This is a genomic window from Mesorhizobium sp. WSM4822 (genome assembly GCF_055811155.1).
On sequence record NZ_JBVVQM010000003.1, the window covers coordinates 488,924 to 541,970 of the forward strand.

Sequence of the window (53,047 nt, forward strand, 5' to 3'; positions counted from 1 at the left end):
TCGCCGGACTCGATCGCCTGGCGGCGGTTTTCGAGGAAGCGGATGATCGTCTTGTGCGCCTCGAAATCCTTCGGCACCTCGGTCAGCTTCTTGCCGATTTCCTTCAGCGTCTTCACCGGCACGGCGGTCTTGCCGCGCCGCTGTTCGTCCTGATTGTCGGCGGTGCGCAGGCCCGACCAGGCGCCGTCCAGCCAGTCGGCCTTGTTGGGCTTGTAGTGCTGGCCGACTTCCCATTCGGATTCCAGATGCGCCCGCCAGTCGGCCTTGAGCTGGTCGAGCTCGGCCTGGGTGAGGTGACCCTCGGCGATCAGCCGGTCGCCGTAGATCTGCACGGTCGTCTTGTGGGTGCGGATGTTGCGGTACATGATCGGCTGGGTGAAGGCCGGCTCGTCGCCCTCATTGTGGCCGAAGCGGCGGTAGCAGAACATGTCGACCACAACAGGCTTGTGGAACTTCATGCGGAATTCGATCGCCACCTTGGTGGCGTGCACCACGGCTTCCGGGTCATCGCCATTGACGTGGAAGATCGGTGCTTCAATCATCTTGGCGACGTCCGACGGATAGGGCGACGAGCGCGAGAAGCGCGGATTGGTGGTGAAGCCGATCTGGTTGTTGATGATGAAATGCAGCGTGCCGGCGACGCGGTGGCCGCGCAGACCGGACAGGCCGAGGATCTCGGCAATCACGCCCTGGCCGGCGAAGGCGGCATCGCCATGCAGCAAGAGCGGCAGTACCTTGGCGCGCTCTTCCAGCGGCACGATCTCCTCGCGGCTGCGGCCGAACAGGTAATCCTGCTTGGCGCGCGCCTTGCCCATCACCACCGGATCGACGATTTCCAGATGCGAGGGATTGGCGGTCAGGGACAGATGCACCTTGTTGCCGTCGAACTCGCGGTCCGACGAAGCGCCCAGATGGTACTTGACGTCCCCCGAACCCTCGACCTCGTCAGGTGCGGCCGAGCCGCCCTTGAACTCATGGAAGATGGCGCGGTGCGGCTTGGCCATCACCTGGGAAAGCACGTTGAGCCTTCCGCGATGCGCCATGCCGAGCACGATTTCCTTCATGCCGAGCTGGCCGCCGCGCTTGACGATCTGCTCCAGCGCCGGGATCAGCGCTTCACTGCCATCGAGGCCGAAGCGCTTGGTGCCCTTGTACTTGACGTCGATGAACTGCTCAAAACCTTCGGCCTCGACCAGCTTCTGCAGGATCGCCTTCTTGCCGGTGGCGGTGAAGGTGATCTCCTTGTCGGCACCTTCGATGCGGGCCTGGATCCAGGCCTTTTCCTCGGGGTCGGAAATATGCATGAACTCGACGCCGAGCGTCGAGCAATAGGTGCGCGTCAGGATTTCCAGCATCTGCCGGATGGTGCCGAATTCGAGCCCGAGCACATTGTCGAGGAAGATCGGCCGGTCATAGTCGGCAGCGGTGAAGCCGTAATTTTCCGGCGACAGCTCGTTGTAGTCCTCGAGCGGCTTGGCGATGCCGAGCGGGTCGAGATTGGCATGCAGATGGCCGCGCATGCGGTAGGCGCGGATCATCATGATGGCGCGCACTGAATCGCGCGTCGCCTGGTGCACATCGGCGTCGGAAAGGACGACGCCGTTGGTGACCGCCTTGTCCTTGACTTTCTTTTCGATCGTCTTCTCGACGATACCCCAATTGCCGTCGAGCGCCGACACCAGTTCGCCATTGGCCTGCAGCGGCCAGGAGGGCTTGGCCCAGGAGGCGCCCTTGGCATTCCTGCGCACATCGCCGGCATCGTCCTTCAGCCCGGCAAAGAACTCCTGCCATTCGGGATTGACCGAGGCTGGATCGTCTTCATAGGCGGCATAGAGCGCATCGATGTAATCGGCGTTGCCGCCGTAAAGGAAAGAGGTGAGCGAAAACTGGTCGTTGGCCTGATCTTGTCGTGCCATTTTTGTCCGCGGAGCCCGGCTCCGTCTCCTGTTTTTGGAGGGAGTAGGGGAATAAGGGAATAGGGGAGTAGGGCTTTTTGCCGCTGCTATTTTCCCTACCGCCCTACTCCCTTACTCCCCTATTCCCTTAACCTTTGATCGCCTCGACCAGCGTCGTGCCCAGCCGCGCCGGCGAGGGCGATACCCTGATCCCGGCGGATTCCATTGCCGCGATCTTGTCTTCGGCGCCGCCCTTGCCGCCGGAGATGACCGCGCCGGCGTGGCCCATGGTGCGGCCGGCCGGCGCCGTGCGCCCGGCGATGAAGCCGGCCATCGGTTTCTTGCGGCCACGCTTGGCTTCGTCCTTGAGGAACTGCGCGGCGTCTTCCTCGGCCGAACCGCCGATCTCGCCGATCATGATGATCGACTTGGTCTCCTCGTCGGCGAGGAACATCTCGAGCACGTCGATGAACTCGGTGCCCTTGACGGGGTCGCCGCCGATACCGACGGCGGTGGTCTGGCCGAGTCCGACATTGGTGGTCTGAAACACTGCCTCATAGGTAAGCGTTCCCGACCGCGAAACAACGCCGACCGAGCCCTTGCGGAAGATGTTTCCGGGCATGATGCCGATCTTGCATTCGTTGGGCGTGAGCACGCCCGGGCAGTTCGGCCCGATCAGCCGCGACGTCGAGCGGTCGAGCCGCGCCTTGACCCTGATCATGTCCATCACCGGGATGCCTTCGGTGATGCAGATGATCAGCGGGATCTCGGCCTCGATCGCTTCGAGGATGGCCTCGGCGGCACCCGCCGGCGGCACGTAGACGACCGAAGCGTTGGCACCGGTCTTTTCCTTGCCCTCGGCGACCGTGGCGAAGATCGGCAGCTTTTCACCCTTTGAGCCGGTCCACGTCTCGCCACCCTTCTTGGGGTGGATACCGCCGACCATTTTCGTGCCGTGATAAGCGAGCGCCTGCTCGGTGTGGAACGTGCCGGTCTTGCCGGTCAGGCCCTGCACCAGCACCTTGGTGTTCTTGTCGACGAGGATGGACATGGGAGCCCTTTTCTAAAACCGTTGATCGAGGAAAACATGGTCAGAGCCGCTTCAGGTCAGCGACCGTGAGGTCGCTCTTGGCATTGCCGGTGTTGAGCGTCGTTGCCGGCTCGAACATCAGCACCACGGGCTCAACGGTCAGCGAACGCGGCCGGTGTTCGATGCCGCGCGGCACGACGATGAAATCGCCCTCGCCGAGTTCGACCGGGCCGTCGCGGAAATCGATGGCGATACGCCCACGCAGCACGAGGAAGGCTTCGTCCTCATTGTCATGCGCATGCCAGTCGAACATCTCGCCGAACTTGGCGACCTTAGCCTGGCTGTCGTTGACGTCGCCGGCGATATGCGGATCGAAAACCTTGGTGATGGTCCGATCCGCCGCCTCGACGAGGTTTATCTTGCGCGGAGGCATCCGCTCAGCCCTTCACCGCCGCCACGATCTTCTTGGCTGCGTCGTCGAGATCATCGGCCGACACCACGTTGAGGCCGCTATCGTTGATGATCTTCTTGCCGAGCTCGGCGTTGGTGCCTTCCAGGCGCACCACCAGCGGCACTTCCAGGCCGACTTCCTTGACCGCGGCAATGACGCCCTCGGCAATGATGTCGCACTTCATGATGCCACCGAAGATGTTGATCAGGATGCCCTTGACCGCCGGGTCCCGGGTGATGATCTTGAACGCCGCCGTGACTTTTTCCTTGGATGCGCCGCCACCGACATCAAGGAAGTTGGCGGGCTCGGCGCCATAGAGCTTGATGATATCCATCGTCGCCATGGCGAGGCCGGCGCCGTTGACCATGCAGCCGATATTGCCGTCGAGCGCGACATAGGCGAGGTCGTATTTCGACGCCTCGATTTCCTTCTCGTCCTCTTCGGTGGTGTCGCGCAGTTCGAGCACGTCGGGGTGACGGAACAGCGCATTGTTGTCGAACGACACCTTCGCGTCGAGCACACGCAGCCGGCCGTTCTTCATGACGATCAGCGGGTTGACTTCGAGCAGGCTCATGTCCTTCTCGACAAAGGCCTTGTAGAGGATCGGGAACAGCGTGTCGCCGTCCTTGGCCGCATCGCCGTCGAGCTTGAGCGCGCCGTTGAGCGCCTTCAGATCGGCTGATGTGACGCCCTTTTCCGGGTCGATGGCCACGGTGATGATCTTTTCGGGCGTGTCATGGGCGACCGCTTCGATGTCCATGCCGCCTTCGGTCGAGACGACGAAGGCGATGCGGCCGACCGAACGGTCGACCAGGATCGACAGATAGAGCTCGCGTTCGATGTCGGCGCCGTCCTCGATGTAGAGGCGGTTGACCTGCTTGCCGGCCGGGCCGGTCTGCTTGGTCACCAGCGTGTTGCCCAGCATCTCGTTGGCGTTGGCAACGACATCGGCCACCGACTTGGCCAACCGCACACCGCCCTTGGCGTCCGGGCCGAGTTCGGTGAATTTGCCCTTGCCGCGGCCGCCGGCATGGATCTGGCTCTTCACCACATAGAGCGGGCCCGGCAGCGCCTTGGCGGCGGCTTCCGCTTCATCAGCCTTGAACACCGGCACGCCTTCGGCCACCGGTGCGCCGAACGACTTCAGCAGCGCCTTGCCCTGATACTCATGGATGTTCATCTGGATGGTCTCCGGGTTGCTTGCTGGATGTTCACTTACTGGAGATTCATTTGGAGGCGAGTTGCGGCGCGATCTTGACGCAGGCCTCGGTCAGACCCTGCACCGTCGCCACCGAGGAGTCGAACATCTTCTGCTCGCTCTTGTTGAGCTCGATCTCGATGATACGCTCGACGCCGCCGGCGCCGATCACCACGGGAACGCCGACATAGGTGTTCTTGACGCCATACTGGCCGGAGAGATACGCCGCGCAGGGCAGCACGCGCTTCTTGTCCTTGAGATAGGCTTCGGCCATCGAGATCGCCGAAGCGGCCGGCGCGTAATAGGCCGAACCGGTCTTGAGCAGGCCGACGATCTCGGCGCCGCCGTCGCGGGTGCGCTGCACGATCTGGTCGAGCTTTTCCTTCGAGGTCCAGCCCATCTTGATGAGATCGGGCAGCGGAATGCCCGATACCGTCGAATAGCGGATCATCGGCACCATGGAATCGCCGTGGCCGCCGAGCACGAACGCGGTGACGTCCTCGACCGAGACCTTGAATTCCTCCGCCAGGAAATAGCGGAAGCGCGCGCTGTCGAGCACGCCGGCCATGCCGACGACATGGCTGTTGGGCAGTCCTGAGAACTTCTGCAGCGCCCAGACCATGGCGTCGAGCGGGTTTGTGATGCAGATGACGAAGGCCTTCGGCGCATACTTCTTCAGCCCGGCGCCCACCTGTTCCATGACCTTGAGATTGATGCCCAAAAGGTCGTCGCGGCTCATGCCGGGCTTGCGCGGCACGCCGGCGGTGACGATGCAGACATCGGCGCCTTCGATGCCGGCATAGTCGTTGATGCCGGTGAGCCTGGAGTCGAAGCCATCGACCGGCGACGACTGCGCGATATCGAGCCCCTTGCCCTGCGGGATACCTTCGGCAATATCGAACAGCACCACGTCGCCGAGGTCCTTGAGGCCGATCATGTGAGCGAGCGTGCCGCCGATCATGCCAGAGCCGATAAGCGCTATCTTGTTGCGTGCCATGTGAGGATGTTTTCCCTTTGTCGGTGACGACGTCTCAAATCTCTGGTGACTTGATGGCGGCGTCGAAGAAGAGGCCGGAATGCTGCGGGGAACCGCGAATTTTCGCCGCACCCAATAGCCCCGGCACGGAAAAAATTCAAACGATTATTTTGGTGTCAGTATTTTCAATCGGTTAGATCATTTGGGATTTACGTAAACGTCAAAGTTTGTAAGCCGACTTCGGAAGAAATAACCGATGAAGATGGAAATCGTAAGGCCGAATGCGGGCGATGACACCCTTGTGATGCGGGTAGCCGAGGAGGTTCGAGTTGTAGACGTCGGCGGGACAGCGCCCCCCTCTGTCCTGCCGAGGGAGGGGACACGAAGGATCGCTACCGACGGATTCTCTGGAAATTCAGGCCTGCGCCTGCTGTGCCTCTGGCGCCGGCTTCCCCTTCTGCCGCGCCGCCCAATCCTCCAGCCAGTCGCGGCTTTGCATCTCGATCAGCCGCGATGCGGTGCGCTCGAACTCGAAGACTTCGACGCCGCGCTTGGCTGCATAAAGCGCTTGCGGCGGCGCATCGGCGCTCACCACCATCCGCACATGATGGTCGTAGAGCGTGTCGATCAGAAGGATGAAGCGCTTGGCCTCGTTGCGCTTGCCTTCGCCGAGCACCGGGACGTGGTCGATGAAAATGGTTGAGAAGCGCCCGGCGATCGCCAGGAAATCGCGCGCGCCAAGCGGCTTCTCGCAGAGATCGGCGAAGGAGAACCGCGCCGCATCGCCCGCCGCACGCGGCACGATCACCTGCCGTCCTTTGAGGGCAATCGATGTCTCGGCGGTCGGCGCGCCCCGCGTCATGGCTTGCCAGGCCTCGTCGAGTAGCTGGTCCGCCGCCGCATCGGCCGGCGTGACATAGACCGGTGTCCGGGCGAGCTTTTCCAGCCGGTAGTCTTTGTCGGCATCGAGCGCCAGTACCTGTGTGTGCCGCTCCAGTATGCCGATAAAGGGCAGGAAAAGCTGGCGGTTCAGCCCGTCGCTGTAGAGGTTTTCCGGCGCCACATTCGAGGTGGCGACCAGCACCACGCCGCTGGCAAACAGCGCCGAAAACAACCTGGACAGGATCATCGCGTCGGCAATGTCGGTGACCGAGAACTCGTCGAAGCACAGCACCCAGGCTTGCTCGCCAAGGGCCTTGGCCACCGGCGGGATCGGATCGTCTTCCCTGACGTCGCCATTCTTGCGCGCCTGCCGGTGCTTCTGGATACGGTCCTGCACGTCGGCCATGAAGTCGTTGAAGTGGACGCGGCGCTTGCGCCGCACCGGCAGCAAGTCGAAGAACATGTCCATCAGCATGGTCTTGCCGCGACCGACGCCGCCATGGATGTAGAGGCCTTTGACGGCCTCATGCGTCTCGCGCTTGCGGGCGAACAGCCAGCCCAGCGCGCTCGACTTATGCGCCAGCCGCTTGGCCGAAATCTCATCGGTCAGCCGGTCGAGTGCCGCAACGATCCGTTCCTGCGCCGGATCGCGGTCGATCGTACCGGTTTCCACCAGATGGTCGTAGCGCTGCCTGACGGTCGCATGGGTCTGGAGGCCGTCACGCAGATGCATCGGTCACGTCGTTCTGGAGCAGTTCCGGGAACCGGAATTGCGTAAAACAAAAACTATCTCGTAAGTGAAATCGGCTGGCCATTGGAAGTCTGGCCGTCGAATTTCGAGCCGCCCGAGGAATAGAGCCGCGCCAGCGCACCGCCGCTCTCGTCATACAGCGTCAGCTGTTTGCCGGCGACGTTCCACGACTTGATGCCGTCCATCGGCGCCGGGCAATGCAGCGGCCCGGCGCGGAAGCCGGCGCCGAATTTGGTCTGCGGTGTCGCCACCTTGCAGCTCTGGCCCGCAACGCTGGCGTTCCAGACACCGGCGACGCTGGCGGCGGTCACGTCCGAAGCGCCGGCCGGCGCCGAGCCGTCCGAAGGCAGCGCGGCGACCTGGGTGTTCGCCGGCGCGGTCGGGAATTGCGAAGGGTCGGTGGTGCCGGGCGATGCCGGCGGCGGCAGTTGGTTCGCCGTCACCTTGCCGGCGGGCGCGGCCTCCAGCGGTGCCGGCTGCTGGTCATCCATCGAGGAAAAACGTGAGGTCGAACAGCCACTCGCAACGAGCGCCGCCAGCGATACGGCCACCAGACCGGTTTTCGAAAAAGTCATTCCAACCTCCGTCGGATCCGGCTGGGGGGAAGCCGTCCGCACAATCTCACCCCCACCAAGATGGAGAAGGTGGCGAAATTTCAACCCGATATGGTTAAAATACAGTTTGCAGCAAGAATTGTTGCAAATTTATCGCAATCGCGACGGCTGACCGTTTGTCGCGCGTCGCTTGGGAATTCCGGTCAACACTTCGTCGGTGGACGCTTGCGCGAACCGCCTTAGCGCCTATGTCTGGAAAACGAAACCCTGCTGGAGCCGTAAATTGGCCGCGAGAAAGACTGCCGCCAATCGCTATTACAGCGGCCCGCCCAGCGACCATTTCGACGGCGCATTGTTCTTCAATCCCGACGGCCGGCCACCCGGCCGTTTCGCCGACCTGCTGAAATGGCAGTTGAATGGCCAGCGCTCGAAATGGCCGGCGAGCGATGCAAGCTCCCTTCCGCAGGCAAAACCGGCGACAAGGGTCGAGGGCGCCGCGCTGGAAGTGACGATGGTTGGTCATTCCACCTTGCTGGTCCAGACGGCCGGTCTGAACATCCTCACCGATCCGGTGTGGTCGCTGCGCGCATCGCCGCTTTCCTTCGCCGGACCAAAACGCATCAATGCGCCAGGCATCGCCTTTGCCGACCTGCCGCCGATCGATTTCGTGCTGGTCAGCCACAACCACTATGACCATCTCGACCTCGCCACGTTGAAGCGGCTGAAGGCCGGCCACGACCCGCTGGTGCTCACTCCGCTCGGCAACGACGCCATCATCGAAGCCGCCGTGCCCGGCATGCGACTGTCGGCGCATGACTGGGGCGACAGGGTCGAGATCGGCGATGGCGCCGCCGTCCATGTCGAGCCGGTGCATCACTGGTCGGCGCGTGGCGCCCGCGACCGGCGCATGGCGCTTTGGGCCGGCTTCGTCGTCGAAACACCTGACAGCAAGCTCTATTTCGCCGGCGATACCGGCTTTCACAATGGCATCAACTACCGGCGGATGGCCGAGAAACATGGCGGTTTCCGCTTCGCCATCCTGCCGATCGGCGCCTATGAACCGCGCTGGTTCATGGCGCCGCAGCACCAGAACCCCTGGGAAGCGGTGCAAGGCATGACGCTGTGCAATGCCGCCCATGCCGCCGGCTGTCATTGGGGAACTTTCCAGCTCACTGACGAGCCGATCGACGAGCCGGCGCGCAAATTGACCGAGGCGCTTGACGATCAAGGCATCCCACGGCAGCGCTTTCGCGCCTTGCGGCCGGGCGAGGTCTGGAATGTACCGGAGCACATAGTGCCCTGATCCGCATCGGTTTCGACGGAACCCCAGCGCGGCAACAGCGTTTTCATGCGGTTGAAAAATCTGTCGGGTTGCGAGGCATCGCCATGCTCAAATGGATCATCATCCTCCTGATCGTCGCCGCGGCGGCGAGCCTGCTCGGCATGCCGGCGCTGGCAGGTGCTGCCGCCACCGGCGCGCGCATCCTTATCGGCATCGTTCTGATCATCTTCCTGCTGGTGGTGCTGGGCATTTTCGCCGTCACGTAAGTCCGGCGCTTTCGCCGTGACCAAGCGGCTGCGCACTGGTAATTCCTGCCCGTTTCCGCCATATAGCGCCAAACGGACACGGAATTTTTCGGAGCAATGGCCAGCACTGCCCCTTTCGCCAAGATGAACGGCATCGGCAACGAGATTATCGTTGCCGATATGCGTGGCCGTGCCGATCGGGTGGTGGCGGCGGCGGCGATTGCGCTGAACGCCGATGCCGCGACCAGCTTCGACCAGATCATGGCGATCCACGACGCAAGGACGCCGGGCACCGCCTTTTTCATCGACATATTGAATTCCGACGGAACTGGCGCGCAGGCCTGCGGCAATGGCATGCGCTGCGTCGTCCAGGCGCTCGCCGCCGAGACCGGCCAGAAGATCTTCACCTTCGAAACCGTGGCGGGCATCCTCAATGCGCGCGAACATGCCGACGGCTCGATCTCGGTCGATATGGGCACGCCACGCTTCGGCTGGCAGGATATCCCGCTGGCCGAGGAATTCCGCGACACCCGCATGATCGAGCTGCAGATCGGCCCGATCGACGCGCCGGTGCTGCATTCCCCCTCGGTCGTCTCGATGGGCAATCCGCACGCCATCTTCTGGGTCGACAATGACGTCTGGTCCTATGAGCTCGACCGCTTCGGCCCGCTGCTCGAGAACCATCCGATGTTCCCCGAGCGCGCCAACATCACCATCGCTCAGGTTACTTCGCCCGAAACCATGATCATCCGCACCTGGGAGCGCGGCGCCGGACTGACCAAGGCCTGCGGCTCGGCCGCCTGCGCGGCCGTGGTGGCCGCGGCCCGCACCAACCGGACCGGCCGCAGCGTCGGTCTGTTGACGCCAGGCGGCGGTACGCTGCATGTCGAATGGCGCGACGATGACCATGTGGTGCTGACCGGCGCCGCCGAATGGGAATTTTCCGGCAGCTTCGACCCGTCGAACGGGACATGGGCCCGCGACACCGAAAGCGCGGCCTGATGTCCGCTCTGCCCAAGAGCCCGGTGTCCAAGGGCATCGATGTCGTCACCTTCGGCTGCCGGCTCAACACCTATGAATCGCAGGTGATGCGGCGCGAGGCCGAAAGTGCCGGTCTGGGCGCGCTGGAAGGCGGCGCTTTGATCTTCAACACCTGCGCCGTGACAGGCGAAGCAGTGCGCCAGGCCAAGCAGGCGATCCGCAAGGCCCGCCGCGACAACCCACGGGCACGCATCATCGTCACCGGCTGCGCCGCGCAGACCGAGCCTGAAAAATTCGCTGCCATGGACGAGGTCGATCTCGTGCTTGGCAATGAAGAGAAGCTGAAGGCGCATTCCTATCGCGCGCTGCCGGATTTCGGCGTCAACGACACCGAGAAGGCGCGCGTCAACGATATCTTTTCGGTGCGTGAGACCGCAGGCCACATGGTCGACGCCATCGAGGGCCGGGCACGCGCTTTCGTCCAGGTGCAGAATGGCTGCGACCACCGCTGCACCTTCTGCATCATTCCCTACGGCCGCGGCAATTCGCGCTCGGTGCCGATGGGCGCCGTGGTCGAGCAGGTCAAGCGGCTCGCCGGCAACGGCTATGCCGAGATCGTGCTGACCGGCGTCGACATGACATCATTCGGCGCCGATCTGCCGGGGGCGCCGAAGCTCGGCAAACTGGTGAAAACAATCCTGAAACAGGTGCCCGACGTGAAGCGGCTGCGGCTGTCGTCGATCGATTCGATCGAAGCTGACGACGATTTGCTCGATGCCATCGCCACCGAGCCCAGGCTGATGCCGCATCTGCATCTGTCGCTGCAATCGGGCGACGACATGATCCTGAAGCGGATGAAGCGAAGGCACCTACGCGATCAGTCGATCCGCTTCTGCGAGGATGTGCGCAAGCTGCGCCCCGGTATCGTCTTTGGCGCCGACATCATCGCCGGCTTCCCGACCGAGACCGACGAAATGTTCGAGAACTCGGAAAAAATTGTCGAGGAGTGTGGCCTGACCCATCTCCACGTCTTCCCCTTCAGCCCACGCGAAGGCACGCCCGCCGCGCGCATGCCGCAGCTCCGCCGCGAGGTCGTCAAGCAGCGCGCCGCCCGGCTGCGTGCCGCCGGTGAAGCTGCCTATTTCAGGCATCTGTCGTCGCTCACCGGAACGCGCCAGTCGATCCTGATCGAGCGCGACGGCCTTGGCCGCACCGAGGGTTTTACGCTTGCCGCACTCGGCACGGGCGCACCGGGTAAGATCGTCGAGGCTGAGATATCAGGCCACGATGGCAGCAGGCTGATCGCGGCGCCCCTTGCCGCCCGCGCCGCCTGAGAAACGCAAAGCATGGCTGGTTTTTTCAAGAAGATATTTTCGTTCGGCAAGAAAGAGGTTGTCGAGGAGCGGATCGACGAGACCGCCCCGCTGCCGCCGATCAAATGGGAAGCACTCGATACGCTGAAGCCGGCGGCCGAACAGGTCGTTCCGGAGTTCTTGAAGCGCGACGAGCCGCGGCCCGAGGCGGGAACGACGCCCGCGCCGGTAGTCGAGCCGGAGGTAATTCCTGCGCCGCAACCGGCGCCTGTCGAGGAACCGGCGCCCGAGCCGGAGCCAACCATCCCGCCAGTACCGGAGCCGGCTGTTCCCTCAGAGCCAGAACCTCTGCCGGAGTCCGAGCCGGAAGAAGAACCAGCGCCCGAGACGCCAGCCGAGCCGCCGGCGCCCGAGGAGATACCAACACCTCCCGCCGTTCCGGAACCCACGCCCGAACCGCAGCCGCAAGAAGTCCCTGCTCCGGCGCCGGCCGAGCCGGAGATCGTCCCGTCGCGGCCGGAAAAGCAGCCGGAGCCGGCCCCGGTCGAAGTGCCGACGCCTGTCGAGGTTCCGGCAGAAACACCAGCGCCGATCGAGGTGCCGACACCGGCGCCGTCCCCTCTTCAGCCGTCTTCAGAGGCCGGCACCGCCCCTCATCCGCCTGCCGGCACCTTCTCCCCGTATAGAGACGGGGAGAAGGGGGCTAGCGGTGAAGCTGCGTCTCCTCTTGCAAACATCGAAGACGAAGCCTCAACGCTGACGCCCCCCTCTCCCCGTCCTTCACGGGGAGAGGGTAGGGGTGAGGGGCAGCACGAACTTGCGAAAGATTCGGCGCCACCCGTGGAAGCCATGCCGGCTGCTCTCGTGGCCGAAGCGCCCGCCGCCGAAATCGCACCTCCCATTCGCCAGCCGGCCCCGGTCGAGACGCAGCCGGTCATTGCCGAGATCGCGCCCGAACCGCAGGCCGTGCCGAAGCCGGAGCCAAAGCCCGCTCCCGGCAAGGTGACCGTCACCAAAAAAGTCGAGCAGAAGGCCGAGCCGCAGAAGGCGCCGGAGCCGGCGCCGAGGCGCTCCTGGTTCCAGCGCATGAAGGACGGGCTTGCCCGCTCCTCCAAGGAGCTCACCGGCAACATTGCCGGCGTCTTCACCAAGCGCAAGCTGGACGAGGAGACGCTGCAGGACCTCGAGGATGTGCTGATCCGCGCCGATCTCGGCATGGAGACGGCCTTGCGCGTTACCGACGCGCTGGCCGCCAGCCGCTACGGCAAGAACGTTTCCGACACCGAGGTCCGCGCCATCATGGCCGCCGAGGTGGAAAAAGTGCTGACCCATGTCGCCATGCCGCTGGAGCTCGATCTCTCGCACAAGCCGCATGTCATTCTGGTGGTCGGCGTCAATGGCACCGGCAAGACCACCACGATCGGTAAGCTCGCCGCCAAGCTCACCGATGGCGGCCTGTCGGTGATGCTCGCCGCCGGCGACACCTTCCGCGCCGCTGCGATCGAGCAGCTGAAGATCTGGGGCGAGCGGACGAAATCGCCGGTCATCGCCTCCAAGATCGGCGCCGATGCCGCAGGGCTCGCCTATGACGCCTTCGAGAAGGCCAGGGAGGCCGGTTCCGACGTGCTGATCATCGACACCGCCGGCCGCCTGCAGAACAAGACCGAACTGATGGCGGAGCTCGAAAAGATCGTCCGCGTGCTTGGCAAACTCGACCCGGAAGCGCCGCACACCGTGCTGCAGACAGTCGACGCCACCACCGGCCAGAACGCGCTCAACCAGGTCGAGATCTTCCGCAATATCGCCGGTGTCAACGGCCTGGTGATGACCAAGCTGGACGGCACGGCACGCGGCGGTATTCTGGTGGCGATCGCGGCAAAGCACAAATTGCCGGTTTATTTCATCGGCGTCGGCGAACAGGTCGACGACCTCGAACCGTTCTCAGCAAGCGAATTCGCCAGGGCGATCGCTGGAGTAGCCTAACAAGCATGTCCCAAAAAGGTGCAGACTTTTTGGATCAGATCATGCGCAAGAAAGAGATTCCATGAACCCACCCATTCTCGAACGCGATCCGTCGGACCCGCAGAAGCAGAAGAAGGAAGGCGTCAATCCGCTGCTCAAGCTGGTGCTGGAGCTTGGGCCGTTGATGGTGTTCTTCTTCGCCAATGCGCGCGGCGGATGGCTGGTGCAGAAATTCCCTGTTCTGGCCGAGTTCGGCGGGCCGATTTTCGTCGCCACCGGGCTGTTCATGGCCGCCACGGCAATCGCCCTGATCGCCTCGTGGCTGCTCACCCGCACCTTGCCGATCATGCCGATGGTGTCGGGCGTCGTCGTCTTCATCTTCGGCGCGCTGACGCTCTATCTGCAGGACGACATCTTCATCAAGATGAAGCCGACCATCGTCAACACGCTGTTCGGCGGCGTGCTGCTCGGCGGCCTCTACTTCGGCAAGTCGCTGCTTGGCTATGTCTTCGATTCAGCCTTCAGCCTCGACGCCGAAGGCTGGCGGAAACTGACCTTCCGCTGGGGCCTGTTCTTCCTGTTCCTGGCCATCGTCAATGAGGTGGTGTGGCGCAATTTTTCCACCGATGCCTGGGTTACTTTCAAGGTCTGGGGAATCATGCCGATCACGCTTCTGTTCACCTTCAGCCAGATGCCGCTGATCCTGCGTCATTCGCTCGAGGACAAGGCCGGCAAAGAAGAGAAGGCCGGGAAATAGAGCAGTTTCAGGAAAGTGTCCGGAGCTGCGTCAAAACAAAGGGAAACAGCGGTTCTGCGTTCGTTCAACAATGAACCGTTCTGGGGAGAGGGACATGGAATTCATCACCACGCGCGACCAGTTGAGGACGATCTACAAGACGCCACGGCCGACCGACGGTTCTATCCGCAAGGAGCTGAAAAAAATTGACGGCCATTGCCGCTCCTTCATCGGCAAGAGCCCGTTCGTGCTGATCGGCTCGTCCGACGGTGCCGGCAACGCCGACGTGACGCCGAAGGGCGACAAGCCGGGCTTTGCCACCGTTCTCGACGACACCACCATCGCCATTCCCGACCGGCCCGGCAACAACCGGCTCGACACGCTGGAGAACATCCTCCTCAATCCCTCGGTCGGGCTGCTCTTCCTCATTCCCGGCATGAACGAGACGCTGCGCGTCAACGGCGATGCCCGCATCACCGTCGACGCAAATTTGCGCGAACGGCTCGCCGTCGACGGCAGGGAGCCGCAAAGCGTCGTCGTGGTCAGCGTCAAGGCCGCCTACATGCACTGCGCAAAAGCCTTCATGCGCTCGGATTTGTGGAAGCCGGAAACCTGGTACGACCGCGCGACGCTGCCGACGCTCGGCCAGATCATGCGCGATCAGCTGGCGGTTGCCGATTCCGCCGAGGCGACCGATCGCTGGCTCGACGAGGAATACAGGAAGACGATGTGGTAGCTTTCCGGACGCGATTCGCGTCTGGACTGATTCCATACCTTGCTGAACATCCTTGCCATTTCCGGCAGCCTGCGCGCGGCCTCCACAAATTCGGCGCTGATCGCCGCACTGGCGCGCGAAGCGCCGTCCGGCTGCCGCGTCACCGTCCGTGACGGGCTCGGCCGTCTACCGATCTTCAATCCCGACGATGAAGGCGAGCGGACACCGCTCGAAGCCTCCAAGCTGATCGATGCCGTCAGCCGAGCCGACGGCCTGATCGTTTCCTGTCCGGAATATGCCCATGGCGTGCCGGGCGGGCTGAAGAACGCGCTCGACTGGCTGGTCTCGCGCGATGCCGCTGTCGCCAAGCCCGCCATGCTGGCACACGCCTCGCCGCGCTCGCTGTTCGCCCGCGCCGCACTGGCCGAGATCATGCGCACCATGTCGTTCGCGCTTTGCGACGACGTGCTGGAGATTGCCCTGCTCGGCAAGAAGCCGCCGGAGGTGGAGGCAATCCTGGCCGAGCCGGAAAACCGGCTGGCGATGCGCGATGCGCTAGCCGCGTTCGTGGAGTTTATTCGCTCGCGTTGAGGCCGAGCGGCCGCCGCGGCCAATCTCCCTCCTCGTGGGGGAGATGCCCAGCAGGGCAGAGGGGGGGCGCTGTCCCGCCAACCTGTCTCGGGGAACTACCCCTTTCGCAGCGTCTCCACATCGGTCTTCCCAACGTACCAATCGCGCGCGTTGACCTCTTCAAAAACCACCCAGACATCGTCGTTGCTCAGCCCGGTGGCGTCCATGATGGCCGCCGTCACCTTTTTGGCGATGTCCGCCTTCTTGCCCGCCGGATCGGCTGATATCACTTCCTTGACGATGCGGATGTTGACGAATGGCATTTTGTCCTCCCGGGATGTTCGTGCTCGCGACCCGCTTCGATGAAACCGTCGAACGGCCGCCAGTGCTCCAGTCTCAGCCAGAGCTCCAGTCTCAGTATGTCTTGGCGCCGTTGACCATGAGCCGCACCATGTAGAGCGACGTGGTGCCGGCGATGTAGAGGCAATTCAGCTTGTTGCCGCCGAACACGCAGTTGGCGGTGACTTCCGGCACCTTGATCTTGCCGATCAGCGTGCCGTCCGGATCGTAGCAATGGATGCCGTCGGCGGCACTCGTCCAGATGCGGCCGTCCTCGTCGAGCCTGAAGCCGTCGAACAGGCCGGCCGTGCAGTCGGCGAAGACTTTCTCGCCCGAAACCTTCTTGCCGCCCTTGCCGACATTGAAAACCCGCATATGCGCCGGATTCTGCGCGCCATGCGTGCGGCCGGTATCGACGACATAAAGCTTGCTCTCGTCGAGCGAGAAGGCCAGGCCGTTAGGCCGGACCATGTCGGTGATGACGGCTTCGACCTCGCCCGTGCCGGGATCGACCCGATAGACATGGCAGGCGCCGATTTCGCTCTCGGCCCTGTCGCCCTCATAATCCGTATCGATGCCGTAGCTCGGATCGGTGAACCAGATCGAGCCGTCGGATTTCACCACCGCGTCGTTGGGCGAATTCAGCCGCTTGCCCTTCCATTTGGACGCGATCGTGGTGACCGAGCCGTCGAACTCGGTGCGGCTGACACGGCGGCCCGAATGCTCGCAGGTGATCAGCCGGCCCTGCCGGTCGACGCTGTTGCCGTTCGAATTGCCGGACGGCTGGCGGAAGACGCTGACATTGCCGTCGGTCTCGTCATAGCGCAGCATGCGGTTGTTGGGGATGTCGGACCAGATGACATAGCGGCCGGCGGCGAACCAGGCCGGCCCCTCCGCCCACTGGCATCCGGTGAACAGCTTCTCGACCTGCGCGTTGCCGTTGAACAGGCGCGCGAAGCGCGGATCGAGAATTTCATAATAGTCTGCGGCCGCCATGCTTTTCCTCCCGGCATCAATGACACCCGGATCAAGCCAGCCGGAGGGACAGAAGGCAATGTGGGTACGCACAGTGTCATGCAAAAGATCGCTTGCCGGCTCTGTGCATGACGTTAGCGCCGTATTAACCGGCTATGCGTCCAGCGCAATGGTGCATTGCAACATCTTCTTTTTGCAATGCACCATTACTATGTCATGCTTCGTATCGATCAAGGGAGGAAGAAACCGCCGCCGAAACGCGGCGCCAAAAAAGGAACCTTGCTATGATCCTCGACAGTCTCATGACCCGCGCTCGCAACAGCATTGCCAAGCGCAAGCACTACAACCGCCTTGTCGCCGAAATCGACAGCTTTTCCAGCCGCGATCTGGCCGACATGCGCGCCGATCGCTCGGAAATGCTCTACCAGATCCACAAGCAGATCTACGGCTGAGTCCGGCTTGAGGGGAATCCCCCTCACCCGGATTGCCAAACCGAATTGCAAGAGCAATTCCGGGCAATCCGACCTCTCCCCGAGGGGAGAGGAGCTACCTGGCGCCGCCGCTTCCCTCTTCTCCCCCACGGGGAGAAGGTGGCCGCATAGCGGCCGGATGAGGGGGCCTAGCGCTGCCGTCTAACCCGGAACCGCCAGCGCCTTGTCGATCTGTGGCAGCAAGAGATCCCTCGCCGTCTCGGGCGTCAGCGGGCCGACATGCTTGTAGGCGATCTTGCCGTCCTTGCCGATGACGAAGGTCTCCGGCACGCCGTAGACGCCCCAGTCGATCGCCGCGCGGCCCGCTTCGTCGACCCCTATCGCCTGGAACGGATTGCCGAGATCGCCGAGGAACCGGCGTGCATTTTCCGGCCGGTCCTTGTAGTTCAGCGCCGCCATGGTGAAACGCTTATCCTGCGACAGCGCCAGAAGCACCGGGTGCTCTTCGCGGCATGGCGCGCACCACGACGCGAAGACGTTGACCAATGTGACCTTGCCGGCGAAGGTTTTCGAATCGAGCCCCGGCAGGTTGGACCCCTCCAGCGCAGGCAGGCTGGTTTGCGGCGCAGGCAGGCCGATCAGGGCCGACGGCACTTCCGAAGCATCGCGCCCCGACAGCAGCTGCGACAGGAACAGTCCGGCCAGGCCGAGGAAGATCAGCAGCGGCAACAGCACGAACAGGCGACGAGTGCGTGGGGGCGGCGTTTCCGTTTCGGTGCTCATGGCTTTGCGGCCTTGTCGGAGCGCCGCCGCACGCCGGATGCCTCCAGTTCGGCGAGTTCGCGCTTGCGCGCCCGCTGGTCGAGCAGGATCCAGCCGATCAATCCGGCCAGCACCACGGCCGTAATGCCATAGGCGGCGGTCACGTAGAGTGCATGCGCGCTCATGCGACGGGCCTCGCTGAGGTGGGGGCTTCCAAGCCGATCATGTCGCCCAGTCTAGACATGCCTTTCCCTTAGCCTCGCTCCGTCGGCTTCGCAATCGGTCGCCGCGCCGCAGTCATACGCCGCGTCAATCCGTGCCATGGCGCAGCGCCAGCGCCGCCGAGACCGGACCCAGCACGCCAAGAAACAGGGTCAGCGCGGCAAGAATGAGGAAGGGCTGCAGAAACGGATCGGGATTGGCGGTCGCTCCATAGCTTGCCGAAACGCCGAAGATCAGCACCGGAATGGTCAGCGGCAGCACCAGTACCGAGATCAGCAGCCCGCCACGCGGCAGCGCCACTGCCACCGCAGCACCGGCGGCGCCGATGAAGGTGATCGCCGGCGTCCCGACCAGCAGCGTCAGCGCCGTGGCGCCGATGCCGAGCGGCTCCATGTTCATGAACAGGCCGAGCAAAGGAGCCGCGATGACCAGCGGCAGCACGCTGCCCGCCCAATGCGCCAGGCATTTCACCAGCACCGTCAAGGCCAGCATGTGGCGGTCGTTTCCGAGCACCAGGAGATCGAGCGAGCCATCCTCGCGATCGGCCTGGAACAACCGGTCGAGCCCGAGCAGGCAGGACAGCAGCGCGCCGATCCACAGGATGGCCGGTCCGATGCGGGCCAGCAGCTTCAGGTCTGGCCCTACTCCGAACGGGATGGTGGCGATGACGGCGAGGAAGAAGATGACCCCGGTCAGCGCCCCGCCGCCGGCACGGATGTTGAGGCGGATGTCGCGGGCGAAGAGCGCTAGCATGGTATGAGATGCTCGCGCGCCATCATCAACCCGTTTCCCCCATCCTCAACTCCATCCCCTCGATCCCCAGCGGCAGATGCGTCGCCGCGACAATCATCCCGCCATCCGTGCAATGCTTGGCCATCAACCCCGCAAATCGCGCCTCCGACGCCTTGTCCAGCCCTGCTGTCGGCTCATCCAGCAACCACAATGGCCGGTGGCTGACCAGAAGCTTGGCGATCGCCGCCCGGCGCCGTTGCCCGGTCGATAGATAGCCGAACGGCAGGTGGCCGATGCCGCCGAGCCCGACCGTTTCCAGCGCCTCTTCGACGCCGAGCTGTCCGTCGCCGTTGAAGTCGCGCCAGAAGCGCAAATTCTCCGCCACGCTGAGCGCCGGCTTCATTGCGTTCTGGTGGCCAAGGTAGTGACAGGCCGAGGCAACAGACGGGAACGCTTCGTCCCCGTCTTCAATCTCCATGGCACCCTCGATCCTCACGCTGCCTTGCGCCGCCGGCAGCAGCCCGGCGATGACCCGCAGCAAGGTCGACTTGCCCGATCCGTTCGGCCCGGTGACGATGAGCGCCTGACGCTCCTCCAGAACAAAATCGATGCCGGAAAACACCGCCTCGCCGCCTCGCTCGCCGCCCAGATTTTCGGCGATCAGCCGCATTCCTCGCCTGCCCTGAAACCATGTGTCGCGGCCGCTGCCGCATCGCACAAATTTGCTTTCCAACTGTCTAGAACTATTCCAGAAAATTCTCTATATGCGGTGCATCCGTGCCAGCGGTCGGCACGGGAACAGAATTAGCGCCGAACCAGCGCACGCGCCGCCTTGAACGGCTCGGGTTGCTTGGGAACGGACAGCGGAAATGGCCGTACCCGCACCTTTGCGCGTGATTGCATGCCATCGGCGTCCGTTCCCTTTCAGGCTGAACAGACAAGGATCGCACGTGTCAAAATCCCTCGACAGTTTCAATTGCCGCCGCACGCTGACCGCAGGCGGCGCGGAGTATGCCTATTTCGACCTCATAGAGGCCGAGAAGAACGGTCTCACCGGCATCTCGCAGCTGCCCTATTCGATGAAGGTGCTGCTGGAAAACCTGCTGCGCAACGAAGACGGCCGCTCCGTCACCAAGGAATCGATCCAGGCGGTGGCCGGCTGGCTGACCGACAAGGGCACCGCCGGCGTCGAGATCGCCTATCGCCCGGCCCGCGTGCTGATGCAGGATTTCACCGGCGTTCCGGCCGTGGTCGACCTTGCCGCGATGCGCGACGCCATGGCCTCGCTCGGCGGCGATCCGCAGAAGATCAACCCGCTGGTGCCGGTCGACCTCGTCATCGACCATTCCGTCATCGTCGACGAATTCGGCACGCCGATGGCCTTCGCCCGCAATGTCGAGCTGGAATATGAGCGCAACGAGGAGCGCTACAAATTCCTGAAATGGGGCCAGCAGGCATTCCGCAACTTCCGCGTCGTGCCGCCCGGCACCGGCATCTGCCATCAGGTCAACCTCGAATATCTCGGCCAGGTGGTGTGGACCAACACCGAGGACGGCGAAACGACGGCCTATCCCGACACCTGCGTCGGCACCGATTCGCACACCACCATGATCAATGGCCTTGGCGTGCTCGGCTGGGGCGTCGGCGGCATCGAGGCCGAGGCGGCCATGCTCGGCCAGCCTGTCTCCATGCTTCTGCCTGAGGTGATCGGCTTCCGCCTCACCGGCAAGCTCAAAGAGGGCGTCACCGCCACCGACCTCGTGCTCACCGTCACCCAGATGCTGCGCAAGAAGGGCGTCGTCGGCAAGTTCGTCGAGTTCTTCGGGCCGGGCCTCTCCAACATGACGCTGGCCGACCGCGCCACCATCGGCAACATGGCGCCCGAATATGGCGCCACCTGCGGCTTCTTCCCGGTCGACTCGGAAACCATCCGCTACCTCACAATGTCCGGCCGCAGCGAGGACCGCATCGCGCTGGTCGAGGCCTATGCCAAAGCTCAAGGAATGTGGCGTGAGACCGGCTCGACCGATCCGGTGTTCACCGATCTGCTCGAGCTGGAACTTGGCTCCGTCGTGCCGTCGATGGCCGGACCCAAGCGGCCCGAGGGCCGCGTCGCCCTTGAAGGCATTCCGGAAGGTTTCGCCAAGGCGATGGAGACCGAATACAAGAAGGCCGCCGAAATCTCCAAGCGCTACGCAGTCGAAGGCACCGACCATGATCTCGGTCACGGCGATGTCGTCATTGCCGCCATCACTTCGTGCACCAACACCTCGAACCCGAGCGTGCTGATCGGCGCCGGCCTCCTGGCCCGCAACGCCAACCGCCTCGGTTTGAAGCAGAAGCCGTGGGTGAAGACCTCGCTGGCGCCGGGCAGCCAGGTGGTGGCCGAGTATCTGGAGAAATCCGGCCTGCAGAAGGAACTCGATCAGATCGGCTTCAACCTGGTCGGCTTCGGCTGCACCACCTGCATCGGCAATTCCGGGCCGCTGCCGGCGCCGATCTCGAAGACCATCAACGACAAGGGCCTGATCGCTGCCGCGGTCTTGTCCGGCAACCGCAACTTCGAAGGCCGCGTCTCGCCCGACGTGCAGGCCAACTATCTGGCGTCGCCGCCGCTGGTCGTCGCGCACGCGCTGGCCGGCACCGTCACAAAGGACCTGACCACCGAGCCGCTAGGCGAGGACAAGAACGGCGAGCCGGTCTACCTCAAGGATATCTGGCCGAGCTCGGCCGAGATCCAGGAGTTCATCGAGAAGAACGTCACCCGCGAGCTGTTCGCCCGCAAATATGCCGATGTCTTCAAAGGCGACGAGTACTGGCAGAACGTCAAGGCGCCGGAAGGCCAGACCTATGCGTGGGACGACAACTCGACCTATGTGCAGAACCCGCCCTATTTCGCCGGCATGACGTCAGGTTTCGGCAAGATCGGCGATATCAAGGGCGCCCGCGTGCTCGGCCTGTTCGGCGACAAGATCACCACCGACCACATTTCGCCGGCAGGATCGATCAAGGCGGCCTCGCCGGCCGGCAAATACCTCACCGACCACGGCGTCGGCGTCGCCGACTTCAACCAGTACGGCACGCGGCGCGGCAACCACGAGGTGATGATGCGCGGCACCTTCGCCAACATCCGCATCCGCAACCACATGCTGGGCGAGAATGGCCGCGAGGGCGGCTACACCATCCACTACCCGTCCAAGGAAGAGGAATCGATCTACGACGCGGCGATGGAATACAAAAGGGAAGACGTGCCGCTGGTTGTCTTCGCCGGCGTCGAATACGGCAACGGCTCGTCGCGCGACTGGGCGGCCAAGGGAACCAATCTCCTTGGTGTCCGCGCGGTCATCGCCCAGTCCTTCGAGCGCATCCATCGCTCGAACCTGGTCGGCATGGGCGTCATTCCCTTCGTCTTCGAGGAAGGCACCTCATGGGCATCGCTCAACCTCAAGGGAGACGAGCTGGTCGAGATCGACGGCTTGAGCACCATCAAACCGCGCCAGACGATGATCGCCAAGGTCACCTATGGCGACGGCACGGTGAAGAACGTGCCGATCATCTGCCGCATCGATACGCTGGATGAGCTCGATTACTTCAAGAACGGCGGCATCCTGCAATACGTGCTGCGCGATCTTGCAGCTTAGGGAATAGGGGACTAGGCAGTAGGGAATAGAGACCCCTACTGCCTACTGCCTACTGCCTACTGCCTACTGCCTACTGCCTACTGCCTACCTTAGGCTTCCCAAACCGCGCCGCTGCCGCCAAAAGCACGCCGAGCATCACGCCGTTGAGGATGTGCCAGAGGAAGTGCGTTCCGAGAGGAAAGCTGCCGCAGATCACCGGATCGATCATCCGGCAGATGACGGACACGACGAAGATCGCCGATCCCGCCAGATTATACCAGCCGGCGCGATTGCCGCTCACCGTCACCCAGACACCGAAGAAGGCGAGCGCCAGGAACGGCGGCAGATAGCCCGTCGTACCGTTCGACGCCTGGCGCAGCCAGTCCGGCACGGCCAGGGTTATCGCCCCGGCAAGCACATAGAAGGCGATGAAGATGGCAATGGCCTTGCCCCATCGCATGCCGAGGAAGCGACGCAGATTGAACAGCGTGTAGGCCAGCGTGAAGCCGGCGATCGGCAGCACGTCGGCCCAGACCGTGCCCTTGGTGGCAAAGGTGTGGAAGATCGTCGAGCCGATGCCGATCGCCACCACCCACCAGGCCAGCACCTCGGCGAAGGCGCCGGTGCCCAGCCTTCGCACCTCGCGCACGCCCCACAGGCCGGCGGCGATGAAGGCGAGGTTGGTCAGGGCGTTTACCGGTTCGGACCAGAATTCCGGGCCGGTCCGCTCGCAATAGAGGTCGACTGGCGCCAAAAACGTTTGCCACATCGTGATTGTCGCCCGAATCGGTTTCTATCCTGAAGCGCAGATCCTTCCTATTGCGGGGTTGCGGTCGGCTGCAATGGCAAAATTTCACCGCAACGTGACTTCCCGTTGACTTCCGGTTCTGCCACATATTTTAGCAATCAAGATAAAGCCGGCACCACCGGCGGGAATCGGAATGGCCATGGCCTCGCGAAAATCATTGTGGCTGGCAGCTCTTGCGCTGGCCTTCTCGGCGTCTGCCGGCGCCGGGCATGCCGGCGAATCCGATCGCGCCCATGCCGACCGGGTCCAGATCGACAGGCCCCAGATCGACAGGCCATTGGGCGTGGTCGAACTGTTCACCAGCCAGGGCTGCAGTTCCTGCCCGCCGGCCGATACGCTATTCTCCGAACTTGCCGCCAAGGAAGATATCGTCGCGCTCGCCTATCACGTCGACTATTGGGACTATCTCGGCTGGCAGGATACGCTGGGCCGCAAGGAGAACACCGAGCGGCAATACGACTACATGCGCGCCTTCGGCAGCCGCTCCGTCTATACGCCGCAGGCCGTTATCAATGGCCGTGTCCACGTCAACGGCGCCAGCCGCGGCGAGGTCGATGGCGCGCTCGCCCGCATGGCCAAGAGCGGCGAAGGCATGCGCGTCGCCGTCAAGGTCAGCCGCACCAGCGACCGTGTGACGATCGACGCTGGCGATGCCGGCAACGGCCCCAGCGACGCCCATGTCGTCATCGTCTATTTCGACCCGCCGCAGACGGTCAAGGTCGGCGAGGGCGAGAACACCGGCCGCAAGATGACCTACTGGAACGCCGTCACCGGGATACAGACCGCCGGCATGTGGCATGGCAAGGCACAACGCTACGAACTGCCGATGAGCGAGATTGCCAAAAAGGGCGGCTGCGCCGTGCTGCTGCAGTCGGTCGGCAAGGACGGCATGCCCGGTCCCATTCTCGGCGCCGCGTTCATCCACAAGCCTTAACCGACGTCGGCGTCGCCCCTCATCTTCGCTAGGACAGCGGATGGGAGAGGCCCCCAGCCGCTTCGCGGCCACCTTCTCCCCGAGGGGAGAAGAGATAAAGCGCCGCCGCGATCTCCTCTCACCTCGGGGAGAGGTCGGATTGTCCCGAATTGCCCCTTCGCAATTCGGTTCGCAATCCGGGTGAGGGGGACGCGACGCTCGGTGAAAAACCGCACTCGACTCACCAGCCAATAAAAAACCGACGTCAGCTTGCTTCTGACGTCGGTCATTTAGGTTTTGGGATCGTCGCACCCGATTCTTCCGAAGAAGAACCGAGGTTGGTTCGATCCGACGCAGACCCGTGGGCGGGGGGCTTGGGGTTTACGAGCCGGTGCCGGACCGAACCGTCTCAGGCAACACCGGTAAATTCGTCGGACATTGGGGCATGAGCGCGGATAAAAAAAGGCAGAAATGTGGCGGAACATCACCAATTCCAACACGGCGTTTCCTAAAAGTGACTGGACGTAACGGAAACAGCGCGGCGCGGGGCTCGGTTCGCTGGGCTTGCAATTCAGTCGCGAACACGCCAACTTTGGTTGGCAAAGATTCATTTTGAAGGATCGAGGCATGACCGATGACAGCGGCGGGACGGGGGATGGGGACGCATCCGCGATATTGATCCCGCTGCACGAGGCGCGACGCGAACGTCTCGATCAGCCGGTGCGGTTCGACCGCCGCGAGCTGGACCAGATCCTCAGGCTCTACGGCCGCATGGTCGCCGCCAATGAATGGCGCGACTACGCCATCGATCATCTTGCGGATCGCGCTGTGTTTTCCGTATTTCGCCGCACCAGCGAAGTGCCGCTGTTCCAGATCGTCAAGGATCCGAAACTGGCCCGCAAGCAGGGCGCTTTTGCCGTCATCGCCGCCGGCGGCCGCATCCTGAAGCGCGGCCAGGAACTCGGCCGCGTGCTTGGTGTGTTCGACAGCAAGCTGAAGCTGGTCGAAGCCTGAGCTGGGGAATTAGAGCAGGGGAATTGAAGAACTGGAGAATTGAAGAATTGATGAAAAGGGCACTCGACGCCTGACGCTATCTTCTTCAATTCTTCAATTCTTCAATTCTTCAATTCTTCAGTTCCCCCTAAGGCGAAACTTCCGCTCCGGCAGCGATTCGGGATCGGGCGGCAGCGTCGCACCGCCATTCAGCGACAGCTGCATGAACACCGTGTCCAGCCAGCGCCCATGCTTGTAGCCGGAACCTTCAAGGCGTCCCGAATGGCGAAAGCCGAGCTTTTCGTGCAACCGCACCGAGGCGCTTTCGGGACGGCCATCGCCGATCACCGCGATGATCTGGCGAAAGCCCGCCGTCGTCACTGCCTCGATCAGGCTTTGCATCAGCTTGAGCCCGACGCCCTGGCCCTTGGCCTCGGGCGCGACATAGACCGAATCCTCGACGATGAAGCGATAGGCCGGGCGTGGCCGGAAGGCGCCGGCATAGGCGTAGCCGAGAACGGTCCCGTCCTTCTCCGCCACCAGGTAAGGAAAGCCGCCGGCCGTCAGGCTGTCGAATCGAACACCCATCTCCGCACGGCTCGGCGGCTCCAGCTCATAGCTCGCCGTGCCTTGGGTCACCGCATCGGCATAGATGTCCGTGACGCTGTCGAGGTCGGCCACCGTGGCGGGCCGGATCGCAATATTGCTCATTGTTTATGCATGCCGTTTCTCTGCTCGCAATAACAGCAAGGGCAAAGACAAAAGAAAAGGGCGGCCGTTGGGCCGCCCTTCCGGAAGTTGATGGTCCAATGCCGCTTTAGCGGCGGTCGCCCATGAACTGCAGCAGGAACATGAACAGGTTGATGAAGTCGAGATAGAGCGTCAGAGCGCCCATGATCGCCTTGCGGCCGGCGACGTCGGAAGTGTCGCCCTCGAAATACATCTCCTTGATCTTCTGCGTGTCATAGGCGGTCAGGCCCGCGAAGACCAGCACGCCGATCGCCGACACGGCAAAGGACAGCGCCGACGACTGCAGGAAGATATTGATCACCGACGCGATGATGATGCCGAACACGCCCATGATCAGGAACGAGCCCATCGCCGTCAGGTCGCGCTTGGTGGTGTAGCCGAACAGCGACAGCGCACCGAAGGCGGCGGCCGTGGCGAAGAAGGTCTGTGAGATGCTGGCCGTGGTGTAGACCAGGAAGATCGAAGACAGCGACAGGCCGACGAGACCAGCATAGACCCAGAACGTCGTCTGCGCCGCCGAAACGCTCATCGACTGAACGCGGAACGACAGGAACAGCACGGCAGCCAGCGGCGCCAGCATCACCACCCAGCGCAGCGGCGAGCCGAAGATCGCGTAGCCGAAGGAGGTCAGCATCTCGCCGCTTGGCAGCGTCGCGACAGCCGAAGCCGGATCGGTGGTGGTGGCCAGCATGATCGTGCCGATCGCGGCAAGACCAGTGATGAGGAGGCCAAGCCCCATCAGATTGTAGACCCTGATCATATAGGCGCGCAGGCCCTGATCGATGTCGGCACCGACGCTGACGCCGGGCACGGCGCGCGTCTGGTAGTTGCGAATGGGATCAGCCATTGTAGTCCTCTATTGCTTCTGCCCCGTCGGGTGTCAGGTCCTTCCGGACCCAGGCGCCGCTGGCAGGGCTCCAGCATGCCTGTGGCGAAATATGATGGTTATTCGCGTCAAGAACAAGTCCGTAACCGGATGTAACGGTTCGTGAGAGGGCGAAGTGCCGATTCCTCGGCTTTTCGGAGGGCTTTCTTACCAAGATTTAATCCAGGATGCCCACTTCCGGGCCTGTCGTCACAAATTGCGCAGCACCGGTGCTGCCTTGTGGCCGAGCACCCGCCAGGTGCCGGCCAGACCAATGCCGACCGTGATCACCAGCGAAAACAGAATGGTCGCCACTGCCACCTCGGGCATGAAATGCGACGGCAATGTCATGATGCGCGCGACGACGAACCAGGCCGCCGCACTGCCCGCCGCCAGCGCGAAGATGGCGGTGGCCAGTCCGATCAGCATGTATTCGAGCGAGAAGGCCGATATCAGCGTCGTGCGTGTCGCACCCAGCGTCTTCAGCACCACCGCATCATGGATGCGCGCCCGGTTGCCGGCGGCGAGCGCGCCGGCCAGCACCAGCACCGAAGCGATCAGCGCCACGCCGGCCGCGGCCCGGATCGCCGAGCCGAGCTGTCCGACCAGCCGGTTGACGACATCGAGCGCGTCCTTGACCCGCACCGTCGTCACCGCCGGGAAGGCGCGGGTGACGGCGTTGAGGATGCGGGCGTCGTCGGCCGTCGAGGTACTCTTTTCGGTCAGCGTCGCCATCCAGCCATGCGGGGCGCCCGCGAATGTGTTGGGCGAGAACACCATGACGAAATTGATGCCCATCGTCTCCCACTCGACCTGGCGGAAATTGGCGATCCTGGCGGTGACATTGCGTCCGAGCACGTTGACGGTGATGGTATCGCCGAGCTTCAGCCCGATCTCCTTGCCTTCTTGCGCCGAAAACGAAACCAGCGGCTCGCCGCTGTAATCTTCGGGCCACCAACTGCCCTCGGTCAACGTCGCGTTCTGCGGCTGCCTGGTGTCATAGGTCAGGCCGCGGTCGCCCCTCAGCACCCAGGCGCCTTCCGCCGGCACCTTCACCTTGTCGACATCGATACCGTTCAGCGCCATCACCCGGCCGCGCAGCATCGGCACCTTGGCCAGTACGCCCTGCGGCGCCTCCTTGCCGATCAGCGCCGAGAAAGACGCGACATCGGCGCTCTGGATGTCGACGAAGAAGAAGTTCGGCGCCCGTTCCGGCAGGCTGCCGGAGATCTGCCGCCTGAGATTGCCGTCGATCAGCGCCAGCGTCACCAGCAGCGTCAGGCCGAGCCCCAAGGACAGCACCACCGATGGCGTCAGCGCGCCTGGCCGATGGATGTTGCCGATAGCGAGCCTGAGCGCCACGAAGCGCACGCGCGGGCTCTTCCTGGCCGCCCATTGCACCAGTGCGCCGACCACGCGCAGCACCAGGAAGGCGAAGACGGTAGCGCCGACAAAGATCGAGGCGATGCGCTGATCGCCCGAGAACAGAATGGCCAGCGCCGCAAGCAACAGCGCGATACCTATGGCCGCCGCGACATAGGCGGGGCGCGGCAAGCCGCGGCCTTCCAGCCCCATTTCGCGAAACAGCGCGGTTGCCGGCACGTCGCGGGCGCGGCCGAGCGGCAGCAGCGCGAAAGCCAACGTCACCAGCAGGCCGAACAGCGCCGCCATGCCGAGCGCGCCGGGATAGAAGCCGCCTTCGGCCGGCACCGGAATGACGGATTGCAAGGCCGCACTCGCCGCGAACGGCATCAGTGCGCCGAGCACAAGGCCCAGCACGATACCCAATGCGGCAATGATCAGGATCTGCACCAGATACACGGCAAAGACGAAGCCGCCCGAAGCGCCCAGGCTCTTGAAGGTGGCGATGACGCCGCGCTTGCCGTCGAGATAGGCGCGTACTGCGTTGGCGACGCCGACACCGCCGACCACCAGCGCCGTCAGCCCGACCAGGGTCAGGAACTGCGAGAAACGTTCAATGTTGGACGACAGCGCGGGCGCTGCGTTGCTGCGTGTGCGGATCGACCAGCCTGCTTCGGGGAAATCCGTGGCGGCCTGGTCCTGGACGGCCTTCAGCCGCAACTCGTCGGCGTCCGCCGGCAGCCGGATCTTGTAGGCATTCTCGACCAGGCTGCCCGGCTGGATCAGTCCAGTCGCCGCCAGCCCGTCGGTCGAGATCATCAGCCTTGGCGCGAAGCCGAAACCGTCGGACACGGCGTCCGGTTCGGCGACCAGCCTGGCGCGCAGTTCTAAAGTGGCGGTGCCGAGCTTCAGCCGGTCGCCGATCTTGACGTGCAACCGCTCGAACAGAAGATCGGGCGCCGCTGCGCCGAAGACGCCGAACTCTTCGCCGAACAGTTCCTGTTTCGACAGTGCCGGCTCGGTCTCCAGCGTGCCATAGAGCGGATAGGCATGGTCGACCGCCTTGGCCTCGACCAGCGCCTGGTCGGATCCGTCGGCCAGACGCGCCATCGAACGCATGCTGGCGGTCCGGGAAACTGTGCCGAGCCCGTCAAGGAAGCTGCGCTCCGCCTGGCTGGCGTCACGCTGATTGATCTCGAAGCGAAGATCGCCGCCAAGCAGCGTCTGGCCCTGATTGGCGACACCGGCGGTGATCGAACGCGCCACCGAGTTGACGCCGCCGATGGCCGCGACGCCGAGCGCGATGCAAGCGAGGAAGATGAGGAAGCCGGACAGGCCGCCACGCATCTCGCGCAACGAGAAGCGAACCGCGAGCCTCAACGTCCGGGACAGCGGCATCAGGCCGTCACCTTGACGGGGGTAGGTGCCTCGATCCGGCCCGAGCGCATCGATACCTGGCGCGAACAGCGCGCCGCGAGCGCCGGATCATGGGTCACCAGCACCAGCGTCATGCCGCGCTCGGCCGCTTTGGCAAACAGGAGGTCGGCGACCTGCCGCCCGGTCGCCTGGTCGAGATTGCCGGTCGGCTCGTCGGCGATTAGGATGCGCGGCGACGGCGCCAATGCGCGGGCGATCGCCACGCGCTGCTGCTCGCCGCCCGACAATTCGCCGGGATAGTGGGTGACGCGGTCGCTGAGGCCAACCGCCGCCAGCTCGCGCGCCGCTACCGCGAACGGATCGGCATGGCCGGCCAGTTCCAGCGGCACCGCGACATTTTCGAGCGCCGTCATGTTGGGAATGAGATGGAAGGACTGGAACACGATGCCAATGTTTCGGCCACGAAACGAAGCAATCTGGTCTTCGCTTTTGCCGTTGAGCAGCTCGCCGGCGATTCGGACCGTACCCGAATCGACCCTTTCCAGTCCTGCCAGGACCATCAGCAATGTCGACTTGCCGGAACCCGAAGGCCCGACGATGCCGGTCGCCTCCCCGGTCGCCACATCAAGGCTGACACCCTTCAGCACATGCACCGATGAAGCGCCCTCGCCAAGGGTCAGGGATACATCTTTCAGCGCGATGACGGCTTCTGTCAAAATGAAATCGTCCTATAATCTGGGAAGGCTCTGCTTGCCGGAAGCCGTCGACTGAAGAATTCCTAGCTCATATGGGGCCTGCCGCATGTCTTTCAAACGCAGTATTGCCGCAGGCCTCATGGTTTTCCTCGCCATTTGCGGCGCCATGCCGTCAGCGCGTGCCGAGCCGTTCAAAATCGTCGGCTTCGGCGACAGCCTGACGGCGGGCTATGGCCTTGGGCCTGACCAGGGCTTTACCGACAGGCTGCAGGCTGCCCTTCGCGCCAAAGGCCATGATGTGAGCGTCGACAATGCCGGCGTTTCCGGCGACACGACGAGCGGTGGCCTGGCGCGGCTCGACTGGTCGGTGCCCGACGGCACGCAACTGGTCATCCTCGAACTCGGCGCCAACGACATGCTGCGCGGCGTTTCGCCCGACATCACCAGGAAGAACCTCGACGAGATGCTGAGCAAGCTGAAGCAGCGCAAGATTGCCGTGCTTCTGGCCGGCATGCGTGCCGCACCCAATCTCGGCCCCGACTACCAGAATGCGTTCGACGCCATTTTTCCGGACCTGGCGAAGAAATACGACGTCGTGCTCTACCCGTTCTTTCTCGACGGCGTCGCCGGCCAGCCCGGCATGCAACTCGAGGACGGCCTGCATCCGAGCGTTGAAGGCGTCGACCAGATAGTCGAACGCATCCTGCCGACGGTCGAGAAGGTGATCGCGGCAGTGCCGGGCGATTCCTAGCAGATTGGAACTGTTTCCGCGCATGGGGCTTTTAACAGGGACTGTGGCCAACAAACCTCTTGCTCCGTTTGACTATCGATGATTCGCTGGGGATGACAGTTCGATTCGAGGAAGGGAGGCTCTTCATGCCGCGTCTTTTCACCGCCCTCGAAATTCCGCGTGACGCTGCCCTTTCGCTGTCCCTGCTGCGGGGCGGCTTGCCGGGAGCCCGCTGGATCGATGTCGAAAACTACCATCTGACGCTGCGCTTCATCGGCGATGTCCCCGGCCATGTCGCCGACGAGATCGCCAACGCGCTCGACCGCGTCCACCGCCCTTCCTTCTCGCTGGCGCTGTCCGGCGTCGGCGCTTTCGGCCAGAAGAAGCCACATGCGGTGTGGGCAGGCGCTTCCGCCTCGCCCGGTCTGGCCGCCCTTCAGGGCGAGATCGACCGCATCTGCCAGCGGCTCGGCATCCCGGCCGATCCCCGCAAGTTCATGCCGCATGTCACGCTGGCACGCTTACGCAATTCGACCCCGCTGGACGTCGCCCAATATCTGTCGGCGCGCGGCAATTTCTCGACGCTGCCGTTCCGCATCGGCCGTTTCGTGCTGATGTCGTCGCGCGATTCGGTCGGCGGCGGACCTTACATCGTCGAGGAAGCCTGGCCGCTGTCAGGCACGGACGCCCGCGCGTCCAGCCTTGTCACCAGCGCCTCCGACGCCTCGCGGATCATGCGATAGGCGGAAGCGAAGGCTTCTACCTCGTCATGATAAGGATCCGGCACGTCGCGTGCCTTTCCCTGCGCGAACTCCAGGAACAGATGGATGCGGTCCTGCACGGCCGCCGGCGCCAGCGCCTTCAGGTCGGCGACATTCGACCGGTCCATGCCGAGGATCAGGTCGAAACGGTGGAGGTCCTGCGGCGTGACCTTGCGCGCCCTTTGCCCGGAAATGTCGACGCCGTGCCGCACCGCGATCGCGATCGCGCGTCGATCGGGGGCAGAGCCGGCCTCCCAGTCACTGGTTCCCGCTGAATCGAGCAGGATATCCCGGGCCGACCCGCGCTCGGCCCAAACCGCGCGGAAGACACCTTCCGCCAGCGGCGACCGGCAGATATTGCCGAGGCAGACGAAGAGAATGGAGTTTATGGGCTTCGCGCTCATCGATCCGTCGCTATGGTGAGGGTCGTTTTCGAATAGCACAGGATATGGACATGGCGAGAGAGAAACTGGGCAGGCAAGCCGCTGAAGCCGCATTGACCGGTCTTGACGGCTGGGCGCTGGCGGAAGACGGCGCTTCCATCAAGCGCACATTCACCTTCGCGAATTTCTCCGAGGCTTTCGCCTTCATGACCCGCGTCGCGCTTGCCGCCGAGACGATGGACCATCATCCCGACTGGTCGAATATCTACAAGACCGTCGATGTGACGCTGAACACTCATGACGCCGGCGGCGTCACCGCGCTCGATATCGATCTGGCCAAGAAAATGAACCGTTTTGCCGGCGCCTGAGGCCTGGTATCGCCTCGGCAGGCTCAAATCGGCACCGGCATCTTGTAGCCGGGGTCGGGTTTCACCACATTTTCCCCCGCGGGCATGCGCCGGATGCGCATGGGCGCTCGCAAGGAGACACTGATGGCGCAACAATCCGGTTTTGATTTCTTCGGCTTTGGCGGCAAGCTGGCAAACGAGAGCGAAGTGCGCGAGAAATTCTGGCGCACAGCCAAGAAGGCCGCGCGGCAGATCCCCTTTATGGAAGAGGTCGTGGCCGCCTACTACTGCGCCATGGACAAGAACACCCCGCTGCGCGCCAAAGGCATTCTGCTGGCCGCGCTCGGTTATTTCGTGCTGCCGGTGGATGTCATCCCCGACTTCGTCTTCGGGCTTGGCTTCACCGACGACATCGCCGTGCTCACCGCCGCGATCACCGCCGTCAGTGCCCACATCACCACTGCGCACCGGCAGGCCGCCAGGGACGCCATGGCCGACAAGGGCTGAACTCGCGCACGGAACGCCGTTGAAGCCGGCTTTCTGCGGCAGCGTAAAAAGTCAAACTCTTGCCGCTTTCGTGGCCTCCAAGTCGCCCAAGGGATGTCGCGCCAGCCGCTCGCAAGGCGGCGGCGCGGGAATGGCGGCGGTTTCCTCGGGGTGAGGGTCCTTTTCTCTTCGGAAATTCACCGTTTGGTAACCCAGATTAAATCAAAATGAAGCGACGGGCAGGACGCCAAGCCGGCCTGCCTCCGCACCATTTGGAATACGGGAAAAGCGATGCGCGGATTAATTGCACTAGTTTCGAGCCTGGTCCTGGTGGCCGTGGCAGCGCCGGCGCTGGCGCAGTCGGCGACCAAGATCGGCCAGCACAATGCCTGGGGCACCTACAGTTACCAGGCATCGGGCGGCAAGGTCTGCTATGTCCTGACCGTGCCGACCGACAAGCAGCCGCCTACGCTCGATCATGGCGACATGTTCTTCTTCGTCAGCCAGCGGCCCGGCCAGCAAGTGTCCTACGAGCCGCAATTCATTGCCGGCTACAATTTCCAGGACGGCTCCAAGGCCACCGTGACCATCGACAAGAAGACGTTTTCGATGTTCACCCGCGGCAAATCGGCCTGGGTCGAGAATGCCGCCGAGGAGCCGGTGCTGATCGCCGCCATGAAGACCGGCACCGACATGAAGGTGACGGCGAAGTCCGGCCGCGGCAATCCCACCTCCTATGTCTTCTCGCTGAAAGGTATTTCGGCGGCGCTGACGTCGATTGCCAAGTGCAAATAGGCAAGGAGTGCAGGCACGCACTTCGTTTGAATGAAAGGCCGGGCCGCGAAGCCCGGCCTTTTGCTTTCAGCCTTGCGCCGATCCCGGCCCGGCCTCCGCCCGCCGCCGCCGGATCGCCTCGGCGATGAAAACACGCGACAGCGCGTGGTAGAGCGGTTCGTGCGAGATCATCCGCGCCGTACCGTAGCCCAGCATCGAGGCCAGCATCAGCGCGATGACATTGTCGTGATTGCCGGTCATCTCCAGGATGATGACGAAGGCCGTCATCGGCGCCTGCACCACCCCGGCGAAATAGCCGGCCATGCCGAGCAGTGCCGCAGCCCCCGTGCTGGCGCCGAAGAGGAGGCCGAGCGAACTGCCGATGCCGGCGCCGACCGCCAGCGAGGGCGCGAAGATGCCGCCCGGAATGCCCGAGATCATCGACAGCAGTCCCGCCAGGAACTTTTCGGCAAAGAAGAACCATGGCAGCGGCGTGCCTTCGACGGCGCCCCGTGCCTGCACGTAACCGGTGCCGAAGGTCAGCCCGTCCGAGGCGATGCCGATCACTGCAACCAGCAGCCCGCAGACGGCCGCGACCAGCAAAGCGCGCTGCAAAGGCTGCCCAGTGTTCCAGCGCCGGATCCGGCGTGTCGCCTTCAACGCCAGCAGCGAAAACAGCGCGCCGAGCCCGCCGCCGATGACGCCGCAGGCGATCACCAGCGGCCACTCGGCGGCAAACGAGATCGTGTCCTTGGCGACGCCGAAATAGGTGTAGTTGCCGAGCAGGCCGAGCGAGGCGAGGCCGGCCAGGATCACCGCCGTCAGCACCAGCCCGTTGGTACGCGCCTCGTAGGTGCGGCCCATCTCCTCGATGGCGAAGACGATGCCGGCCAGCGGCGTGTTGAAGGCGGCGGCGATACCGGCGGCCGACCCGGCCAGGATCAGGCCCCGCGCCTGCACCATGCCGCCCCAGCGCGCCGCCTGCAGCATCAGCGACGCGCCGACCTGCACGGTCGGACCCTCGCGGCCGATCGAGGCGCCGCAGAACAGGCCGACGATGGTGAGCATGATTTTGCCGACCACCAGTTTGAGGGACAGGATGTGGCCGCGGTCCTCGTCGTCGCGAAGATGGCGGGCGGCGATCGCCTGCGGAATGCCGCTGCCTTGCGAGCCGGGAAAGAAGGTGTGGGCAAGCCAGGCGCACAGCACGAAACCCAACGGCGTAACGGCAAGCGGCAGATAGAAACGCCAGCCACCTGCGTCTCCTGTCATCAGGTGAAACAGTTCCTGCGCCCTGTCCGCCAGCACCGCGAACAGCACGCTGATCACACCGATGCCAAGCGCCCCGGCCCAGAACACCAGGCGCGGCTGCCACACCCGCCGTGAGCCCCATATCGCGCGCGAACGCCGCAGCATGGGATATCTTCGCGATGTGCCGGCCATGTCTGTCCTCGAGCGGGGAGTATCGAGCCCTAACACGTGCAGGCCAGAGGTTAAACCGGCACAACCCATGACTCTGCCCTCAACCTGTGCTATGCGCCGCGCTTCCTTTCCGGCACGATGCGTGAAATCGGCCGCAAACCGCTTATATCAGTGCAACCATGACCCTTTCATTCGATCTCACCACTGACGGCGCCCGCGACGCGTTGCGCGCCCGCGCGGCACAGCCCGAAAAGCCGTCGCTGATCGGCCTGACGCGGGTCGAGCTCGCCGAGGCTCTGGTTGCATCAGGCACTGTGCCCGAGCGCCAGGCGAAAATGCGCGCCCAGCAGCTGTGGCACTGGATGTATGTGCGCGGCGTCTCCGATTTCGCCGGCATGTTCAACATTTCCAAGGATCTGCGCGCCGAACTGGACAAGCACTTCACCGTCGCCAGGCCCGAGATCGTCGAGGAGCAGATTTCCGCCGACGGCACGCGCAAATGGCTGTTCCGCTTTCCGCCGCGCGGCGCCGGCCGGCCGGTCGAGATCGAGACTGTCTACATTCCCGAAGAGGGTCGCGGCACGCTGTGCATCTCCTCGCAGGTGGGCTGCACGCTGACCTGCTCGTTTTGCCACACCGGCACGCAGAAGCTGGTGCGCAATCTGACGGCTGAGGAGATCCTCGCCCAGTTGCTCACCGCCCGCGACCGGCTCGGCGATTTTCCCGACCGCGACACGCCCGACGGCGCCATCGTGCCGGCCGAGGGCCGCAAAGTGTCCAACATCGTCATGATGGGAATGGGCGAACCGCTTTACAATTTCGAAGCGGTCAAGAAGGCGCTGCTGATCGCTTCCGACGGTGACGGCCTTTCCTTGTCGAAGCGCCGCATCACGCTATCGACCTCCGGCGTCGTGCCGGAAATCTTCCGCACCGGCGAGGAGATCGGCGTCATGCTGGCGATCTCGCTGCATGCCACCAATGACGATCTGCGCGACCTGCTTGTGCCGATCAACAAGAAGTATCCGCTGAAGGAGTTGATCGCCGCCTGCCGCGCCTATCCCGGCCTGTCGAACGCCAGGCGCATCACCTTCGAATATGTGATGCTGAAGGACGTCAACGATTCCATCGAGGACGCCAAGGGCCTGATCAAGCTGCTCAAGGGCATTCCGGCCAAGATCAATTTGATCCCGTTCAACCCATGGCCGGGCACCAACTACCAGTGCTCGGACTGGGAGACGATCGAGAAATTCGCCGATTACATCAACAATGCCGGCTATGCCTCGCCGATCCGCACGCCGCGCGGCCGCGACATCCTCGCCGCCTGCGGCCAGCTCAAGTCCGACTCCGAGCGCATGCGCAAGGTCGACCGGCTGGCGCTGGAAGCGATGATGATAGCGGGGCACGGCGAGGCGTGAGCCGCCCCGTCGCCTGGCTGAAGCGCCTCGCCGTGATGGCGGTCGGCTATATCGCCGCCGTGCTGACCTCGATCCTGGTCCCGGTGCTGCTGATCGCTCTTCTGGAAGGTTTGGAAGATGGCAACTGGTCCATCATTTTCGCTTTCGACTGGCTGGGCTCGTTCCCGCTCGCCGTGTTGACCGTGACGATCGCCGCGCTGCTGATCGTCGGCCCGGCGCTCTTTGTCGCCGAATGGTTTTCGCTGCGGGGATGGTTCTACTTTGCCGCCACGGGTGCGATCACGTCCATCGCCTTTGGCGTGTCCATGCCGCGCTCGGCCGGCAGTTTTATCTTCAATCCGGGCTTTCTCGGTTTCCTGGCCACCGCCGGCATTGCCGCCGGTTCGGTCTACTGGCTTCTGGCCGGACGCAAGTCGGGCATGCGCCAGGATTTGGGCCGAGATCTGGGATGACCCGTCTCGTCGGCTACCTCATCCGTTTCACCGTCATCCTGTTCGGCTATGCCATCGCCTCGCTGGCGGCGAGCGCCTTCCTCAACATCCTGTTGCTGGCATCGCTCGGCTACACGCCGGAGCATGCGCATCCGACGGCGACGGCTTCCCTGTATTTCTCAATTCCCTTCGCCGCCCTGTTCGTCGCCTATTTCGCCCTGATGCCGGCCTCTGTCGTCATCCTGCTTGCCGAAATCCTCGGCCGGCGCGACTGGCTGTTCTATGCGCTGGCGGGCGCGGTGGTTGCCGGTGTTTTCCTCGGGCTTGCCAACCACAGCGGTGACACCGCCTTCGCTGTCAGGGACACCAGCGCCATCATGGCCGTGATCGGCAGCGGCATGGTCGGTGGTATCTTTTACTGGCTCAGCGCCGGGCGCTGGGCCGCAAGCTGGTGGCAAGGCGAACCAGGGTCAAAAGAGGATGGCCAGACAGGATGACGGCGCCTACTTCGCCTGGGCCGTCAGGATCTTGAGGGCGAAGGCGGAGAACACGCCGGCGAAGAGATAGTCGACCACCCGCGTGACGCGCGGGCTGGCCTTCATCGCCGCCGAAAACTTTTCCGCCGCCAGCACCATCGGGACCGTCACCGGGACCGACAGCACGATGAACATCAGCCCAAGGAAAAACAGCTTTCCCGGTGCGTTCGGATCATGCGCGGAGACGAACTGCGGCAGGAAGGTCATGAAGAACAGGATGATCTTCGGGTTGAGCAGATTGACGCCAAGGCCCGCCGCCCAGCTGCGCAGCAGCGAAATCTCGGGGCCTGTCTTCTTCTCCGGCGAAAAGGCCGAGCCCCTGGTGATCGCCTGCCAGGCCAGGAAGACGAGATAGCCCGCGCCGAAGATCTTCAGCACGAAGAAAGCCATCGGCGAGGCGACGATCAGCGCCGAGACACCGACAACCACCAGCGTGGTGTGGATCAGCGTGCCGCACAGCGCGCCGGCCATCGAGGCAAAGCCGGTGGCACGGCCCTGGTTGAGCGTGCGCGAGACGAACAGCGTCATGTCCGGACCCGGCGTGATCGCCAGGATGACCGTGGCGATGGCGAACTGGATCAGCGTGGCGGTGTCTGGAATGAACGACATGAGCGGCCCCAGGGAATTGGGAGGCCTATACAGGATGCGCCATGACGATGCCAGACACAGCAGCCACCCGATGTCGATCCAGAAGGCGTCCGCAAGGCATTCGCTGGACGGCCGGCCGCGGCGTCCTATGCCTGCCTGCTCAGCCGCATCCTCGCCGGCTCCTCCGCGACGAGTTGATCGTTGCGGTGATCGGCGTCCCCGGTGATCTGGTCGATCGGCTTGGGCCGGCCGAGGAAATAGCCTTGCGCCTCGTTGCAGCCTTCGACCTGCAGGATGGTGAGCTGGACATGCGTCTCGACGCCTTCGGCAAGCACCGGAATGTCGAGGCTGCGGCCCAGCGTCAGCACCGCCCGGATGATGGCCTTGGCCTGCGGGCTTCGCTCGACGTCAGCCATGAACGAGCGGTCGAGTTTGATCTTGTCGAAGGGAAACGAGCGCAGCGTATCGAGCGATGAATAACCGGTGCCGAAATCGTCGATCGCGATCGTCACCCCCAGCGCCTTGATCTGGCGCAGGACATGCAGCGTGCGCACCTTGTCGGCGACGATCGTCGATTCGGTCAACTCCAGTTCCAGCCGTTTCGGCGACAGTCCGGTCTCGATCAGGATTTGATGGATGAGCTTGGCGAGATCGGCATGGGCGAACTGTACCGATGACAGATTGACCGCAATCTTGTGGCCATTGCCCCACGAGGCCGCCTGCCGGCACGCGGTCCGCAGCACCCATTCGCCGATCGCCATGATCGAGCCGTTCTCTTCGGCAATCGGGATGAATTCAGCGGGCGGGATCATGCCGTGCACGGGATGGGTCCAGCGCAGCAGCGCCTCGTAGCCGCAGGTGGCGCCGGTCGGGACCGAGGTCTGCACCTGATAGTGCAGCGAAAGCTCGCCGCGGTCGATCGCCTGGCGAAGGTCGGAGGCCAAGGCGCGGCGCGCCCGCGCCGTCTCGTCCATGGCGGATTCGTAGAAGCAGACGGCTCGCGTGACGTCGTTCTTCGCCCGGTACATGGCAAGATCGGCATTGCTGACCAGCCGCTCGCGGTCGGCTCCGTCGCGTGGATAGACCGCGACGCCGATGCTGGCGCCCGCGGCGATCTCGAAATCGTCGAGCCGCAACGGCTCGAACAGCGACTTCTCCAGCCGCGAGACCAGCCCGAGAAGGTCCTTCTGATCCTTGAAGCGCTTGATCGCGGCGAACTCGTCACCGCCGAGCCGGGCGACGAACTCGCCCTCGCCGGTGAGTTTCGCCAGCCTGCGGGCGACGATCTTGAGCGCCTGGTCGCCGGCCGCATGCCCCCTGAGGTCGTTGATCTCCTTGAAGCGGTCGAGATCGATGACGATGACCGCCGTCATTGTGTCCTCGCCCTCGCGTGCCCGGTCGATCTCATGGTCGAGGCGGTCGTTGAAGGAGACCCGGTTGGGAAGGCCGGTAAGGGCGTCGTTGAGGGCGAGATGCTGAAGCCGCTCGAAACTCTCCAGACGGCCACGCTCATCGATCAGATAGCTGGCGAAGCCGGTGGCCGCGACGATCAGGCCCACCACGGCGACGGCGACCGCCATTGCCACCAGAATATCGGGATTGGTGCCTGTGCTGATGAAGGACAGCGGCGTCACCGCCACCGCGGCCATAGCCGTGAAATGCAGGCCGACGATCGCCAGCACCAGCAGCCCGATGGCGAGATAATGCGACCAGCGGTATGGCCGGCGCACGGCATGGCCGACGGCCAAGGCGGAGAACACGGCCGAGATGACCAGTGAGGCCACGACATAGGAGCCGTCCCATTCGACGATGCCGGCAACATGATAAGCCATCATGCCGGTGTAGTGCATGGCCGAAATCGCCAGGCCGACGACGATGCCGCCCCATTCCGGAGCCAGGCGCCGGCTCTTGCCGGATGCGAGGGTGAAGCCCAGCCCGGTGCCGATGATGGCGATGACCAGGGATGCCATGGTCAGGACCGGATCGAAGGTGATCGGCGCGCCGGGCTGGTAGGCCAGCATGGCGATGAAATGGGTGCACCAGATCGACGAGCCGGCGGCGACCGCGGTCAGGAACAGCCAGCCCTTCATCTGCACGCCGGCGGTTTTCCTCGAACGGTCGAAGAGGCCGATCGTCACCCAGCAGCCGGTGACGCACATCAGCGCCGCCAGCAGGACAAGCCACAGATTATGCTCCATGGCGATGCATGATATAACGCGCATCAAGAACGGCCCGAGTCCGAGGACACCCACGACAAAGCAGGCAAGAAGCCGCCCGGAACATGGTCAAGGCGGCTTTGTCGTAAGTGTTAGCGGCACGGCGTGAAAACTTGATTAAGTCCCTCCAGCAAATGCAGCCTTTGATTGCAGCAGATTGTTTTCGCTGCCGGCCGCCCCCGGCCATGCGCTGGACCAGAAGCCGTGCATGCACGCGTGCTTGCTCGCTCTGCCGTTCCTGCTAAAAGGCGCTGCGACAATCCGTGACGCCCAGGCTGGGGCGTCCGCCATCGACGGAGTAGAAATGTCCAAGGCCAAAGACGTCAAAAAAGTCGTGCTTGCCTATTCAGGCGGTCTCGACACATCCATCATCCTGAAATGGCTGCAGACTGAACTCGGCGCCGAAGTCGTGACTTTCACCGCCGATCTCGGCCAGGGCGGCGAACTCGAGCCGGCCCGTCGCAAGGCCGAGATGATGGGCATCAAGGACATCCGCGTCGTCGACGTGCGCGAGGAATTCGTGTCCGACTTCGTCTTCCCGATGTTCCGCGCCAACACCGTCTATGAAGGCACCTATCTGCTTGGCACCTCGATCGCGCGGCCGCTGATCTCCAAGCATCTGGTCGATATAGCGCGGGAAACCGGCGCCGACGCGATCGCGCATGGCGCCACCGGCAAGGGCAACGATCAGGTGCGCTTCGAGCTTTCGGCTTACGCATTGAACCCCGACATCAAGGTCATCGCGCCGTGGCGCGACTGGTCGTTCAAGTCGCGCACCGACCTGATGAATTTCGCCGAGCAGCACCAGATCCCGGTGCCGAAGGACAAGAAGGGCGACGCACCGTTCTCGGTCGACGCCAACCTTTTGCATTCGTCCTCCGAGGGCAAGGTGCTGGAAGACCCGTGGGTGGAGCCGCCCGAATTCGTCCACCAGCGCACCGTTTCGCCGATGGACGCACCTGATACCGTCACCGAGATCGAGATCGAGTTCCTGAAGGGCGATCCGATCGCGCTGAACGGCAAGAAGCTGTCGCCGGCGACCATGCTGGCGGCACTCAACGATCTTGGCCGCGACAATGGCATCGGCCGGCTCGACCTGGTCGAGAACCGCTTCGTCGGCATGAAATCGCGTGGCGTCTACGAAACACCAGGCGGCACGATCCTGATTGCCGCCCACCGCGCCATCGAATCGATCACGCTCGACCGTGGGGCCGCCCATCTCAAGGACGAGTTCATGCCGCGTTACGCTGAGCTGATCTACAACGGCTTCTGGTTCGCGCCCGAACGGCTGATGCTGCAGGCGATGATCGACAAGAGCCAGGAAGAGGTCGAGGGCACGGTGCGCCTCAAGCTCTACAAGGGCAACGTCATGGTCACCGGCCGCAAGTCGAAGAAGACGCTCTATTCGGATGCGCTGGTCACCTTCGAGGACGACCGCGGCGCCTACGACCAGAAGGACGCCGCCGGCTTCATCCGTCTCAATGCGCTGCGGCTGAGGACGCTGGCCGCGCGCAACCGCGCCAAGTAGGGCGGATGCGCGGCTTCGGTCGCTGCCTGGCGCCCCTGGTTGTTCTGGCGACGCCGGCGGCGGGCCAGGAGTTCGACCCCGCCTCTCTCGACCTTCCGGCGCTGATCGAGTGCAGGGCGGACGTTCCGACCTACAACGACTTTGCCCTGTGGCTGTCCAGCGCACCGGGCGCCGTTGAAACGCTTGGCTGGAAGGAGGTTGCCTCGGGCAATCCGTTTCTCAGCCAATACGAACTGCCGGCCAAAATCCGCGTGTTCAACCGCGAGACAGGATCGATCGTGTTTACCGCTGCGGGGCCGATGGCCGTGCTCGACGGCGTTGCCGCGCCGGAGCTTGCCGAAGAACTCAACGTCATGGCCGTTTTTTCCACGCCGCAAAAATTCCTTGGCGAGAAGGTCGTTGTCCACAGCACCGAAGAGTCGGAAGGATTGACCTTCTCCACGGACGTCAAGCTTAACGTCTCGACCGTCGAGTCCCACCCCGGCAAGACCCTGGCCGGCTGCTCCTACACGCTCGAAATCAAATAAAAACCCGGCATTCGCGCCGGGTTTTCGATCAAGTCAGAAATGGCCGGGGCCCTTCTGCCCGGTGCATGGTCCGTCAATCGCCGTCGATCGCCGTGGCGATGCGGGCGATGGCCTGCTGATAGACGCTCGCGGAATTCCAGCCGGCAATCGCGCCCATATTCGCACTCGCGCTCGCGCCCGCCCGCCAGCCATGGCCCTTGAGGAAGTTGGCGGTGGAAGCCAGCGCCGTGCCCTTGTCGCGCAGGTTTCCGCCGCCGACGCCATACTTCAGGACGTTTCCTGGCAGGAACTGCGTGTGTCCGATCTCGCCATGCGCGGCGCCAACCGACGAGGCTGACAGCACCCCGCGATCAACCAGCTTCAGGGCTGCGATGGCATGCGGGTAGAAGAACCCCGGGCGGCGGCAATCATAGGCAAGCGTCAAAATGGCAGAGACGGTGTTCTGGTTGCCCATGGACGAACCGAAGCCGGTTTCCATACCCCAGATGGCGAGCAACACGCCCGGCGACACGCCGTAATTCGCTTCGATCTTGGCGAACAGCGCCGCATTCGACTTTTTCAGCGACCGGCCCTTGGAAATAATCGCCGCGCCGCCGCGCCGCCGCATGAAATCGTCCACCGAGCCGCTGAAAGCCTTGTGAATGCCGCGGTCGACGGAGATCGTCTTGGTCGCGTAGTTTGCCCCGGCCAGAGCGGCCAGCCCCTTGGCGCCTACACCTTCCGACCTGGCCTGCGCGGCAAAATCCTGCTTCCAGGCCTCGAAGCCGGCGCCGGTCTTGCCGCAGCTGGCCGCTGCCTGTGCGCCCGTCGCCAGCGCAAGCACCGCCACCACGGCCGCTGCAAACATCTTTCCCTTGGCAAGAATTGCCATGTTGATCTCCTGGTTGCCTGAATCACGTCCCAATTGCGAACTTGCCAGCGAAACGCGCACTTGTCACTGTCACCGCTGCAATGCTGGCGAATGCCGTGGAATTTGCCTAGGATCAAGTGATTATTGTGGCAAGGGGGCTGCATGCAAGACGTTGATGTCGTCATCATCGGTGCCGGCTCGGCGGGTCTTGCCGCCGCCAGGACCCTGCAGGCCGCGGGGCTTTCCTTCACGCTGCTCGAAGCGATGGACCGAATCGGCGGGCGAGCCTGGACCAGCGACCAGCATTTCGGCGTGCCTTTCGACATCGGCTGCGCCTGGCTGCATGCCGCCGACCGCAATCCCTATTTTCCCGAAGCCCAGGCGGCAGGCTGGACGTTGCATCATCACGACATGAACGTCGATCATCTCTACTACCGCGAGCGCAAGGCGAGCGAAGCGGAAGAAGCCGACATGAAGGCCGCCGACGCAAAGCTGTTCGAACTGCTGGCCAGGCATGAAGTGAAAGACGGAGATGACGATCGTCTTTCGGCGCTTTTGGCAAAAGGCCATGCGCCGCGCGCCGCCGCCACCTTCGCCGGGCCGATGGATTTCGGTGCCGACGAGGACGAAATCTCGATCCTGGACTTCCAGGCCGCGGCCGATCTCGACCCGAACTACTTCAGCAAGGAGGGCCTTGGCGCGCTGGTGGCGCGTTTCGGCGCCGGCGTGCCGGTCGAACTGTCGACGCCGGTGCGCAAGATCCTGTGGGACGTGCCCGGCGTCGCCTGCGTCACCGATCGCGGCACCGTCCGCGCCAAAGCGGTGATCGTAACCGCTTCGCCGGCGGTGCTCGCCTTCGAGGAGATCGCGTTCTCGCCGGCCCTGCCCGACACGCATTTCGGCGCCTTCTTCGACCTGCCGATGGGCATGCTGACCAAATTGCCAGTCGAAATATCGGGCACCAGGCTCGGGCTGCAGCCCTTCGACGACCTGCTGATCGAACGGATGGCCAGGCACGACATCTACTTCCTCTGCTTCCCGTTCGACCTTGACTTGATGGTCGGCTTCGTCGGCGGCGATTTCGCCTGGGAAATGTCGGCGGCCGGCGAGGCGGCCGGCATCGACTTCGTCGTCGACCGGCTGTGTGGCATCTTCGGCGGCGATACGCGCAAGCATGTCGGACGCGCAATGATGACCAATTGGGGCGGCGAGCGCTTCGTGCGCGGCGCCTATGCCGCGGCCCGCCCCGGCCGTTCACTGGCGCGCGCCGCACTCATGCAGCCGGTGGCCGACAAGATCTTCTTCGCCGGCGAGCATCTGGCCGGCTCGCTGGTCCAGACCTGCGGCGGCGCACGGCTGTCGGGCGAGGCGGTGGCAAGGCAGGTTGTCGCCCAGCTTGCGGCCAAATAGCTTCAGGTAATGTGGAACACCGCGCGGCTGTTCGCGTTGGGCACGGGCCGCCGTGAACATTTGTGTCACCTCCGGTGAATTGAGACCAACATGAAACTCTTCGACTGCCCGCATTGCGGCCATCGCATCTATTTCGAGAACGCCCAGTGCCTGAACTGCGGGAACCCCGTGCTCTACGATCCCGAGCACGCCTGTTTTGCGCTGGCGGGCGTCGATGGCGTCTTCCAGTGCACCAACGCCGATGAATGCGCCTGCAACTGGATGGCGGAACCGGGTCACGCTTTTTGCCGCGCTTGCGTGCTGAACCAGCTGATCCCGGATCTCTCCGTCGACGGCAACCGCCGCCGCTGGATCCGTGTCGAAGCGGCGAAGAAGCGCGCCATCTACTCGCTGCTGGCCTTCGGGCTGCCGGTGGCGCCCAAGCAGAACCCGGCCGACGAGATCGGCCTGGCATTCGACTTCCTCGCCGATCCGATCGGCGGCGGCCCCGGCGGCGAGCGGATTCTTACCGGCCACGACAATGGTTTGATCACGCTCAATGTCGCCGAGGCGGATTCGGCCGAGCGCGAGAAGCGGCGCGTCGAGATGGGCGAGAACTACCGCACCTTGCTCGGCCATTTCCGTCACGAGCTCGGGCACTATTACTGGGACCGCCTCATCCGCGACGATCCGCACAGGCTCGAAGCTTTCCGCGCACTGTTCGGCGACGACCGCGCCGATTACGAACAGGCGCTGAAGGCCTATTATGCCAATGGTGCGCCGCCCGACTGGCAGCAAGGCCACATCTCGGCCTATGCGACCTCGCATCCATGGGAGGACTGGGCCGAGACCTGGGCTCATCACCTGCACATCACCGACACGCTGGAAATGGTGCACGCGCTGAACTTTCCGCTCGGCCGGCTGGAGACGGTGGAGGCCAACGACTTGCCGCGCGGCGACACAGGCGGCGGGTTGCAGGCCGCACCCTCGGAGCCGGCGACCGCGCCCGAGCCTTTCGAAAAGATCCTTCCCCGCTGGCTGGTGCTGTCGGAAGCCTCCAATTCGATCAACCGCTGCATGGGCCTGCCCGACCTCTACCCCTTTGTCATTTCGGACGTCACGGCACGGAAATTGGAATTCGTTCACGAACTTCTGACCGATTTGCCTAGAGAACACGGAACAAATCGTGAGTTGGCGCAGGCGCTTTAGCGGGAACGCATGAGCTGCTGCCCCGTTTTCGCTGGCGAGGGACCATGAAAACGGAGAGAAACCATGAAATCCCTGTTGTTTCCTGCGGTAGCCGGAATGCTGACCGTGATGTCAGGCGCCGCGTTTGCCGATACCGCCGTCTCAGCCGTCACCGATCTTAACGTGCGCGCCGGACCCGGCCCGCAATATCCCGTGATCGGCGTGCTCGCCGCCGGCCAGTCGGCAACGCTCAATGGCTGCATCGAAAACAGCAAATGGTGCACCATAGCCGAGGCCGGCGGCCAGGGCTGGGTCTATTCCGACTATGTCACGGCCGATATCGGCGGCAGCCGCGTGGTGCTGACGGAACGGCGCTCCAGCGTTGCTGTCGTCTCGCCGCCGAAGGACATCGGCAACTACTCGACCGATTATACCGGCGCGATCATCGCCAGCGATCCGGTCGTGGATGACTTCCCGCCGCCTCCGGCTGAAATCCGCACCTATGTAGACACGCATCGCCTCGATCCCATCTATCTCGAAGGCGAAGTGGTGACCGGCGCGACCCTGCCCGACACCGTCGAGCTGCGCGAGATTCCGGACTACAATTACCGCTATGTCTATGTGAACGGCCAGCGGGCGCTGATCGATCCGCAGACCCGGCGCATCATGTACGTCGTTCGCTGACGACAATCGGCACAAGCGGCCGCTGCGACTGCAGCGGCCGCCAGCAGGCGGCGCCGCCGCGCGGCGCTCTCCTGCGCCGACTTGCTTGGCCTAGTCCTTTGCGGAAAACCATTCCGATTTTCCCGGCCATCGGTTAGTCAATAGGCGATGACTTTGGCAAGGGAGCCCGCGTGACCATCGATCCGTCCGCCTTCGAGCGTTACAGGCATTCGCCGAACGCCAGGACGACCTTACCGCGCCTGTTGCTCGGAACGGGCATCGTGGTCCTTTTTTGGGCAGCAACCACTGTGGCCGTGCTGGTAGGCGGCACCTATGCCTTCATCGCCTGGCAGGCGACCCCATCATCCGGCATTCAGGGCTTCCTCGCTTCTCCCCTCGGCATCCTCACCGCGCTCGTCTCGTTCGCCGGCATCTGGATCGGCCTGTGGGTCGCGATGCGCTGGGTGCATGGCGAGAAGCTGTCGGCGCTGCTCGGCAACAGCCGACGAGTTTCATGGCCCGACTTCCTCAAAGGGCTGATCGCGGTGCTGATCACGTCGTTCATATCCGAGGTCCTGCTCTATCTGCTGCAGCCGCAGATCGCGCGCGGCCCGATCAGCCTGTCGTCCTGGCTGCTGTTTGCGATCCCGATCGCCGCGCTCACTTTGCTGCAGACATCCTCTGAAGAGGTGCTGTTTCGCGGCTATCTGCTGCGCGGTCTCGCCAGCCGGTTCACGAGCCCGGTAATCTGGGCCCTGCTGCCGGCCCTGCTGTTCACCTCGCTGCATTGGAGCGCGAGTTCGTCGCCAGCCATCAATGCTTGCGTGCTGGCGTCGATCGCCGCTTTCGCGCTGCTGCTGACACTTGTCGTCTACGCAACCGGCAATCTCGGCGCCGCCCTGGGTGCTCATCTCGGCAACAACCTGACCGGGTTTCTCTTGATCTCGCATCAGGAAAGCTACAATTCCTTCGCCCTGTTCAACGCCAGGCCGCTCGAGGGACCGGGCTGGGCGACGTCGGATGCGGTTCTCATCGCCTTCATCGGCATCGCCTGCAGCATGCTGACCATCGTGCTGCTTCTGCATCCGCGTTCGCCGCTCAGGGTTGCCGCCGAGCTTCCGGACCATGCGAGCACCGCCTGATCGCAGGCCGGGATCGACGCAATACGGTCTTTGTCTTGACTCTACGGCCGATTTCCTGTCTACACGCTCGAATTCCGCGACGAGTATCCCTCCGAGCAAGCCGACCAGGACGCCGAAACCTCTTTGAGGTGAAGTGCTGTAAATCGATCCTGGAGGCCAACACCCGGCAGCGCTGAGCGCCCCCGGGTGCTTTTTGGTTTTGGCTTTTGGTTGGACACTGGGCGCGAACGCATTACCTCTCGGGCATCATCCGGGTGCCAGGGAAAAGGAAAACGAATGTTTGAATCGCTACAGGAACGTCTTGGTTCGATCCTGAACGGCCTGACCGGCCGCGGCGCGCTGTCGGAGGCTGATGTCTCGGCGGCGCTGCGCGAGGTGCGCCGTGCGCTGCTCGAAGCGGACGTGGCGCTGGAAGTGGTGCGCTCCTTCACCGACAAGGTGCGCGAGAAGGCCGTCGGCGCTGCCGTGGTCAAGTCGATCAAGCCCGGCCAGATGGTCGTCAAGATCGTCCATGACGAACTGGTCGACATGCTCGGCGCCGAAGGCGTCGCGATCGATCTCAATGCCCCGGCGCCGATCGTCATCATGATGGTCGGCCTGCAGGGTTCCGGCAAGACGACCACTTCGGCCAAGATCGCCAAGCGTCTTTCCGAGCGTCAGAACAAGAAGGTCCTGATGGCCTCGCTCGACACGCGGCGCCCCGCTGCGCAGGAGCAGCTTCGCCAGCTCGGCGAACAGGTCAAGGTCGCCACGCTGCCGATCATCGACGGCCAGTCGCCGGTCGACATCGCCCGCCGCGCCGTGCAGGCGGCCAAGCTCGGCGGCCACGACATCGTCATCCTCGACACCGCCGGCCGCACCCATATCGACGAGCCGCTGATGGTCGAGATGGCCGACATCAAGAAGGTGTCGAGCCCGCACGAAATCCTGTTGGTCGCCGATTCGCTGACCGGCCAGGACGCCGTCAACCTGGCCAAGAGCTTCGACGAGCGCGTCGGCATCACCGGCCTCGTCCTAACCCGCATGGACGGCGATGGCCGTGGCGGTGCGGCTCTTTCGATGCGCGCCGTCACCGGCAAGCCGATCAAGCTGATCGGCACTGGCGAAAAGATGGACGGGCTGGAGGAATTCCACCCAAAGCGCATCGCCGACCGCATCCTCGGCATGGGCGACATTGTCTCGCTCGTCGAAAAGGCCGCCGAGAACATCGACGCCGAACAGGCGGCGGCGATGGCCAAGAAGATGCAGTCGGGCAAGTTCGACCTGAACGATCTCGCCGGTCAGCTTCAGCAGATGTCGAAGATGGGCGGCATGGGCGGCATCATGGGCATGATGCCCGGCATGGGCAAGATGAAGGACCAGATGGCCGCCGCCGGTCTCGACGACAAGATGTTCGGCCGCCAGCTCGCCATCATCTCGTCGATGACCAAGGCCGAGCGCGCCAATCCCGATTTGCTCAAGCATTCGCGCAAGAAGCGCATCGCCGCCGGTTCCGGCACCGACGCGGCCGAAATCAACAAGCTGCTCAAGATGCATCGCGGCATGGCCGACATGATGAAGGCGATGGGCGGCAAGGGCAAAGGCGGCGGCCTGATGCGCGGCATGATGGGCGGCCTCGCCTCCAAGATGGGCCTCGGCGGCATGATGCCCGGCGGTATGGGCGGCATGATGGGCGGCGGCATGCCGGACCTGTCGAAGATGGACCCCAAGCAGCTCGAGGCCTTGCAGAAGCAGGCACAGGCAGCCGGCCTTGGCGGCGGCATGAAAGGCCTTCCCGGCGGCGGTGGCCTGCCCAGCGGCATGCCAGGTCTGCCCGGCGGCATGAAACTCCCCGGGCTTCCCGGCCTCGGCGGTGGCGGGCTGCCCGGCCTTGGCAAGAAGAAGTGAGGACGCCATGAACGAAGAGAAGGACATGGCCGACGCCCGCGCCCTCCTGGCCGATTACCGGGCGTCGATCGACAACATCGACGCAGCCCTCATCCACATGCTGGCCGAGCGCTTCCGCTGCACCAAGGCGGTTGGCGTGCTGAAGGCGACGCATGGCCTGCCGCCGGCCGACCCGGCACGCGAGCAGCAGCAGATCGCCCGGCTTCGCCAGCTGGCGAAGGATGCCCATCTCGACCCGGATTTCGCGGAAAAATTCCTCAACTTCGTCGTCCGCGAAGTGATCCGCCACCACGAACAGATCGCCGCTTCCAACGGCGTGATGAAAGCCGGCTGAGAAACCAGCCACCAACCGACCAACCAAATCAGCCTTTTTAGGAGAAAATAAATGCCCTTGAAGATCCGACTGGCCCGTGCGGGCTCGAAGAAGCGTCCTTACTACCACGTCGTCATTGCCGACGCCCGTTCACCGCGTGACGGCCGGTTCATCGAGTCGATCGGCTCATGGAACCCGCTGCTGCCCAAGGACGGCGAACGCGTCAAGGTCGACGCCGACCGCGTCAAGCATTGGCTGGCGCATGGCGCCCAGCCGACCGACCGCGTGCTGCGCTTCCTCGACGAGGCCGGCCTCGTCAAGCGCGACGCCCGTTCCAACCCGAAGAAGGCCGAGCCGGGCAAGAAGGCGCAGGAACGCGCTGCCCTTCTGAAGAAGGCGCAGGAAGATGCCGCTGCTGCTGTTGCGGCCGCCGCTGCTGCGCCGGCCGAGGCGGAAGCCGCCACCGCCGAATAATTGCTCTATTCGCATCCGGGAAAACGGCGGGCCAAGGCCCGCCGTTTTGCTGTCCGGTTCTGTCTGTAAGAGCTGCCGATCAATAACCGCTCGGGCAGCGGTCGATGTAGACGCGGCCACGACGATCACGGTAGCGGCATTCGCCACGCTCGCTCGCCCGGCCGATCAGCGCGCCGGCAACGGCGCCGACAGCACCACCGACGACGGCGCCTTCAACCGGATCGCCGGCGACCGCCGCACCGACGGCAGCACCACCGAGACCGCCTACGGCCGCGCCTTTTTCCGTTTGCGAACAAGCGGCGAGCGGCACCAGCAGCGCCATCAAAAGCATCATTTTCTTCATCGTCGTTCCTCTCCGATAGGAGCCGCCTCCGCCGCCAGGCGAATCTCTAACTCGCAACTCGGCGATTCGATCCCTGAGACATTGCCCGGCAAGGGGTTCAGGCTTTCAGCGGAAAGCGATGCTTCGATCTGGATCTAACGGCTGAACGGGATCAGCGCGCGGACCCTGGCATCGCGCAGATACAGGCCGCCCCACAGGATAATGCCGAGATAGACGCCGAACAGCATGTGCGAGAACAGCGGGTTGTCGACACGGACATTCGAGGCGATGGCGCCGCCCATATAGGCGGTGAGCAGGATGGCGCCGAGCACCGAGGTGCGCGGCAGCGCATAGAGAGCGGTCGAGATCAGGTCGATGACGCCCAGCATGCGCGCGACATTGGCATCGGCCGGCCAGCCGAGCGGCACCATCGTCTGGGTGACGACATCGAGCGGCGGCAGCTTGATGACGCCATCGAAAATCATGAACAGCACGATGACGCCGCTGAGCGCGCGGCCGGTCCATAAAGCGCCCGGCGAGACGGGCGCGGTTTCGGAAATGCTCATGGTGGTCCCTCTTAGTGGTTCGAGCCCTTTTCACTGGGGTCGACCCAAGGACGCGGCATGGGGCCGCGATCCGACAGAGGCCCGGATTGTTCTAAGCCCGCGCCCCTTCGCCTAGGAAAAATAGAACTTTTCCGCCGGGATCATCTTCGGCGGCGTTTCGCCCAGCGCTTCGAACACCGAGATTTCGCAGACACGGCAGAGGCCGTCGAGTGCAAGGTCGTTGGCCTCGGTGCCGAACGGATCCTCGAGCTCTTCAGACAGCGCATCGAGGCCGAAGAAGGTGTAGGCGATCAACGCCGTGAACAGCGGCGTCGCCCAACCGGTGGTCGAGATCAGGCCGATCGGCAGCAGCAGGCAGACGATGTAGGCCGTGCGATGCACCAGCAGCGTGTAGGCAAAAGGTAACGGCGTACCGGCGATCCGCTCGCAGCCGGCCTGGATGGCGGCGATCGACGCGAGCCTCTCATCGAGGATACGAAAGCCGATCGAGTCGACGTCGCCCGCCCGGCGCTGCGCACTGGCACGCCGGCCCATGCGCCTGACCATCTCATCCGCCGGATTGGAAAAGGCTGCTGCCTTGTCCGCCTCGGCGTCGATGAAGGCACGGGCATCCTTCATGCTGTCGATCTTGCGCAACTGCCCGCGCAGGAAATGACAGAAGGCGAGCGCTTCCATCAGCAAGGCGCGCTGTTCGGTCTGGTCCGGGATGAGGCTGGTGGTGGCGCGGGCCAGGTTGCGCATTTCGAAGACCAGCGCGCCCCACAGCTTGCGCGCCTCCCACCAACGGTCGTAGGCGGCGTTGTTGCGGAACGAGAGATAGATCGACAATGTCACGCCGACCAGGCCGAAAGGCGTGATGTTGAAGATGCTGAAATCAAGCTGGAACCGGCGCGCCACGGCCAGGATGATCGCGGCATAAAGCGCGAAGCCCAATATCTGCGGCAGGATGCGTGGCACGACCGAACCGCGCATGATGAAGAACAGCTGCAGGAATGTGGGGGGCGGGCGAACGATCATCGAAGGCCTCTCACGGGCCGGTATCGGCCCTCAGCTCCTCTATTGTGCGATGCGACAGCTCTGCAAGCCCAGCCGCCAGCGACATCGCCATGTCGTCCTTGCAGCGCTTGGACTATCGGCACGCGCCGGTCGCGGATATTGAAGAGCACGTGGGCTGCGGCCCATTTCTGCAGGCGAGAGAAAACGAATGACCGGCGAGACCGATCTGAAGACACTGCTGGCATCGATGACGCCGGAGCTGCTGGCCGGCACCTATGTCTTCGCCACGCTGGCGCCCGGCGTCGCTCAGCCGGAAGGCCTCGAACCGGTGATGATCTTTCGTGAGCGCGAGGGCGTGACGCTGATCGTAGACGAGGAGAAGGCCATCGCTGCGGCACTGACCGCGTCATTCCGCTGCCGGATGGTCACGCTGAACATCCATTCGTCGCTGGAAGCCGTCGGCTTCCTCGCCGCCATCACCACGCGCCTCGCCGCCGCCGGCATGGGCGTCAATCCCGTCTCGGCCTTCTACCACGACCATCTGTTCGTGCCGGCCGACAGGGCGGAGGAAGCACTGGAGCTGTTGGTTGGGTTGGCGGCTGAGAATCGAAGCTGAGGCTGGTGCTGCCCCTCATCCCCCTGCCGGGATCCTCTCCCCGTGAACGGCAGGGCTATCGCATATGGAATTCCTGAGATGTCTGCCCGGCACGGACCCCCACCCCTAACCC

Annotated in this window: 56 protein-coding genes (1 of these 56 only partly in view); 30 read left to right on the forward strand and 26 right to left on the reverse strand. The window is 63.7% G+C overall.

What is annotated here, in order from left to right; genetic code table 11:
- The 7 genes from AC0L3E_RS10420 to AC0L3E_RS10450 all read right to left on the reverse strand — a co-directional run.
- Positions 1-1,916, reverse strand: partial view of a 2-oxoglutarate dehydrogenase E1 component gene (locus AC0L3E_RS10420; protein WP_127267775.1) — the 5' portion only. It extends 1,072 nt beyond the left edge of the window; the window shows 1,916 of its 2,988 coding nt (coding positions 1-1,916); it begins with the start codon at positions 1,914-1,916; its stop codon lies off the left edge, out of view.
- 127 nt (positions 1,917-2,043) lie between these two features.
- On the reverse strand, positions 2,044-2,946 hold the full coding sequence (sucD, locus tag AC0L3E_RS10425) for a succinate--CoA ligase subunit alpha (protein WP_473604730.1): 903 nt from the start codon (positions 2,944-2,946) through the stop codon (positions 2,044-2,046).
- A gap of 40 nt (positions 2,947-2,986) precedes the next feature.
- The gene (locus AC0L3E_RS10430; RefSeq protein WP_473604731.1) at positions 2,987-3,358 is read right to left on the reverse strand and encodes a cupin domain-containing protein; all 372 of its coding nucleotides are present in this window, start codon (positions 3,356-3,358) and stop codon (positions 2,987-2,989) included.
- A gap of 4 nt (positions 3,359-3,362) precedes the next feature.
- Complete coding sequence (sucC, locus tag AC0L3E_RS10435) at positions 3,363-4,556, reverse strand: ADP-forming succinate--CoA ligase subunit beta (RefSeq protein WP_127808697.1); 1,194 nt, start codon at positions 4,554-4,556, stop codon at positions 3,363-3,365.
- 46 nt (positions 4,557-4,602) lie between these two features.
- The gene (gene mdh, locus AC0L3E_RS10440) at positions 4,603-5,571 is read right to left on the reverse strand and encodes a malate dehydrogenase (RefSeq protein ID WP_013528846.1); all 969 of its coding nucleotides are present in this window, start codon (positions 5,569-5,571) and stop codon (positions 4,603-4,605) included.
- A gap of 394 nt (positions 5,572-5,965) precedes the next feature.
- Positions 5,966-7,165 carry a cell division protein ZapE gene (gene zapE, locus AC0L3E_RS10445; protein WP_473604732.1) on the reverse strand — a complete coding sequence of 400 codons (1,200 nt, stop codon included), beginning with the start codon at positions 7,163-7,165 and terminating at the stop codon, positions 5,966-5,968.
- A 53-nt stretch (positions 7,166-7,218) separates the two neighbouring features.
- Positions 7,219-7,758 (reverse strand): protease inhibitor Inh/omp19 family protein, encoded by a 540-nt coding sequence (locus tag AC0L3E_RS10450; protein ID WP_023811288.1) that lies wholly within the window; start codon positions 7,756-7,758, stop codon positions 7,219-7,221.
- Positions 7,759-8,020: 262 nt separating this feature from the next.
- On the opposite strand from AC0L3E_RS10450, the gene AC0L3E_RS10455 reads away from it, so the two are divergent.
- The 8 genes from AC0L3E_RS10455 to AC0L3E_RS10490 all read left to right on the forward strand — a co-directional run bounded on the left by AC0L3E_RS10455 (position 8,021) and on the right by AC0L3E_RS10490 (position 15,562).
- On the forward strand, positions 8,021-9,040 hold the full coding sequence (locus AC0L3E_RS10455) for an MBL fold metallo-hydrolase (RefSeq protein ID WP_473604733.1): 1,020 nt from the start codon (positions 8,021-8,023) through the stop codon (positions 9,038-9,040).
- 83 nt (positions 9,041-9,123) lie between these two features.
- Positions 9,124-9,285: a DUF1328 family protein gene (locus tag AC0L3E_RS10460; protein WP_013528842.1), complete on the forward strand. Its 162-nt coding sequence runs from the start codon at positions 9,124-9,126 to the stop codon at positions 9,283-9,285.
- A gap of 96 nt (positions 9,286-9,381) precedes the next feature.
- A complete protein-coding gene (gene dapF / locus AC0L3E_RS10465; protein WP_473604734.1) occupies positions 9,382-10,266 on the forward strand; it encodes a diaminopimelate epimerase in 885 nt (294 codons plus the stop codon).
- On the forward strand, positions 10,266-11,579 hold the full coding sequence (gene mtaB / locus AC0L3E_RS10470; protein ID WP_473604735.1) for a tRNA (N(6)-L-threonylcarbamoyladenosine(37)-C(2))-methylthiotransferase MtaB: 1,314 nt from the start codon (positions 10,266-10,268) through the stop codon (positions 11,577-11,579). The genes dapF and mtaB overlap by 1 nt, the downstream gene beginning before the upstream one ends.
- Positions 11,580-11,591: 12 nt before the next feature.
- Positions 11,592-13,541, forward strand: a complete 1,950-nt coding sequence (ftsY, locus tag AC0L3E_RS10475; protein WP_473604736.1) for a signal recognition particle-docking protein FtsY — start codon at positions 11,592-11,594, stop codon at positions 13,539-13,541.
- A gap of 61 nt (positions 13,542-13,602) precedes the next feature.
- Entirely contained in the window at positions 13,603-14,277 is a 675-nt protein-coding gene (locus AC0L3E_RS10480; protein WP_027037447.1) for a septation protein A, read from the forward strand.
- A 94-nt stretch (positions 14,278-14,371) separates the two neighbouring features.
- Positions 14,372-14,992, forward strand: a complete 621-nt coding sequence (locus tag AC0L3E_RS10485) for a pyridoxamine 5'-phosphate oxidase family protein (protein WP_473604737.1) — start codon at positions 14,372-14,374, stop codon at positions 14,990-14,992.
- A 39-nt stretch (positions 14,993-15,031) separates the two neighbouring features.
- A complete protein-coding gene (locus tag AC0L3E_RS10490; RefSeq protein ID WP_473604738.1) occupies positions 15,032-15,562 on the forward strand; it encodes an NADPH-dependent FMN reductase in 531 nt (176 codons plus the stop codon).
- Between the two features lie 95 nt (positions 15,563-15,657).
- Here AC0L3E_RS10490 and AC0L3E_RS10495 read toward each other — a convergent pair whose 3' ends face one another.
- Together AC0L3E_RS10495 and AC0L3E_RS10500 are read right to left on the reverse strand one after the other, a co-directional pair.
- A complete protein-coding gene (locus tag AC0L3E_RS10495) occupies positions 15,658-15,864 on the reverse strand; it encodes a tautomerase family protein (RefSeq protein ID WP_023811297.1) in 207 nt (68 codons plus the stop codon).
- Between the two features lie 91 nt (positions 15,865-15,955).
- Positions 15,956-16,876, reverse strand: a complete 921-nt coding sequence (locus AC0L3E_RS10500; RefSeq protein WP_256747782.1) for an SMP-30/gluconolactonase/LRE family protein — start codon at positions 16,874-16,876, stop codon at positions 15,956-15,958.
- Between the two features lie 263 nt (positions 16,877-17,139).
- Here AC0L3E_RS10500 and AC0L3E_RS10505 point away from each other — a divergent pair, with 263 nt between their 5' ends.
- Positions 17,140-17,307, forward strand: coding sequence for a hypothetical protein (locus tag AC0L3E_RS10505; RefSeq protein WP_013528833.1), 168 nt, complete (start codon positions 17,140-17,142; stop codon positions 17,305-17,307).
- Positions 17,308-17,487: 180 nt separating this feature from the next.
- On the opposite strand, the gene AC0L3E_RS10510 is transcribed toward AC0L3E_RS10505, so the two are convergent.
- The 4 genes from AC0L3E_RS10510 to ccmA form a co-directional block, all read right to left on the reverse strand.
- Positions 17,488-18,069, reverse strand: a complete 582-nt coding sequence (locus tag AC0L3E_RS10510; protein WP_473604739.1) for a DsbE family thiol:disulfide interchange protein — start codon at positions 18,067-18,069, stop codon at positions 17,488-17,490.
- On the reverse strand, positions 18,066-18,233 hold the full coding sequence (gene ccmD, locus AC0L3E_RS10515; protein ID WP_127268184.1) for a heme exporter protein CcmD: 168 nt from the start codon (positions 18,231-18,233) through the stop codon (positions 18,066-18,068). Before ccmD ends, AC0L3E_RS10510 begins: the two co-directional genes overlap by 4 nt.
- A gap of 124 nt (positions 18,234-18,357) precedes the next feature.
- Complete coding sequence (gene ccmB / locus AC0L3E_RS10520) at positions 18,358-19,023, reverse strand: heme exporter protein CcmB (protein ID WP_292565742.1); 666 nt, start codon at positions 19,021-19,023, stop codon at positions 18,358-18,360.
- 25 nt (positions 19,024-19,048) lie between these two features.
- A complete protein-coding gene (gene ccmA / locus AC0L3E_RS10525) occupies positions 19,049-19,672 on the reverse strand; it encodes a heme ABC exporter ATP-binding protein CcmA (protein ID WP_128290106.1) in 624 nt (207 codons plus the stop codon).
- Between the two features lie 280 nt (positions 19,673-19,952).
- On the opposite strand from ccmA, the gene acnA reads away from it, so the two are divergent.
- On the forward strand, positions 19,953-22,643 hold the full coding sequence (gene acnA, locus AC0L3E_RS10530) for an aconitate hydratase AcnA (protein WP_473604740.1): 2,691 nt from the start codon (positions 19,953-19,955) through the stop codon (positions 22,641-22,643).
- 70 nt (positions 22,644-22,713) lie between these two features.
- Here acnA and AC0L3E_RS10535 read toward each other — a convergent pair whose 3' ends face one another.
- Complete coding sequence (locus AC0L3E_RS10535; RefSeq protein ID WP_127269002.1) at positions 22,714-23,391, reverse strand: ceramidase domain-containing protein; 678 nt, start codon at positions 23,389-23,391, stop codon at positions 22,714-22,716.
- A gap of 172 nt (positions 23,392-23,563) precedes the next feature.
- Between AC0L3E_RS10535 and AC0L3E_RS10540 the strand changes: the two genes are divergently transcribed.
- Both AC0L3E_RS10540 and AC0L3E_RS10545 read left to right on the forward strand, forming a co-directional pair.
- Positions 23,564-24,364, forward strand: a complete 801-nt coding sequence (locus tag AC0L3E_RS10540) for a DUF1223 domain-containing protein (protein ID WP_127269003.1) — start codon at positions 23,564-23,566, stop codon at positions 24,362-24,364.
- A gap of 606 nt (positions 24,365-24,970) precedes the next feature.
- Complete coding sequence (locus AC0L3E_RS10545) at positions 24,971-25,357, forward strand: DUF2794 domain-containing protein (protein ID WP_127269004.1); 387 nt, start codon at positions 24,971-24,973, stop codon at positions 25,355-25,357.
- A gap of 117 nt (positions 25,358-25,474) precedes the next feature.
- Here AC0L3E_RS10545 and AC0L3E_RS10550 read toward each other — a convergent pair whose 3' ends face one another.
- From AC0L3E_RS10550 to AC0L3E_RS10565, 4 genes are all read right to left on the reverse strand, one after another.
- Entirely contained in the window at positions 25,475-26,047 is a 573-nt protein-coding gene (locus AC0L3E_RS10550; RefSeq protein WP_128307371.1) for a GNAT family N-acetyltransferase, read from the reverse strand.
- 106 nt (positions 26,048-26,153) lie between these two features.
- A complete protein-coding gene (locus AC0L3E_RS10555; RefSeq protein ID WP_127271172.1) occupies positions 26,154-26,933 on the reverse strand; it encodes a Bax inhibitor-1/YccA family protein in 780 nt (259 codons plus the stop codon).
- Positions 26,934-27,161: 228 nt separating this feature from the next.
- On the reverse strand, positions 27,162-29,711 hold the full coding sequence (locus tag AC0L3E_RS10560; RefSeq protein ID WP_128307370.1) for an ABC transporter permease: 2,550 nt from the start codon (positions 29,709-29,711) through the stop codon (positions 27,162-27,164).
- Complete coding sequence (locus AC0L3E_RS10565) at positions 29,711-30,406, reverse strand: ABC transporter ATP-binding protein (RefSeq protein WP_027037462.1); 696 nt, start codon at positions 30,404-30,406, stop codon at positions 29,711-29,713. Before AC0L3E_RS10565 ends, AC0L3E_RS10560 begins: the two co-directional genes overlap by 1 nt.
- Positions 30,407-30,491: 85 nt before the next feature.
- Between AC0L3E_RS10565 and AC0L3E_RS10570 the strand changes: the two genes are divergently transcribed.
- Together AC0L3E_RS10570 and thpR are read left to right on the forward strand one after the other, a co-directional pair.
- Complete coding sequence (locus tag AC0L3E_RS10570; RefSeq protein ID WP_128307369.1) at positions 30,492-31,136, forward strand: arylesterase; 645 nt, start codon at positions 30,492-30,494, stop codon at positions 31,134-31,136.
- A 125-nt stretch (positions 31,137-31,261) separates the two neighbouring features.
- Positions 31,262-31,858 carry an RNA 2',3'-cyclic phosphodiesterase gene (gene thpR, locus AC0L3E_RS10575; RefSeq protein ID WP_127329347.1) on the forward strand — a complete coding sequence of 199 codons (597 nt, stop codon included), beginning with the start codon at positions 31,262-31,264 and terminating at the stop codon, positions 31,856-31,858.
- Here thpR and AC0L3E_RS10580 read toward each other — a convergent pair.
- Positions 31,762-32,280, reverse strand: a complete 519-nt coding sequence (locus AC0L3E_RS10580) for a low molecular weight protein-tyrosine-phosphatase (protein ID WP_127329345.1) — start codon at positions 32,278-32,280, stop codon at positions 31,762-31,764. The genes thpR and AC0L3E_RS10580 overlap by 97 nt on opposite strands.
- A 50-nt stretch (positions 32,281-32,330) precedes the next feature.
- On the opposite strand from AC0L3E_RS10580, the gene AC0L3E_RS10585 reads away from it, so the two are divergent.
- The 3 genes from AC0L3E_RS10585 (at position 32,331) to AC0L3E_RS10595 (ending at position 33,887) form a co-directional block, all read left to right on the forward strand.
- Positions 32,331-32,627, forward strand: a complete 297-nt coding sequence (locus AC0L3E_RS10585) for a 4a-hydroxytetrahydrobiopterin dehydratase (RefSeq protein ID WP_292458587.1) — start codon at positions 32,331-32,333, stop codon at positions 32,625-32,627.
- 123 nt (positions 32,628-32,750) lie between these two features.
- Entirely contained in the window at positions 32,751-33,113 is a 363-nt protein-coding gene (locus AC0L3E_RS10590) for a YkvA family protein (protein ID WP_224697606.1), read from the forward strand.
- 270 nt (positions 33,114-33,383) lie between these two features.
- A complete protein-coding gene (locus AC0L3E_RS10595) occupies positions 33,384-33,887 on the forward strand; it encodes an invasion associated locus B family protein (protein ID WP_127268363.1) in 504 nt (167 codons plus the stop codon).
- Between the two features lie 66 nt (positions 33,888-33,953).
- On the opposite strand, the gene AC0L3E_RS10600 is transcribed toward AC0L3E_RS10595, so the two are convergent.
- On the reverse strand, positions 33,954-35,309 hold the full coding sequence (locus tag AC0L3E_RS10600; protein ID WP_473604741.1) for a chloride channel protein: 1,356 nt from the start codon (positions 35,307-35,309) through the stop codon (positions 33,954-33,956).
- Between the two features lie 158 nt (positions 35,310-35,467).
- On the opposite strand from AC0L3E_RS10600, the gene rlmN reads away from it, so the two are divergent.
- The 3 genes from rlmN to AC0L3E_RS10615 are packed head-to-tail and all read left to right on the forward strand — an operon-like array spanning position 35,468 to position 37,631.
- The gene (rlmN, locus tag AC0L3E_RS10605) at positions 35,468-36,703 is read left to right on the forward strand and encodes a dual-specificity RNA methyltransferase RlmN (protein ID WP_127329343.1); all 1,236 of its coding nucleotides are present in this window, start codon (positions 35,468-35,470) and stop codon (positions 36,701-36,703) included.
- Positions 36,700-37,155 carry a hypothetical protein gene (locus AC0L3E_RS10610; RefSeq protein ID WP_473604742.1) on the forward strand — a complete coding sequence of 152 codons (456 nt, stop codon included), beginning with the start codon at positions 36,700-36,702 and terminating at the stop codon, positions 37,153-37,155. Before rlmN ends, AC0L3E_RS10610 begins: the two co-directional genes overlap by 4 nt.
- Complete coding sequence (locus AC0L3E_RS10615) at positions 37,152-37,631, forward strand: hypothetical protein (protein WP_473604743.1); 480 nt, start codon at positions 37,152-37,154, stop codon at positions 37,629-37,631. The genes AC0L3E_RS10610 and AC0L3E_RS10615 overlap by 4 nt, the downstream gene beginning before the upstream one ends.
- A 6-nt stretch (positions 37,632-37,637) precedes the next feature.
- On the opposite strand, the gene AC0L3E_RS10620 is transcribed toward AC0L3E_RS10615, so the two are convergent.
- Positions 37,638-38,279, reverse strand: coding sequence for a LysE family translocator (locus AC0L3E_RS10620; protein WP_127271180.1), 642 nt, complete (start codon positions 38,277-38,279; stop codon positions 37,638-37,640).
- Between the two features lie 125 nt (positions 38,280-38,404).
- Positions 38,405-40,480, reverse strand: coding sequence for a putative bifunctional diguanylate cyclase/phosphodiesterase (locus AC0L3E_RS10625; RefSeq protein WP_473604744.1), 2,076 nt, complete (start codon positions 40,478-40,480; stop codon positions 38,405-38,407).
- A 298-nt stretch (positions 40,481-40,778) separates the two neighbouring features.
- Between AC0L3E_RS10625 and AC0L3E_RS10630 the strand changes: the two genes are divergently transcribed.
- Together AC0L3E_RS10630 and AC0L3E_RS10635 are read left to right on the forward strand one after the other, a co-directional pair.
- Complete coding sequence (locus AC0L3E_RS10630; protein WP_127271182.1) at positions 40,779-42,002, forward strand: argininosuccinate synthase; 1,224 nt, start codon at positions 40,779-40,781, stop codon at positions 42,000-42,002.
- A gap of 5 nt (positions 42,003-42,007) precedes the next feature.
- Entirely contained in the window at positions 42,008-42,529 is a 522-nt protein-coding gene (locus tag AC0L3E_RS10635) for a hypothetical protein (RefSeq protein WP_127273228.1), read from the forward strand.
- Positions 42,530-42,602: 73 nt separating this feature from the next.
- Here the strand turns inward: AC0L3E_RS10635 and AC0L3E_RS10640 are convergent, their stop codons facing one another.
- Positions 42,603-43,400, reverse strand: a complete 798-nt coding sequence (locus AC0L3E_RS10640) for a lytic murein transglycosylase (protein WP_473604745.1) — start codon at positions 43,398-43,400, stop codon at positions 42,603-42,605.
- 141 nt (positions 43,401-43,541) lie between these two features.
- Between AC0L3E_RS10640 and AC0L3E_RS10645 the strand changes: the two genes are divergently transcribed.
- The 7 genes from AC0L3E_RS10645 (at position 43,542) to rpsP (ending at position 50,435) form a co-directional block, all read left to right on the forward strand.
- A complete protein-coding gene (locus tag AC0L3E_RS10645; protein WP_127271188.1) occupies positions 43,542-44,789 on the forward strand; it encodes a flavin monoamine oxidase family protein in 1,248 nt (415 codons plus the stop codon).
- A 90-nt stretch (positions 44,790-44,879) separates the two neighbouring features.
- Complete coding sequence (locus AC0L3E_RS10650) at positions 44,880-45,977, forward strand: zinc-binding metallopeptidase family protein (RefSeq protein ID WP_473604746.1); 1,098 nt, start codon at positions 44,880-44,882, stop codon at positions 45,975-45,977.
- A 63-nt stretch (positions 45,978-46,040) separates the two neighbouring features.
- Positions 46,041-46,640, forward strand: coding sequence for a DUF1236 domain-containing protein (locus AC0L3E_RS10655; RefSeq protein ID WP_473604747.1), 600 nt, complete (start codon positions 46,041-46,043; stop codon positions 46,638-46,640).
- A 170-nt stretch (positions 46,641-46,810) separates the two neighbouring features.
- Positions 46,811-47,761: a lysostaphin resistance A-like protein gene (locus tag AC0L3E_RS10660; protein WP_473604748.1), complete on the forward strand. Its 951-nt coding sequence runs from the start codon at positions 46,811-46,813 to the stop codon at positions 47,759-47,761.
- A gap of 276 nt (positions 47,762-48,037) precedes the next feature.
- Positions 48,038-49,648 carry a signal recognition particle protein gene (ffh, locus tag AC0L3E_RS10665; protein WP_128289594.1) on the forward strand — a complete coding sequence of 537 codons (1,611 nt, stop codon included), beginning with the start codon at positions 48,038-48,040 and terminating at the stop codon, positions 49,646-49,648.
- Between the two features lie 7 nt (positions 49,649-49,655).
- Positions 49,656-49,982, forward strand: coding sequence for a chorismate mutase (locus tag AC0L3E_RS10670; protein ID WP_023811329.1), 327 nt, complete (start codon positions 49,656-49,658; stop codon positions 49,980-49,982).
- Positions 49,983-50,033: 51 nt separating this feature from the next.
- The gene (gene rpsP, locus AC0L3E_RS10675; RefSeq protein WP_013528800.1) at positions 50,034-50,435 is read left to right on the forward strand and encodes a 30S ribosomal protein S16; all 402 of its coding nucleotides are present in this window, start codon (positions 50,034-50,036) and stop codon (positions 50,433-50,435) included.
- Between the two features lie 79 nt (positions 50,436-50,514).
- Here the strand turns inward: rpsP and AC0L3E_RS10680 are convergent, their stop codons facing one another.
- The 3 genes from AC0L3E_RS10680 to AC0L3E_RS10690 form a co-directional block, all read right to left on the reverse strand.
- Entirely contained in the window at positions 50,515-50,778 is a 264-nt protein-coding gene (locus AC0L3E_RS10680; protein ID WP_127382303.1) for a YMGG-like glycine zipper-containing protein, read from the reverse strand.
- Between the two features lie 134 nt (positions 50,779-50,912).
- Positions 50,913-51,323: a DoxX family protein gene (locus AC0L3E_RS10685; RefSeq protein ID WP_473604749.1), complete on the reverse strand. Its 411-nt coding sequence runs from the start codon at positions 51,321-51,323 to the stop codon at positions 50,913-50,915.
- Positions 51,324-51,434: 111 nt separating this feature from the next.
- Positions 51,435-52,340, reverse strand: coding sequence for a bestrophin family protein (locus tag AC0L3E_RS10690; RefSeq protein WP_473604751.1), 906 nt, complete (start codon positions 52,338-52,340; stop codon positions 51,435-51,437).
- 187 nt (positions 52,341-52,527) lie between these two features.
- Between AC0L3E_RS10690 and AC0L3E_RS10695 the strand changes: the two genes are divergently transcribed.
- On the forward strand, positions 52,528-52,935 hold the full coding sequence (locus tag AC0L3E_RS10695; RefSeq protein WP_473604752.1) for an ACT domain-containing protein: 408 nt from the start codon (positions 52,528-52,530) through the stop codon (positions 52,933-52,935).
- Positions 52,936-53,047: the final 112 nt, after the last annotated feature.

Bases quoted from the DNA above. Each gene is read 5' to 3' on its own strand.
- sucD (WP_473604730.1), bottom strand. From the start codon at position 2,946: ATGTCCATCCTCGTCGACAAGAACACCAAGGTGCTGGTGCAGGGCCTG.
- AC0L3E_RS10430 (WP_473604731.1), bottom strand. From the start codon at position 3,358: ATGCCTCCGCGCAAGATAAACCTCGTCGAGGCGGCGGATCGGACCATC.
- sucC (WP_127808697.1), bottom strand. From the start codon at position 4,556: ATGAACATCCATGAGTATCAGGGCAAGGCGCTGCTGAAGTCGTTCGGC.
- mdh (WP_013528846.1), bottom strand. From the start codon at position 5,571: ATGGCACGCAACAAGATAGCGCTTATCGGCTCTGGCATGATCGGCGGC.
- zapE (WP_473604732.1), bottom strand. From the start codon at position 7,165: ATGCATCTGCGTGACGGCCTCCAGACCCATGCGACCGTCAGGCAGCGC.
- AC0L3E_RS10450 (WP_023811288.1), bottom strand. From the start codon at position 7,758: ATGACTTTTTCGAAAACCGGTCTGGTGGCCGTATCGCTGGCGGCGCTC.
- AC0L3E_RS10460 (WP_013528842.1), top strand. From the start codon at position 9,124: ATGCTCAAATGGATCATCATCCTCCTGATCGTCGCCGCGGCGGCGAGC.
- dapF (WP_473604734.1), top strand. From the start codon at position 9,382: ATGGCCAGCACTGCCCCTTTCGCCAAGATGAACGGCATCGGCAACGAG.
- mtaB (WP_473604735.1), top strand. From the start codon at position 10,266: ATGTCCGCTCTGCCCAAGAGCCCGGTGTCCAAGGGCATCGATGTCGTC.
- ftsY (WP_473604736.1), top strand. From the start codon at position 11,592: ATGGCTGGTTTTTTCAAGAAGATATTTTCGTTCGGCAAGAAAGAGGTT.
- AC0L3E_RS10480 (WP_027037447.1), top strand. From the start codon at position 13,603: ATGAACCCACCCATTCTCGAACGCGATCCGTCGGACCCGCAGAAGCAG.
- AC0L3E_RS10485 (WP_473604737.1), top strand. From the start codon at position 14,372: ATGGAATTCATCACCACGCGCGACCAGTTGAGGACGATCTACAAGACG.
- AC0L3E_RS10495 (WP_023811297.1), bottom strand. From the start codon at position 15,864: ATGCCATTCGTCAACATCCGCATCGTCAAGGAAGTGATATCAGCCGAT.
- AC0L3E_RS10500 (WP_256747782.1), bottom strand. From the start codon at position 16,876: ATGGCGGCCGCAGACTATTATGAAATTCTCGATCCGCGCTTCGCGCGC.
- AC0L3E_RS10505 (WP_013528833.1), top strand. From the start codon at position 17,140: ATGATCCTCGACAGTCTCATGACCCGCGCTCGCAACAGCATTGCCAAG.
- AC0L3E_RS10510 (WP_473604739.1), bottom strand. From the start codon at position 18,069: ATGAGCACCGAAACGGAAACGCCGCCCCCACGCACTCGTCGCCTGTTC.
- ccmD (WP_127268184.1), bottom strand. From the start codon at position 18,233: ATGAGCGCGCATGCACTCTACGTGACCGCCGCCTATGGCATTACGGCC.
- ccmB (WP_292565742.1), bottom strand. From the start codon at position 19,023: ATGCTAGCGCTCTTCGCCCGCGACATCCGCCTCAACATCCGTGCCGGC.
- ccmA (WP_128290106.1), bottom strand. From the start codon at position 19,672: ATGCGGCTGATCGCCGAAAATCTGGGCGGCGAGCGAGGCGGCGAGGCG.
- AC0L3E_RS10535 (WP_127269002.1), bottom strand. From the start codon at position 23,391: ATGTGGCAAACGTTTTTGGCGCCAGTCGACCTCTATTGCGAGCGGACC.
- AC0L3E_RS10540 (WP_127269003.1), top strand. From the start codon at position 23,564: ATGGCCATGGCCTCGCGAAAATCATTGTGGCTGGCAGCTCTTGCGCTG.
- AC0L3E_RS10545 (WP_127269004.1), top strand. From the start codon at position 24,971: ATGACCGATGACAGCGGCGGGACGGGGGATGGGGACGCATCCGCGATA.
- AC0L3E_RS10550 (WP_128307371.1), bottom strand. From the start codon at position 26,047: ATGAGCAATATTGCGATCCGGCCCGCCACGGTGGCCGACCTCGACAGC.
- AC0L3E_RS10555 (WP_127271172.1), bottom strand. From the start codon at position 26,933: ATGGCTGATCCCATTCGCAACTACCAGACGCGCGCCGTGCCCGGCGTC.
- AC0L3E_RS10560 (WP_128307370.1), bottom strand. From the start codon at position 29,711: ATGCCGCTGTCCCGGACGTTGAGGCTCGCGGTTCGCTTCTCGTTGCGC.
- AC0L3E_RS10570 (WP_128307369.1), top strand. From the start codon at position 30,492: ATGTCTTTCAAACGCAGTATTGCCGCAGGCCTCATGGTTTTCCTCGCC.
- thpR (WP_127329347.1), top strand. From the start codon at position 31,262: ATGCCGCGTCTTTTCACCGCCCTCGAAATTCCGCGTGACGCTGCCCTT.
- AC0L3E_RS10580 (WP_127329345.1), bottom strand. From the start codon at position 32,280: ATGAGCGCGAAGCCCATAAACTCCATTCTCTTCGTCTGCCTCGGCAAT.
- AC0L3E_RS10585 (WP_292458587.1), top strand. From the start codon at position 32,331: ATGGCGAGAGAGAAACTGGGCAGGCAAGCCGCTGAAGCCGCATTGACC.
- AC0L3E_RS10590 (WP_224697606.1), top strand. From the start codon at position 32,751: ATGGCGCAACAATCCGGTTTTGATTTCTTCGGCTTTGGCGGCAAGCTG.
- AC0L3E_RS10595 (WP_127268363.1), top strand. From the start codon at position 33,384: ATGCGCGGATTAATTGCACTAGTTTCGAGCCTGGTCCTGGTGGCCGTG.
- AC0L3E_RS10600 (WP_473604741.1), bottom strand. From the start codon at position 35,309: ATGGCCGGCACATCGCGAAGATATCCCATGCTGCGGCGTTCGCGCGCG.
- rlmN (WP_127329343.1), top strand. From the start codon at position 35,468: ATGACCCTTTCATTCGATCTCACCACTGACGGCGCCCGCGACGCGTTG.
- AC0L3E_RS10615 (WP_473604743.1), top strand. From the start codon at position 37,152: ATGACCCGTCTCGTCGGCTACCTCATCCGTTTCACCGTCATCCTGTTC.
- AC0L3E_RS10620 (WP_127271180.1), bottom strand. From the start codon at position 38,279: ATGTCGTTCATTCCAGACACCGCCACGCTGATCCAGTTCGCCATCGCC.
- AC0L3E_RS10625 (WP_473604744.1), bottom strand. From the start codon at position 40,480: ATGCGCGTTATATCATGCATCGCCATGGAGCATAATCTGTGGCTTGTC.
- AC0L3E_RS10630 (WP_127271182.1), top strand. From the start codon at position 40,779: ATGTCCAAGGCCAAAGACGTCAAAAAAGTCGTGCTTGCCTATTCAGGC.
- AC0L3E_RS10635 (WP_127273228.1), top strand. From the start codon at position 42,008: ATGCGCGGCTTCGGTCGCTGCCTGGCGCCCCTGGTTGTTCTGGCGACG.
- AC0L3E_RS10640 (WP_473604745.1), bottom strand. From the start codon at position 43,400: ATGGCAATTCTTGCCAAGGGAAAGATGTTTGCAGCGGCCGTGGTGGCG.
- AC0L3E_RS10645 (WP_127271188.1), top strand. From the start codon at position 43,542: ATGCAAGACGTTGATGTCGTCATCATCGGTGCCGGCTCGGCGGGTCTT.
- AC0L3E_RS10650 (WP_473604746.1), top strand. From the start codon at position 44,880: ATGAAACTCTTCGACTGCCCGCATTGCGGCCATCGCATCTATTTCGAG.
- AC0L3E_RS10655 (WP_473604747.1), top strand. From the start codon at position 46,041: ATGAAATCCCTGTTGTTTCCTGCGGTAGCCGGAATGCTGACCGTGATG.
- ffh (WP_128289594.1), top strand. From the start codon at position 48,038: ATGTTTGAATCGCTACAGGAACGTCTTGGTTCGATCCTGAACGGCCTG.
- AC0L3E_RS10670 (WP_023811329.1), top strand. From the start codon at position 49,656: ATGAACGAAGAGAAGGACATGGCCGACGCCCGCGCCCTCCTGGCCGAT.
- rpsP (WP_013528800.1), top strand. From the start codon at position 50,034: ATGCCCTTGAAGATCCGACTGGCCCGTGCGGGCTCGAAGAAGCGTCCT.
- AC0L3E_RS10680 (WP_127382303.1), bottom strand. From the start codon at position 50,778: ATGAAGAAAATGATGCTTTTGATGGCGCTGCTGGTGCCGCTCGCCGCT.
- AC0L3E_RS10685 (WP_473604749.1), bottom strand. From the start codon at position 51,323: ATGAGCATTTCCGAAACCGCGCCCGTCTCGCCGGGCGCTTTATGGACC.
- AC0L3E_RS10690 (WP_473604751.1), bottom strand. From the start codon at position 52,340: ATGATCGTTCGCCCGCCCCCCACATTCCTGCAGCTGTTCTTCATCATG.
- AC0L3E_RS10695 (WP_473604752.1), top strand. From the start codon at position 52,528: ATGACCGGCGAGACCGATCTGAAGACACTGCTGGCATCGATGACGCCG.